At 73.0% G+C, this 57,402-nt stretch carries 48 protein-coding genes, 1 tRNA gene and 2 pseudogenes (1 of these 51 only partly in view); 33 read left to right on the top strand and 18 right to left on the bottom strand.

All coding sequences use genetic code 11. From position 1 onward, the window contains the following. The 6 genes from IH00_RS0113040 to IH00_RS0113015 form a co-directional block, all read left to right on the top strand. A protein-coding gene (locus IH00_RS0113040) for an SDR family NAD(P)-dependent oxidoreductase (RefSeq protein ID WP_031072943.1) crosses the window boundary here: on the top strand, window positions 1-145 show its end. Its footprint begins 617 nt before the window's first position; the window shows 145 of its 762 coding nt (coding positions 618-762); the start codon falls outside the window, past its left edge; the stop codon is at window positions 143-145. Window positions 146-261: 116 nt separating this feature from the next. Then, window positions 262-1,383 (top strand): LLM class flavin-dependent oxidoreductase, encoded by a 1,122-nt coding sequence (locus IH00_RS0113035; protein ID WP_031072941.1) that lies wholly within the window; start codon window positions 262-264, stop codon window positions 1,381-1,383. A gap of 164 nt (window positions 1,384-1,547) precedes the next feature. Beyond that, window positions 1,548-3,287: an N-acyl-D-amino-acid deacylase family protein gene (locus IH00_RS0113030; RefSeq protein ID WP_031072939.1), complete on the top strand. Its 1,740-nt coding sequence runs from the start codon at window positions 1,548-1,550 to the stop codon at window positions 3,285-3,287. Further along, a complete protein-coding gene (locus IH00_RS0113025) occupies window positions 3,284-4,738 on the top strand; it encodes an aldehyde dehydrogenase family protein (RefSeq protein ID WP_031072936.1) in 1,455 nt (484 codons plus the stop codon). Before IH00_RS0113030 ends, IH00_RS0113025 begins: the two co-directional genes overlap by 4 nt. A 271-nt stretch (window positions 4,739-5,009) precedes the next feature. Continuing rightward, entirely contained in the window at window positions 5,010-6,581 is a 1,572-nt protein-coding gene (locus IH00_RS0113020) for an APC family permease (protein WP_031072934.1), read from the top strand. 106 nt (window positions 6,582-6,687) lie between these two features. Further along, window positions 6,688-7,005 (top strand): cupin domain-containing protein, encoded by a 318-nt coding sequence (locus IH00_RS0113015; protein WP_031072932.1) that lies wholly within the window; start codon window positions 6,688-6,690, stop codon window positions 7,003-7,005. Between the two features lie 61 nt (window positions 7,006-7,066). Here the strand turns inward: IH00_RS0113015 and IH00_RS0113010 are convergent, their stop codons facing one another. Further along, window positions 7,067-8,527, bottom strand: coding sequence for a CehA/McbA family metallohydrolase (locus IH00_RS0113010; protein WP_031072930.1), 1,461 nt, complete (start codon window positions 8,525-8,527; stop codon window positions 7,067-7,069). Between the two features lie 88 nt (window positions 8,528-8,615). On the opposite strand from IH00_RS0113010, the gene IH00_RS0113005 reads away from it, so the two are divergent. The 3 genes from IH00_RS0113005 (at window position 8,616) to IH00_RS0112995 (ending at window position 13,303) form a co-directional block, all read left to right on the top strand. Further along, window positions 8,616-9,443 (top strand): LLM class F420-dependent oxidoreductase, encoded by an 828-nt coding sequence (locus IH00_RS0113005; protein ID WP_031072928.1) that lies wholly within the window; start codon window positions 8,616-8,618, stop codon window positions 9,441-9,443. Window positions 9,444-9,469: 26 nt separating this feature from the next. Beyond that, on the top strand, window positions 9,470-12,058 hold the full coding sequence (locus tag IH00_RS0113000) for a bifunctional FO biosynthesis protein CofGH (RefSeq protein WP_031072927.1): 2,589 nt from the start codon (window positions 9,470-9,472) through the stop codon (window positions 12,056-12,058). A gap of 123 nt (window positions 12,059-12,181) precedes the next feature. Further along, on the top strand, window positions 12,182-13,303 hold the full coding sequence (locus IH00_RS0112995) for an ADP-ribosylglycohydrolase family protein (RefSeq protein WP_031072925.1): 1,122 nt from the start codon (window positions 12,182-12,184) through the stop codon (window positions 13,301-13,303). Here IH00_RS0112995 and IH00_RS0112990 read toward each other — a convergent pair. From IH00_RS0112990 to IH00_RS0112975, 4 genes and pseudogenes are all read right to left on the bottom strand, one after another. After that, window positions 13,288-13,665 (bottom strand): annotated as a pseudogene (locus IH00_RS0112990) (Na+:solute symporter); the annotation flags it as partial. The gene IH00_RS0112995 and the pseudogene IH00_RS0112990 sit on opposite strands and share 16 nt — an antisense overlap. Window positions 13,666-13,911: 246 nt before the next feature. After that, window positions 13,912-14,112 (bottom strand): DUF397 domain-containing protein, encoded by a 201-nt coding sequence (locus tag IH00_RS0112985; RefSeq protein WP_031072919.1) that lies wholly within the window; start codon window positions 14,110-14,112, stop codon window positions 13,912-13,914. A 186-nt stretch (window positions 14,113-14,298) separates the two neighbouring features. Then, window positions 14,299-15,156: a helix-turn-helix domain-containing protein gene (locus tag IH00_RS0112980; RefSeq protein WP_031072918.1), complete on the bottom strand. Its 858-nt coding sequence runs from the start codon at window positions 15,154-15,156 to the stop codon at window positions 14,299-14,301. Window positions 15,157-15,361: 205 nt separating this feature from the next. Next, window positions 15,362-16,102: a GOLPH3/VPS74 family protein gene (locus IH00_RS0112975; protein ID WP_031072917.1), complete on the bottom strand. Its 741-nt coding sequence runs from the start codon at window positions 16,100-16,102 to the stop codon at window positions 15,362-15,364. Window positions 16,103-16,280: 178 nt separating this feature from the next. Here IH00_RS0112975 and IH00_RS0112970 point away from each other — a divergent pair, with 178 nt between their 5' ends. The 5 genes from IH00_RS0112970 (at window position 16,281) to IH00_RS0112950 (ending at window position 22,419) form a co-directional block, all read left to right on the top strand. Next, complete coding sequence (locus tag IH00_RS0112970; protein WP_031072916.1) at window positions 16,281-18,803, top strand: D-alanyl-D-alanine carboxypeptidase; 2,523 nt, start codon at window positions 16,281-16,283, stop codon at window positions 18,801-18,803. A 118-nt stretch (window positions 18,804-18,921) separates the two neighbouring features. Further along, window positions 18,922-20,871: a DUF2029 domain-containing protein gene (locus tag IH00_RS0112965; protein WP_031072914.1), complete on the top strand. Its 1,950-nt coding sequence runs from the start codon at window positions 18,922-18,924 to the stop codon at window positions 20,869-20,871. A 40-nt stretch (window positions 20,872-20,911) separates the two neighbouring features. Continuing rightward, on the top strand, window positions 20,912-21,574 hold the full coding sequence (locus IH00_RS0112960) for a hypothetical protein (protein WP_052411365.1): 663 nt from the start codon (window positions 20,912-20,914) through the stop codon (window positions 21,572-21,574). A gap of 105 nt (window positions 21,575-21,679) precedes the next feature. Further along, entirely contained in the window at window positions 21,680-21,988 is a 309-nt protein-coding gene (locus tag IH00_RS0112955) for a hypothetical protein (protein WP_031072910.1), read from the top strand. After that, window positions 21,985-22,419 carry a hypothetical protein gene (locus tag IH00_RS0112950; RefSeq protein WP_031072908.1) on the top strand — a complete coding sequence of 145 codons (435 nt, stop codon included), beginning with the start codon at window positions 21,985-21,987 and terminating at the stop codon, window positions 22,417-22,419. Before IH00_RS0112955 ends, IH00_RS0112950 begins: the two co-directional genes overlap by 4 nt. 51 nt (window positions 22,420-22,470) lie before the next feature. On the opposite strand, the gene IH00_RS0112945 is transcribed toward IH00_RS0112950, so the two are convergent. From IH00_RS0112945 to IH00_RS40155, 4 genes are all read right to left on the bottom strand, one after another. After that, window positions 22,471-23,262, bottom strand: coding sequence for a hypothetical protein (locus IH00_RS0112945; protein WP_031072906.1), 792 nt, complete (start codon window positions 23,260-23,262; stop codon window positions 22,471-22,473). 199 nt (window positions 23,263-23,461) lie between these two features. Then, window positions 23,462-23,677, bottom strand: coding sequence for a hypothetical protein (locus IH00_RS37280; protein WP_234334840.1), 216 nt, complete (start codon window positions 23,675-23,677; stop codon window positions 23,462-23,464). Between the two features lie 115 nt (window positions 23,678-23,792). Further along, window positions 23,793-24,092 (bottom strand): hypothetical protein, encoded by a 300-nt coding sequence (locus tag IH00_RS0112935; RefSeq protein ID WP_158827798.1) that lies wholly within the window; start codon window positions 24,090-24,092, stop codon window positions 23,793-23,795. 168 nt (window positions 24,093-24,260) lie between these two features. Next, complete coding sequence (locus IH00_RS40155) at window positions 24,261-25,499, bottom strand: restriction endonuclease fold toxin-2 domain-containing protein (protein ID WP_078887719.1); 1,239 nt, start codon at window positions 25,497-25,499, stop codon at window positions 24,261-24,263. 352 nt (window positions 25,500-25,851) lie between these two features. On the opposite strand from IH00_RS40155, the gene IH00_RS0112925 reads away from it, so the two are divergent. Continuing rightward, window positions 25,852-26,124 carry a hypothetical protein gene (locus tag IH00_RS0112925; RefSeq protein ID WP_031072900.1) on the top strand — a complete coding sequence of 91 codons (273 nt, stop codon included), beginning with the start codon at window positions 25,852-25,854 and terminating at the stop codon, window positions 26,122-26,124. Next, the gene (locus IH00_RS0112920) at window positions 26,121-26,549 is read left to right on the top strand and encodes a type II toxin-antitoxin system VapC family toxin (RefSeq protein WP_031072899.1); all 429 of its coding nucleotides are present in this window, start codon (window positions 26,121-26,123) and stop codon (window positions 26,547-26,549) included. The genes IH00_RS0112925 and IH00_RS0112920 overlap by 4 nt, the downstream gene beginning before the upstream one ends. Before the next feature lie 15 nt (window positions 26,550-26,564). Here IH00_RS0112920 and IH00_RS0112915 read toward each other — a convergent pair whose 3' ends face one another. Together IH00_RS0112915 and IH00_RS0112905 are read right to left on the bottom strand one after the other, a co-directional pair. After that, window positions 26,565-27,107 carry a Uma2 family endonuclease gene (locus IH00_RS0112915; RefSeq protein WP_234334839.1) on the bottom strand — a complete coding sequence of 181 codons (543 nt, stop codon included), beginning with the start codon at window positions 27,105-27,107 and terminating at the stop codon, window positions 26,565-26,567. A gap of 268 nt (window positions 27,108-27,375) precedes the next feature. Continuing rightward, window positions 27,376-27,448 (bottom strand) — tRNA-Arg (locus IH00_RS0112905). Window positions 27,449-27,889: 441 nt separating this feature from the next. Between IH00_RS0112905 and IH00_RS0112900 the strand changes: the two genes are divergently transcribed. The 8 genes and pseudogenes from IH00_RS0112900 (at window position 27,890) to IH00_RS0112870 (ending at window position 39,152) form a co-directional block, all read left to right on the top strand. Further along, window positions 27,890-29,269, top strand: coding sequence for an FAD-binding oxidoreductase (locus IH00_RS0112900; RefSeq protein ID WP_031072896.1), 1,380 nt, complete (start codon window positions 27,890-27,892; stop codon window positions 29,267-29,269). A gap of 74 nt (window positions 29,270-29,343) precedes the next feature. Further along, entirely contained in the window at window positions 29,344-29,580 is a 237-nt protein-coding gene (gene fxsA / locus IH00_RS0112895; protein WP_031072894.1) for an FxSxx-COOH cyclophane-containing RiPP peptide, read from the top strand. Then, the gene (locus tag IH00_RS0112890) at window positions 29,577-30,761 is read left to right on the top strand and encodes an FxsB family cyclophane-forming radical SAM/SPASM peptide maturase (RefSeq protein WP_039946864.1); all 1,185 of its coding nucleotides are present in this window, start codon (window positions 29,577-29,579) and stop codon (window positions 30,759-30,761) included. Before fxsA ends, IH00_RS0112890 begins: the two co-directional genes overlap by 4 nt. Then, complete coding sequence (locus IH00_RS38910; RefSeq protein WP_031072889.1) at window positions 30,758-31,780, top strand: aKG-HExxH-type peptide beta-hydroxylase; 1,023 nt, start codon at window positions 30,758-30,760, stop codon at window positions 31,778-31,780. Before IH00_RS0112890 ends, IH00_RS38910 begins: the two co-directional genes overlap by 4 nt. Before the next feature lie 125 nt (window positions 31,781-31,905). Beyond that, window positions 31,906-33,276: a TIR-like protein FxsC gene (locus tag IH00_RS0112880; protein ID WP_031072887.1), complete on the top strand. Its 1,371-nt coding sequence runs from the start codon at window positions 31,906-31,908 to the stop codon at window positions 33,274-33,276. Continuing rightward, window positions 33,273-37,247 carry an FxSxx-COOH system tetratricopeptide repeat protein gene (fxsT, locus tag IH00_RS0112875; protein WP_031072885.1) on the top strand — a complete coding sequence of 1,325 codons (3,975 nt, stop codon included), beginning with the start codon at window positions 33,273-33,275 and terminating at the stop codon, window positions 37,245-37,247. Before IH00_RS0112880 ends, fxsT begins: the two co-directional genes overlap by 4 nt. A 194-nt stretch (window positions 37,248-37,441) precedes the next feature. Continuing rightward, window positions 37,442-37,525 (top strand): annotated as a pseudogene (locus tag IH00_RS45415) (hypothetical protein); the annotation flags it as partial. Between the two features lie 4 nt (window positions 37,526-37,529). Beyond that, window positions 37,530-39,152, top strand: a complete 1,623-nt coding sequence (locus tag IH00_RS0112870) for a class I adenylate-forming enzyme family protein (RefSeq protein ID WP_031072883.1) — start codon at window positions 37,530-37,532, stop codon at window positions 39,150-39,152. On the opposite strand, the gene IH00_RS0112865 is transcribed toward IH00_RS0112870, so the two are convergent. Beyond that, on the bottom strand, window positions 39,139-40,422 hold the full coding sequence (locus IH00_RS0112865) for a M6 family metalloprotease domain-containing protein (protein ID WP_031072882.1): 1,284 nt from the start codon (window positions 40,420-40,422) through the stop codon (window positions 39,139-39,141). The two genes, IH00_RS0112870 and IH00_RS0112865, sit on opposite strands and share 14 nt — an antisense overlap. Before the next feature lie 302 nt (window positions 40,423-40,724). On the opposite strand from IH00_RS0112865, the gene IH00_RS0112860 reads away from it, so the two are divergent. From IH00_RS0112860 to IH00_RS0112850, 3 genes are all read left to right on the top strand, one after another. Next, a complete protein-coding gene (locus tag IH00_RS0112860) occupies window positions 40,725-41,630 on the top strand; it encodes a LysR family transcriptional regulator (protein WP_031072879.1) in 906 nt (301 codons plus the stop codon). 110 nt (window positions 41,631-41,740) lie between these two features. Next, window positions 41,741-42,295 (top strand): cysteine dioxygenase family protein, encoded by a 555-nt coding sequence (locus tag IH00_RS0112855; protein WP_031072877.1) that lies wholly within the window; start codon window positions 41,741-41,743, stop codon window positions 42,293-42,295. Further along, entirely contained in the window at window positions 42,295-43,374 is a 1,080-nt protein-coding gene (locus tag IH00_RS0112850) for a YeiH family protein (protein ID WP_031072875.1), read from the top strand. The genes IH00_RS0112855 and IH00_RS0112850 overlap by 1 nt, the downstream gene beginning before the upstream one ends. 66 nt (window positions 43,375-43,440) lie before the next feature. On the opposite strand, the gene IH00_RS0112845 is transcribed toward IH00_RS0112850, so the two are convergent. Beyond that, window positions 43,441-43,944 carry a MarR family winged helix-turn-helix transcriptional regulator gene (locus tag IH00_RS0112845; protein ID WP_031072874.1) on the bottom strand — a complete coding sequence of 168 codons (504 nt, stop codon included), beginning with the start codon at window positions 43,942-43,944 and terminating at the stop codon, window positions 43,441-43,443. A gap of 109 nt (window positions 43,945-44,053) precedes the next feature. On the opposite strand from IH00_RS0112845, the gene IH00_RS0112840 reads away from it, so the two are divergent. Next, window positions 44,054-44,839 (top strand): dioxygenase family protein, encoded by a 786-nt coding sequence (locus IH00_RS0112840; protein WP_031072873.1) that lies wholly within the window; start codon window positions 44,054-44,056, stop codon window positions 44,837-44,839. 34 nt (window positions 44,840-44,873) lie between these two features. On the opposite strand, the gene IH00_RS0112835 is transcribed toward IH00_RS0112840, so the two are convergent. Continuing rightward, window positions 44,874-45,386 carry a GNAT family N-acetyltransferase gene (locus IH00_RS0112835; RefSeq protein WP_031072872.1) on the bottom strand — a complete coding sequence of 171 codons (513 nt, stop codon included), beginning with the start codon at window positions 45,384-45,386 and terminating at the stop codon, window positions 44,874-44,876. A 150-nt stretch (window positions 45,387-45,536) separates the two neighbouring features. Between IH00_RS0112835 and IH00_RS0112830 the strand changes: the two genes are divergently transcribed. Beyond that, on the top strand, window positions 45,537-46,547 hold the full coding sequence (locus IH00_RS0112830) for a sigma-70 family RNA polymerase sigma factor (protein ID WP_031072871.1): 1,011 nt from the start codon (window positions 45,537-45,539) through the stop codon (window positions 46,545-46,547). Window positions 46,548-46,723: 176 nt separating this feature from the next. Here IH00_RS0112830 and IH00_RS0112825 read toward each other — a convergent pair whose 3' ends face one another. Continuing rightward, window positions 46,724-47,698: a helix-turn-helix transcriptional regulator gene (locus IH00_RS0112825; RefSeq protein WP_031072869.1), complete on the bottom strand. Its 975-nt coding sequence runs from the start codon at window positions 47,696-47,698 to the stop codon at window positions 46,724-46,726. 63 nt (window positions 47,699-47,761) lie between these two features. Here IH00_RS0112825 and IH00_RS0112820 point away from each other — a divergent pair, with 63 nt between their 5' ends. From IH00_RS0112820 to IH00_RS0112805, 4 genes are all read left to right on the top strand, one after another. Next, entirely contained in the window at window positions 47,762-49,342 is a 1,581-nt protein-coding gene (locus IH00_RS0112820; protein WP_052411362.1) for an MFS transporter, read from the top strand. A 224-nt stretch (window positions 49,343-49,566) separates the two neighbouring features. Beyond that, the gene (locus IH00_RS0112815) at window positions 49,567-50,328 is read left to right on the top strand and encodes a DeoR/GlpR family DNA-binding transcription regulator (RefSeq protein ID WP_031072865.1); all 762 of its coding nucleotides are present in this window, start codon (window positions 49,567-49,569) and stop codon (window positions 50,326-50,328) included. Continuing rightward, window positions 50,325-51,380, top strand: coding sequence for a 1-phosphofructokinase (pfkB, locus tag IH00_RS0112810; protein WP_078887717.1), 1,056 nt, complete (start codon window positions 50,325-50,327; stop codon window positions 51,378-51,380). Before IH00_RS0112815 ends, pfkB begins: the two co-directional genes overlap by 4 nt. Then, the gene (locus IH00_RS0112805; RefSeq protein ID WP_031072861.1) at window positions 51,377-53,512 is read left to right on the top strand and encodes a PTS fructose transporter subunit IIABC; all 2,136 of its coding nucleotides are present in this window, start codon (window positions 51,377-51,379) and stop codon (window positions 53,510-53,512) included. Before pfkB ends, IH00_RS0112805 begins: the two co-directional genes overlap by 4 nt. 146 nt (window positions 53,513-53,658) lie before the next feature. Here the strand turns inward: IH00_RS0112805 and IH00_RS0112800 are convergent, their stop codons facing one another. The 3 genes from IH00_RS0112800 to IH00_RS0112790 all read right to left on the bottom strand — a co-directional run bounded on the left by IH00_RS0112800 (window position 53,659) and on the right by IH00_RS0112790 (window position 56,845). Then, window positions 53,659-54,468 (bottom strand): DUF6227 family protein, encoded by an 810-nt coding sequence (locus IH00_RS0112800; protein ID WP_031072859.1) that lies wholly within the window; start codon window positions 54,466-54,468, stop codon window positions 53,659-53,661. A gap of 143 nt (window positions 54,469-54,611) precedes the next feature. After that, the gene (locus IH00_RS0112795; RefSeq protein WP_031072857.1) at window positions 54,612-55,661 is read right to left on the bottom strand and encodes a P1 family peptidase; all 1,050 of its coding nucleotides are present in this window, start codon (window positions 55,659-55,661) and stop codon (window positions 54,612-54,614) included. Then, window positions 55,658-56,845 (bottom strand): low temperature requirement protein A, encoded by a 1,188-nt coding sequence (locus IH00_RS0112790; protein WP_031072855.1) that lies wholly within the window; start codon window positions 56,843-56,845, stop codon window positions 55,658-55,660. Before IH00_RS0112790 ends, IH00_RS0112795 begins: the two co-directional genes overlap by 4 nt. Between the last annotated feature and the right edge of the window lie 557 nt (window positions 56,846-57,402).

The raw sequence follows: 57,402 nt of genomic DNA, 5'->3' as shown, positions 1-57,402 counted from the left end.
CAGGCTCGTGCCGCTGGGCCGGGCCGGGCGGGCCGAGGAGGTCGCGGCGCTGGCACTCTTCCTGAGCTGCGAGGACTCGGCGTACATCACCGGTCAGCCGTTCGTCGTGGACGGCGGCTGGCTGGCGGGCGTCCGGCCTTTCTGACGGATCGTCAGCTATTGACGGTGCGGGTGCCCGGTGGAACAGTCGGAATCTGACGAAGCGTCAGTCGAGCGGCAGGCTCCGAACGTGCCGTACGTGTCGTAGGGACGGTGAACCCCGTGGAATTCGGGCTCTTTGTACAGGGATACGTACCGGCCGAGCGGGCCCGGGCGGACCCCGAGGCGGAACACAAGGCGCTGATCGAGGAGACCGAGTACGTCATCCAGGCCGACAAGTCCGGCTTCAAGTACGCCTGGGCCTCCGAGCACCACTTCCTGGAGGAGTACTCGCACCTGTCGGCCAACGACGTGTACCTCGGGTACCTGGCGCACGCGACGGAGCGCATCCACCTCGGGTCCGGCATCTTCAACCCCCTCGCCCCGGTCAACCACCCCGTCAAGGTCGCCGAGAAGGTCGCCATGCTCGACCACCTCTCGCGCGGCCGCTTCGAGTTCGGCTCCGGGCGCGGCGCCGGGTCGCACGAGATCCTCGGGTTCCTGCCGGGCATCACCGACATGAACCACACCAAGGAGATCTGGGAGGAGACCATCGCCGAGTTCCCCAGGATGTGGCTCCACGACGAGTACCCGGGCTTCCAGGGGAAGCACTGGTCCCTGCCGCCCCGGAAGGTGCTGCCCAAGCCGTACGGCAAGGCCCACCCCGCCATGTGGTACGCGGCCGGCTCGCCGTCGTCGTACGCCATGGCCGGGAAGAAGGGGCTGGGCGTGCTCGGCTTCAGCGTGCAGAAGGTCTCCGACATGGAGTGGGTGGTCGACTCCTACAAGACGGCGGTGAAGGACGCCGAGCCGGTCGGGGCGTTCGTCAACGACAACGTGATGGTGACGTCGACGGCGATCTGCGCGGAGACGCACGCGAAGGCCGTCGCCATCGCGGCCGGCGGCGGGCTGCACTACCTGCAGTCGCTGCTGTTCCGCTACCACGACACCTTCCCGCGGCCCGAGGGGATACCCCGGTGGCCCGAGCTGCTGCCCGAGTACACCGAGGAGATCGTCGAGCTGCTCATCGCGGAGGAGCTGATGATCTGCGGGGACCCGGACGAAGTGCTGAGCCAGTGCAGGCGGTGGGAAGAGGCGGGGGCGGACCAGCTGTCGTTCGGGCTGCCGATCGGGGTGTCGTACGAGGACACGATGACGACGATCCGGCTGATCGGCGAGCACGTGATCCCCAGGATCGACACGGACCCGGTCCACCGCACCACCCGTTTCCGCGCCGCCGCCTAGGGGGCGTCTCCCCCCGGGGGCGTGTCGCGGGCGGGACGGGGACGCGGGGGCGCGGCATCCCGGGCCGCGGGCCCCGTACCGGCCCCGGCGGGAGGGCGCCCGCGGCCCCCTCCGGCCGGGGCGCACACCGAGGGGCCGCAGGGCCCGTGGGAGGAAGGGACGCCATGCTCGACCACCTGATCCGGGGCGCCGCCCTCGTCGACGGCACCGGTGCCCCCGCCCGCCCCGCGGACGTCGGGCTCAGGGACGGCCGCGTCGCGGTCGTCGCGCCCCCCGGCACCGTCACCGAGGCCACCCGCGGCAGCGAGGACGCCGACGGGCTCGTCCTCGCGCCCGGGTTCGTCGATCCGCACACCCACTACGACGCCCAGCTGTTCTGGGACCCGTACGCCACGCCCTCCATGAACCACGGCGTCACCACCGTCGTCGGCGGCAACTGCGGCTTCACCCTTGCACCGCTCCACCCCGGCCGGCCCGGGGACGCCGACTACACGCGCCGCATGATGGCCAAGGTCGAGGGCATGGCCCTCAGGGCGCTGGAGGAGGGCGTCGACTGGGGCTGGCACGGCTTCGGGGAGTACCTGGACGCCCTGGAGGGGCGCATCGCCGTGAACGCGGGGTTCATGGTGGGGCACTGCGCCCTGCGCAGGTACGTCATGGGCCCGGACGCCGTCGGCGGGCAGCCCGCGCCCGGGCAGCTCCGGGAGATGGTGCGGCTGCTGCACGACGCCATGGACGCCGGCGCCTGGGGCCTGTCCACCACCCAGTCGTCCACGCACGCGGACGGCGACGGCCGGCCCGTCGCGTCCCGGCACGCCACGCCCGCCGAGCTCCTCGCCCTCTCCCGGGCGGTCGGCGAGCACGAGGGAACGCAGATCGAAGCGATCGTCGCCGGGTGCCTCGACCGGTTCGAGGACGCCGAGATCGACCTGCTCGTCGAGATGAGTGCCGCGGCCGGGCGGCCGCTCAACTGGAACGTCCTCACCATCGACGCCGCCGTCCCCGACCGCGTTCCCCGGCAGCTGCTCGCGAGCGAGCGGGCCCGCAAGGCCGGCGGGCGGGTCGTGGCGCTGACCATGCCCATCCTGACCCCGATGAACATGTCCCTCGGCACCTTCTGCGCACTCAACCTGATCCCCGGGTGGGGAGAGGTCCTGGGGCTGCCGGTGCCCGAACGGATCGCCCTGCTCCGCGACCCGGCCGTCCGGGCGGAGATGCTGCGGCGCGCCCGGTCGAAGGAGGCCGGGGTCTTCCGGCGGCTCGCCGACTTCGCCCGGTACGTCATCGGCGACACCTACAGCCCGGCGAACGAGGGGCTGACGGGCAGGGTCGTGCGGGACATCGCACAGGAGAGGGGGCAGGACCCCTTCCAGTGCCTGGTCGAGATCTGCGCCCACGACGACCTGCGCACCGTGCTGTGGCCCATGCCCACCGACAACGACCCCGCCTCCTGGGCGCTGCGCCGCGAGACCTGGGCGCACGAGGACGTGCTGCTCGGCGGCTCGGACGCGGGAGCGCACCTGGACCGGATGTGCGGCGCCCCCTACACCACGCGGTTCATCGGCGACTGCCTGCGCGGCCGCCGGCTGGTCGGCCTGGAGCGGGCGGTGCGGATGCTCACCGACGACCCGGCGCGCCTCTTCGGGCTGCGCGGGCGCGGGCGCGTCGCCGAGGGCTACCACGCCGACCTGGTGCTCTTCGACCCCGGACGGATCGACGCCGGGCCCGCCTCCCTCGTCCACGACCTGCCGGGCGACAGCCCGCGCCTGGACTCGCGCGCCCTGGGAATCGTGTCGGTGCGGGTCAACGGCGTCGAGACGGTACGGGACGACCGGGTCACCGGCGCGGTCCCGGGCACGGTCCTGCGCTCCGGGCGGGACACCAGGACGGTGTCCACGCGATGACGCGGGAGCGGCTGTACGTGGGGGGAGAGTGGGTCGAGCCGGACGGCGGGCACTACGAGGTGATCGACCCCGCCACCGAGGAGGTCGTCGGCCTCGCTCCCGAGGCGAGCCCGGCCCAGGTGCGCGAGGCCGCGCGCGCCGCCCGCGCGGCGTTCGCGAGCTGGTCGCGCACCCGCCCGGAGGAGCGCGCGGCCGTGCTGGACCGGGCCGCCGACCTCATGGCACGGGACGCCCCGGCGCACGCCCGCCTCGCGCGGGCCGAGAGCGGGGCCACCACCGCCACCGCGCGCGGCATGCAGGTCGCCGTGGCGATCGCGCGGTTCCGGCGGTACGCGAAGGGCGCGCTGGAGCCGGTCGAGCAGGCGATCCCGCCGCAGATCCACGAGGCCGGGCCCATGGGGCGGGCCGGCGTCCTCGGCGCGGTGGCGGTGCGCCGCCCGGTGGGCGTGGTCACCTGCATCACCTCGTACAACAACCCGTGGGCCAACCCGGCCGGCAAGATCGCTCCGGCGCTCGCCATGGGCAACACGGTGGTCGTGAAGCCCGCCCCGCAGGATCCGCTCTCCGTGTACGCCATGGCGCGTGCCCTCGAGGAGGCGGGGGCGCCGCCGGGCGTGGTCAACGTCGTCACGGGCTCGGGGCCGGAGGCCGGTGCGGCGGCGGTGGCCTCGCCGGACGTCGACATGGTCAGCTTCACCGGTTCGACGGCGGTCGGGCAGCGCATCGGCGAGGTCTGCGGGCGCGAACTGAAGCGGCAGCTGCTGGAACTCGGCGGCAAGGGTGCGGCGCTGGTCTTCGACGACGCCGACCTGACCGCGGCGATCGGCGGCATCGGTACGACGTTCTCCTTCTACAGCGGCCAGATCTGCACGGCTCCGACGCGGGTGCTGGCGCAGCGCCGGGTGTACGGCCGGCTGGTGGAGGGGCTGGCGGCGTACCTGGGCCGGATGACGGTGGGGGACCCGGCCGACCCGGGGACGGTCGTCGGCCCGGTGATCTCGGCCGCGCACCGCGACCGGGTGGAGGCGTACGTCGAACTGGGCCGCGAGGAGGGTGCGCGGGTCCTGCGGCACGGCCGCGCCCCGGCGCACGGGAAGGGTTTCTACGTCACCCCGGCGCTGCTGACCGACTGCACGAGCGGCATGCGGGTGGTCCGGGAGGAGATCTTCGGGCCGGTGGTGGTGGTCGTGCCGTTCGACGACGAGGAGGAGGGCATCGCGCTCGCCGGCGACAGCGACTACGGCCTGATCGACTACGTCTGGTCGGCGGATGTGGCCCGTGCCTTCCGGGTGGCGGCGCGGTTGCGGGCCGGCGGTGTCGGCGTGAACACGGTCGGACGCAACATGGAGGCGCCGTTCGGCGGCTTCCGCAAGAGCGGGGTGGGGCGGGACGTCGGCTCCTACGCGCTGCACGCCTACAGCGAGTTGCAGGCCGTCGTCTGGCCCGGGTGACACCCGTACGGAGCACGGCCCGCGGCGTGCCGGGAGGCGCCCGGGTAGCGGCCCCAAAAAGTCTTGGGAAAATTTGAAAGGCGGCAAAACGGACACCGCTGCGGTTCCCGCATATCGAACGGCGGGCTGAGCGCCTACCAAATCACACGACTGAACCGCGACAAATCTTTGAATCCTTGACCGATAGGCGGCCGCCACCTGGTAAAGCAAGGAAAAGATCGCGGAGTTCCGTCCTCCGGATGTGGAAACCGCAGCACCTAACGTCCTTCGCATGACTCAGGTGGAAGCACGGCCCCAGGCCGGAGACACGGTAAGGGGCGTCGCCGGGATGGGCGACTCCGGCGACTTCAAGAGCAAGGGGCTCGGCGGGAACTCCGTCGGCCTGGTGGGCAGCGCCGTCATCGGCATCTCGACCGTCGCCCCCGTCTACTGTCTGACCTCGACCCTCGGCTCCACGGCCGGCGAGGTCGGCCTCCAGATGCCCGCCGTCTTCCTGGCCGGGTTCCTCCCCATGCTTCTCGTCGCCTTCGCGTACCGGGAGCTCAACAAGGTGATGCCGGACTGCGGCACCTCCTTCACCTGGACCGTGAAGGCGTTCGGCCCCAGGATCGGCTGGATGTGCGGCTGGGGCCTGGTGATCGCCACGATCATCGTCCTCTCCAACCTCGCGGGCGTCGCCACCTCGTACTTCTGGCTGCTGGCCGGTGAGATCGCCGGCAACCCGGACGTCGCCGCACTGGACGACAACAAGGCCGTCCACATCCTCACCTGCCTGATCCTCATCGCCATCGCGACCGCCATCAGCTACCGCGGCATGACCGCCACCAAGGGCGTGCAGTACGCCCTGGTCGGCCTCCAGCTCGCGGTCCTCGGCGTCTTCGTCGTCCTGGCCTTCACCAAGGTGGGCAGCCCGGAGTTCACCACCGGCGTGGACTTCTCCTGGTCTTGGATGAACCCGTTCGCGGTCGAGTCCTTCTCCGCCTTCACCGCCGGCCTCTCACTCGCGATCTTCATCTACTGGGGCTGGGACGCCTGCATGGCGACCAACGAGGAGACCACCGGCAGCGCCAGGACCCCCGGCCGCGCCGCGCTCATCACCATGGTCGTGCTGGTCGGCTCGTACCTCGCCACCGGCATCGCCGCGCAGATGGTCGTCGGCTCCGGCGACAAGGGCCTCGGCCTGGCCAACCCGGACACCTCCGACAACGTCTTCGCCGCCCTCGCCGGCCCCGTCATGGGCAGCGTCCTCGGCGTCACCCTCTTCGTCGCCGTCCTCGCCTCCGCCGCCGCCAGCCTCCAGACCACCTTCATCCCGGTGGCGCGCACGGTCCTCGCCATGTCGACGTACGAGGCCCTGCCGCACTCCTTCACCAAGGTCCACCCGCGGTTCAGGACCCCGGGCCTGGCGACGGTCGTCGCCGGCGTCGCCACCGGCGTCTTCTACACGGTGATGACGCTGGTCAGCGAGAACGTCCTGGTCGACACGATCTACGCGCTCGGCCTGATGATCTGCTTCTACTACGCCCTGACGGCCTTCGCCTGCGTCTGGTACTTCCGCAAGGAGCTGACGCGCTCCGCCAGGGACGCGTTCTTCAAGGGCGTCCTGCCGGCCCTCGGCGGCCTCATGCTGACCGCGGTCTTCGCCAAGACCCTGTACGACATGTGGGACCCGGCCTACGGCTCCGGCTCCTCCGTCCTCGGCATGGGCTCCGTCTTCGTGATCGGCGTCGGCCTGCTCCTCCTGGGCGTGGTGATCATGCTGGTGATGCAGCGCCGCAGCCCCGCCTTCTTCCGGGGCGAGGTCCTCACCAAGGACACCCCGTCGCTGGTGGTCGCCGACTGACGACGCACCCGGGCAACACCTGAGCCGGAAGGGCGGCCACCGTGGGACGGCACGGCGGCCGCCCTTCCGTATGCGGGGAAAGCGGCCACGCGGCAAGGTGGAGCGTATGTACGACCTCAACGACATCGCCGAGGAACACCTCAAGGCCGCCCACGCCGACGAGCACGGCCGCAGCGCCAACCTGATCCTGCGCGACCCGCCCCTGCGCCAGACCGTCATCGCGCTCACCGCCGGCACCGCCCTGGACGAGCACACCCCGCCGCCCGCCTCCTCGATCCAGGTCCTGCGGGGCGTGGTGAAGGTGACGGGCCCCTCCGGGGACAAGGAACTGACCATGGGGGCCCTGTACCTGATGCCGCACGAGCGGCACGGCCTGAAGGCCGTGACGGACGCGGCCGTCCTGCTCACCGCCGTGAACGACTGACGCGGAAGAACCGGTCGGCGCGGCACCGGGCAGGGCGCTCCCCCTGGGCGCCCCGGGGCCCTCACCCCAGGAACACCGGATTCGTGAAGGCCGCGAGCGCGCCCGGCAGGCCCGTCACCGGGGCGCCCGCCGGGTGGCGTACCTCCGCGCGGACGTACGCGGCGTACGCCGGGGTCGTCGTCCACTCCGCACCGCCCGTGCCCGACGCGGGCAGCGCCGCCGTGTGCAGCACACCCTGGTCGGTGACGAAGCGGACCGTGCAGCCCGGCGCGCCGGTCACCTCCAGGCGGACGGCCACCGGGGCGTCCGGCGCCACGCGCAGCCGCCCGCCGATCCCGGCGTGCGCGCCGCGCCCGCCCGCCGCCGAGAACGCCAGCGAGACGGCCGACGACTCGGCGACGTACGAGCGCCCGGCCCGCAGCCCGTCCAGGACCGCCTCCCGCGTCAGGTCGTCAGCCAGCACCACGGTCTGCGGCTCGCCCACCCGCTGCGGCTCGCGGTGCGCGTCACTGCTGCCCATCGCCGGTATCCAGCGGCCCCGGCCCGCGCTCAGCGTGGCGTCCCAGTCGGCCAGCGCCACCTCGTCGTCCGGGGTCCAGGGGCCGTTCCAGACCTCCACCGCATCGGCCTCGGCGAAGCCGAACCTCCAGGAGCAGCCGACACAGGTGGCGTGCGGGTGCGCCGGCACGACCAGCCCGCCGGCGCGCCGGATCTCCCGGGCGTAGTGCCCGAACCGGTTGTCGCGCGCCCGGTAGCGCCAGTCGACGAACGTGCCGGGGTCGGTGCCGAGCGCCACGACGTGACCGGTGCGCGTCGTGACCTCCTCGCCGGTCAGGACGAGCAGGTCCTCGCCCCACAGGCCCTCCCACGCGCCGTGCGCCGCGTGCGTGTTGTGCTCGGAGGTGTTGATGAAGTCCAGCCCGGCGGCCCGCGCGGCCGCGGCGATCTCCGCGGGCGTGCGGCGGCCGTCCGAGTACACCGAGTGCAGGTGGCAGTCACCGCGGTACCAGGCCCGCCCGCGTCCCCGCGCCCGCTGCGGCGGGTACACCGGCCGCGGCGTCACCCCCGCGGGCCCGTGCTCGATCCCGACCGTCACCGTGTACGCCAGGCCCTGCGGGGCCACCGTGTACGGCCCGAGGACGAGGTGCCACGTCCCGGCGCGCACGGGCCCCGGGAGGTAGCCCGGCGTCGCCGCGTCGGCCCGCAGGAAGAACTCCGACCGCGCGCCCCCCGACCAGCCGCGGAACCCGCGCCCGCCGAGACCGGTCCCGCGCTCGTCGAAGATGCCGATGTCGAGGGCGTTGCCCTGCGTCCCCGCGGGCACGGCGGGCCGGTCGTACGCGTACGACACCCGCAGCTCCCGCACCCCGGGCGGGACCTCGACCGGCAGGTACACGTAGTCGGGCGAACCGGGCGGCAGCGTGCCGCGCACGACCACCTCCGAGCGGCCGCCCGTGAAGCCCACACCCGGCAGTGCGAACGCCCCCGCCGCCCCCGCCACGAACTCCCGCCTGCCCAGCATGGACCCACCCTCCCCGTACGAGGTGAACGCGCCGACAACGTACGCCGACGGTCTCGGAATCCGCCGCAGTACGCCATACGTTGACCGCATGCGCATCGCGACCACGATCTTCCTGACCGATCAGACGATCACGCCCGTACGGCTCGCACGCGAGCTGGAGCAGCGCGGATTCGCGGGCCTCTACCTGCCCGAGCACAGCCACATCCCCGTCGAGCGCACCAGCCCCTACCCGGCCGGCGGTGTCCTGCCGCCCGAGTACGGCCGCTGCCTCGACGCGTTCGTGGCGCTCGGCCAGGCCGCCGCCGTCACCGAACGGCTCGGCCTCGGCACCGGCATCACCCTCGTCGCCCAGCACGACCCGATCGACCTGGCCAAGCAGATCGCCACCCTCGACCACCTCTCCGGCGGCCGCTTCACCCTCGGCGTCGGCTACGGCTGGAACCGCGAGGAGGCCGAGGACCACGGCGTGGTCTGGCGCACCCGGCGCGACCGCACCCACGACGCACTGGCCCTCATGCGGGCCCTGTGGGCGGAGGAACCGACCGCCCACCAAGGCGAGTTCCACTCGGTACGCGCCTCCAGCGCGTGGCCCAAACCGGCGGGCGGCGCTCCCCGGATCCTGTTCGGCGGCGCGGCCGGCCCCAAGCTCTTCTCCCGCATCGCCGCGCACGCCGACGGCTGGATGCCCATCGGCGGCCGCGGCCTGACCGAGACCGTCCCCGCCCTGCGCGACGCCTGGGAGAAGGCGGACCGCGACCCGGCCGCCCTGCGGGTCGTGCCCTACGCGGTCCGCCCGAGCGCCGGCAAGCTCGACCGCTTCGCGGAGCTCGGCATCACGGAGGTGGTGGCGCAACTCCCCGCCGCCTCCGAGCCGGAGGTGCTGCGCACGCTGGACGACTATGCCCAGTACCTGTAGGGATTCCGTCCTCGTATGCTCGGTCCATGACCGTTGACCAGCACGGAAGCCCCACCCGGAACGCCATGCGCCGCGCCCTGAAGCGGGCCCGGGACGGGGTGGCGCTGGACGTCGCCGAGGCCGCCGTGCTGCTGCAGGCGCGCGGGGAGGACCTGCGGGACCTCACCGCGTCCGCCGCGCGGGTGCGGGACGCCGGTCTGGAGGCGGCCGGGCGCGGCGGGGTCATCACGTACTCGAAGAGCGTCTTCATCCCCCTGACCCGGCTGTGCCGCGACAAGTGCCACTACTGCACCTTCGCCACCGTGCCCGGCAAGCTGCGCAGGGCGGGACACGGGCTCTACATGTCGCCGGACGAGGTGCTGGACATCGCGCGGCGCGGCGCCGGACTGGGCTGCAAGGAAGCCCTCATCACGCTGGGGGACAAGCCCGAGGACCGCTGGCCCGAGGCCCGGGAGTGGCTGGACGCGCACGGCTACGACGACACCCTCGCGTACGTACGGGCCATGGCGATCCGGATCCTCGAGGAGACCGGGCTGCTGCCGCACCTGAACCCGGGCGTCATGTCGTGGACCGACTTCCAGCGGCTCAAGCCCGTCGCCCCCTCCATGGGCATGATGCTGGAGACCACCGCGACCCGGCTCTGGTCGGAGCCGGGCGGCCCGCACCACGGCTCCCCGGACAAGGAGCCCGCCGTGCGGCTGCGCGTCCTGGAGGACGCCGGGCGCTCCTCCGTGCCGTTCACCAGCGGGCTGCTCATCGGCATCGGCGAGACGTACGAGGAGCGGGCCGAGTCCCTCTTCGCGCTGCGCCGCGTCGCCCGCGCCTACCACGGCATCCAGGAACTCATCATCCAGAACTTCCGCGCCAAGCCGGACACGGCGATGCGCGGCATGCCCGACGCCGAGCTGGACGACCTGGTCGCCACGATCGCCGTCGCCCGGCACATCATGGGCCCCTCCGCCTGTCTCCAGGCCCCGCCGAACCTGGTCGACGGGGAGTACGGGCGGATCGTCGCCGCCGGCATCGACGACTGGGGCGGGGTCTCCCCGGTCACCATCGACCACGTGAACCCGGAGCGGCCCTGGCCGCGGATCGAGGCCCTCGCCGCGCAGTCCGCCGCCGCGGGCTTCGAGCTGCGCGAACGCCTCTGCGTCTACCCCGAGTTCGTCCGGCGCGGCGAGCCGTGGCTCGACCCGCGGCTGCTGCCGCACGTGACCGCGCTCGCCGACCCCGCGACCGGCCTGGCGAACCCGGACGCGCCCGTCCGCGGCCTGCCGTGGCAGGAACCCGACGAGACGTTCACCGGCTCGGGCCGCACCGACCTGCACCGCACCATCGACACCACCGGGCGCACCCACGACCGGCGGGACGACTTCGACGAGGTGTACGGCGACTGGGAGGCGCTGCGCGAGGCCGCCGCGCCCGGCATGGTGCCGCAGCGCATCGACACGGACGCGCGGGACGCGCTGCGGCAGGCCGCCGACGACCCGGCCGGGCTGACCGACGACCAGGCCCTGGCGCTGCTGCACGCGGACGGACCCGCGCTGGACGCCCTCACCCGCATCGCCGACGACGTCCGCCGCGACACGGTCGGCGACGACGTCACCTACGTCGTCACCCGCAACATCAACTTCACCAACGTCTGCTACACCGGCTGCCGCTTCTGCGCCTTCGCCCAGCGCCGTACCGACGCCGACGCGTACACCCTCTCCCTGGACCAGGTCGCCGACCGGGCGCAGCAGGCGTGGGAGATCGGCGCGGTCGAGGTGTGCATGCAGGGCGGCATCCACCCGGACCTGCCGGGCACGGCGTACTTCGACATCGCGCGGGCCGTGAAGCGGCGCGTCCCGGACATGCACGTCCACGCCTTCTCGCCGATGGAGATCGTCAACGGCGCCACCCGGACCGGACTGTCCGTCCGCGAATGGCTGACGGCGGCCAAGGAGGCCGGTCTGGACTCCATTCCGGGAACGGCCGCGGAGATCCTCGACGACGAGGTGCGCTGGGTCCTCACCAAGGGCAAACTGCCGGCCGCCACCTGGATCGAGGTGGTGAGGACCGCCCACGAGCTCGGCATCCGCTCCTCCTCGACCATGATGTACGGGCACGTCGACCAGCCCCGCCACTGGCTCGGCCACTTCCGCACGCTCTCCCGCATCCAGCAGGAGACCGGCGGCTTCACCGAGTTCGTCACGCTGCCGTTCATCCACACCAACGCCCCTGTCTACCTCGCGGGCATCGCCCGCCCCGGCCCCACGGTCCGCGACAACCGCGCGGTCACCGCCATGGCCCGCCTCCTGCTCCACCCGCACATCCCCAATATCCAGACGAGCTGGGTCAAACTCGGCGCGGACGGCGCCGCCGAGATGCTCCGCTCCGGCGCCAACGACCTGGGCGGCACCCTCATGGAGGAGACCATCTCCCGGATGGCGGGCTCCCGTTACGGCTCCTACCGCTCCATCCGGGACCTCGTCGCCATGGCGGAGTCGGCGGGCCGCCCCGCCCGGCCCCGCACGACGCTGTACGGCGAGGTGCCCGAGGAGCGCATCCGCACGGCGGCCGCCTCCGACGGGCACCTGCCGGAGCTGCTGCCGGTGCTGGACGCCCCGGTATGAACCCGCCCAGAAGCCGCCAGGAGGGGGAACGGCCGCATAACACGCGGCCCCCGGACGACCGGCACCCGTTCGATTACAGTGCTGCGCGCCGGACGCAGGTGACAGGGACGGGAGGGGCGCGAGGTGTGTGCAGCAGCCGCGGCTGTCTGGGGCCGGGCCGAGCAGCAGGACTTCCGCGCCCGGGTGCGGGGCTGCCTCCTCGGCGGCGCCATCGGTGACGCCCTGGGGGCCGGGGTCTCGCAGCTGTCGGTGGAGGCGATCCGCGCCGCGCACGGCGCCGAGGGCCTGGCCGACCTGACGCCCGCGTACGGGCGGCGCGGGGCCGTCACGTCGGCCACCCAGCTCACGCTCTTCACGGTCGACGGGCTGATACGCGCCCAGGTGCGCCGCGACACCGGCGCCTGGCACCCGCCGACCGACGTGCACCGCGCGCACCTGCGGTGGGCGGCGACCCAGCGGGACTGGGGTCCCGACGAGCGTCGCAAGGACAACGGGTGGCTCGCCTGCGAGGAGTGGCTCTACGCCCGCCGCGACCCGGCCCGCGCGACCCTCACCGGGCTCGCCGACGAGATCCTGGGCACGCTGGACCACCCCAGGAACCCCGCCGCCCGGGACGCCGGCGCGCTGGTGCGCTCCGCGCCGTTCGGGCTGCTGGTGGGCTGGGAACCGCAGTTGGTGTGCCAGCTCGCCGTGGAGTGCGCGGTCCAGACGCACGGCCACCCCGCCGCGTACCTGGCGGCCGGTGCCTTCGCCGTCATCGTGCACGGCCTGGCCCGTGGTGAGACCGTCGACGGCTCCGTCCAGCGGGCGCTGGCCCAGCTCGCGCCCCGCCCCGGCCACGAGCCGGTGGCCGAGGCACTCAAGCGAGCCCTCGGCGCCGTGCGCCAGGGCATCCCGAGCCCCGCGCGGATCTCGTCGCTCGGCGACACCGACGGCGAGCACGCGGAGGACGCGCTGGCCATCGCCGTGTACTGCGCGCTGGTCGGCGAGGACGTGCGGCACGGGCTGCGCCTGGCCGTCAACCACGACGGGCCCTCGGAGGCCACCGGTGCGCTCACCGGCGCGCTGCTGGGTGCCCTGCACGGCGAGACCGCCCTCCCGCCGGCCTGGCTGGCCGAGCTGGAAGGGCGGCCGACGATCCTGGAACTGGCGGACGACTTCGCCATGGAGATGACGCAGGGCCCCGCCCTGCACGGACCGGGCGCCTCCGCGCCGGGCTGGCTCGCCCGCTACCCGAGGGGCTGACGGACGGGGGTCCTCCGGGTCCGGGGCCCGGGCTCCGCGAGGGCACCCGCCCCGGACGCCGGGCCGCCGGCGTCGGAGTGGAGCCGGTCGAGCACCCGGTCCCGCTCCGGGGTGTCCTCCGGCCTGACGAACCCGATCAGCACGTACAGCAGCAGCGAGGTCGCCACCGGCGAGACGATCTGGATCTGCAGCTCGACGCCGTCCATGCCGTAGTTCGTCAGCCGGAAGGCGAACAGGCCCGCCGCCCATGACACCAGAGCCGCCGTCGGCCCCGACTTCCGGAAGGCCCGCAGCAGCCCGAGCGTGAACGGGATCGCGATCGGCCCCATCAGGCCGGCCACCCACTTGATGACGACCGTGACTTCGCGGGCGAGGGCCTCGCGGTGCCGGCGGGGTGGGGAATGCGCCCCCGCGCACCACCGGCGCGGCTCCGGGCGGCTCCCTGGCGCCGTTCATCCCGGCCGTGCCGGGCGGACCGGTACGTGGACCGGCTTCTGCGGGGTCGCGGGCCGGCGTGCGCCGGGCACGACCGAGCCCCCTCGGCCGGGACGGCGGACCAGTCGAGAGGGCTCATGCGGTGGTGCGGTGCTGCCGAGCGGCGGACAGGCTCAGAGGGCCCCCGTGCTCACTTCCCGGACGAACGCGTTCCACGAGGAGGGGACGAACGTGATCGACGGTCCTGCCGGCACCTTCGAGTCCCGCACCGCGATCTCCTGGACCACCGGGGACTTCACTTCGACACACGCACCGTTGCCGCCCGAGTACGAGGACTTGGTCCAGGTGTCCGTGGCGCCCTGAATGATTGCCATCTTCTTCGCTCCGGTTTCTGCCGTAAGGGGGCCGCGAATGGGCCGTACTGGCGTGATCGACGCTACTCGTCGGCTTCGGAGCGCGGGCCGGTCGTTCACTCGACCGGATGGCATATTCCAAGGGGCCTTCCGTGGAAGGCCGGTGGGGGTGTACCGTACCGGCCTTCTCGTCCGGACCGGTGTACGTCAGCGTGCGTAGTCCTTCATCACACCCGTGATGAACTGCCGCGTCTGGTCGGCGTTGAGCGCCTGGGCGCGCAGGTGCTCGTACATGACGCTGTACTTCTGGACGTCGTTCGCCTTCTCCAGGTAGAGGTCGCTGGTGACCCCCTCGATATAGACGACGGAGGAGTCGGCGGCGTCCGGGAACTCCAGGATCGCGTAGTGCCCGCTGATGCCCGGATGCGCACCCATCTCGAACGGCAGCACCTGGACCGTGACATGGGGCTGCTGCGACTGCTCGACGAGGTGCTCCAGCTGCTCGATCATGAGCTGCTTGTCGCCCACCACCCGGCGCAGCGCCGATTCGTCGATCACCGCCCACAGGCGCAGCGGCTGCTCGGAGTCCTTGATGCGCTCCTGGCGGCGGGCCCGGACGTTGACCCGTTTCTCGATGTCCGCCGGCGCGCTCTCCGGCAGCGCACCGGTGATCAGGGCCTCCGCGTACCGCCGGGTCTGCAGCAACCCCGGCACCACCTGCGGCTCGTACACCCGCAGCGAGGCGGCGTCCGTCTCCAGGCCGATGTAGACGCTGTACGGGATGTCACCGAAGGCGTGCCACCAGCCCTGCTGGCGCGAGTCCTTCGCCATCTGCATCAGCGAATCGACGATCCGGTGGTCCTCGACCTCGTACACCCCGCACAGGTCACGGACGTCGCGCTGGCTGATGGAGCGGCGGCCGTTCTCCAGACGGCTGATCTTCGACTGCGACACCAGCAGCCGCTCCGCCACCTCCTCCGCCGTCATGCCCTTGAGCTCACGCAGTCGCCGCAGCTCCTGGCCCAATCTGCGTCGCCTGACGGTGGGGTTGACGTTGGACGCCACGGAAACTGCACCTCCGGCTGCCTATCTGAAACTGGCGTAGCTCTGCGTATCTACGTCTCAGCAGACTGCCACCAATGCGCCGGGCGCGCTGGGAAATGGCCACACACGCGGCGTGCGAGCGGCGCGGACACGAGCGCGCGGGACCGCCCTGGTGGGCTGCCCCGCGCGCTCTCGTGCGGCTCCCGTACGGGTCTTGCGTGGTGCGTTACGCGCTGACGACACGGGCCATCGGCCCGGCGGCGCGCGACCGCTGCTGCATCGGTACGCCCGCGGCCTGCCGGCCGCCGCCGCCCGGTGCGGTGGGACTGCGGCGGGGCTGTGCGGCCGCGCCGTTCTGGACGTCCAGCACGGCGTGCGCCACGAGTCCGCCCATGGGGTCGTGCCTGATCAGGTCCCGCAGCCGGGAGCGGGACGAGCGTCCCTCGTTCCCCGGGTACAGGTGCTTGCCGAGTCCGACCGCATGGGCCAGCGCGGCGAGCGCCGCGGTCCGCGGGTCCGGCGGCACACCGGTGCGGATCGCGCTGTCCAGCCGGGCCCTGATCTCCCGGCTGATGGCCGTGTCCGTCGCCTGGTAGCGAGTCGTCGGCAGCACCCCGCACATCTGGCCCTCGACGGCATGCACCATGCCGCACCGTTCCAGATGCGAGAGATACGTCTGGCGCAGCCCCAGCCGGGGCCCGCCGATCCAGTGGACCGCCCGCACCGGGCTGCCACGCCTGCGCAGCAGTTCCAGCGCGGAGTCCAGTGTCGGATCTCCGGTCGGCCGTGGCATCACCACGGCGATACGATCCCCGTCAGGGGCTATCCGTCCCGCCAGTGCCAGCTCCACTAGCTGAGCTCCGGCGAGACCGAGGTCGAGCGACTGCGGCTGCGCTGTGGTACCCGTGGCCGGGTCCAGAGCGAGCAGCAGAAGCTCCTCCGGAAGTGTTCTGCGGCTCCTGCCCATCCATGCCTCCCCGCGTGGATGAATGACAGGGTGACCCCTCTCACATTGGTCTGTCGAGAGTGCCTGGGTGCTTCGTACGGGAACCGGTAGGTATGTCGTTCTCGTCTAGCACGGGGGCCAAGCGCTCACACAGGACACTGGTACATGGTTCGGACACGGCGTTTTTGAAGGAGGCACGGTGGCGGGCGAGTCCCCCGACAAGTCGGAGCAGCAGAAGTCGTCGGGGAGGACGTCTTCGAGCGAACGCGACCCGCGGGTGCGCGTGCGCGGCGACGGGGCAGCCGTCGACCAGCCGACCGCGGTCTTCAAGACGCTTCCCCGGACCACCGCGGTTCCCCAGCCGTCCGACGCACCGGACGCCGCGGAGGCTCCTGGATCCGCCGACGCTCCGGAGGCTCCCGAGGCTGCGGAGTCCCCCGACGCTCCCGCTCCCGAGGCCCCGGGGTCCGGCGCACCCGCGAAGGGGGAGGAGGCCGCTCGCCGGGGTGGCGAGCCCGCGTCCGGCGACGAGCCGGGGGCCGCGGAGGCCACCGCGCCGCACAACGGCGAGGACGACGACGAGGACGACGAGGACGACGAAGCCGCCCCGTCCGGCGAGGAGCCGGCGGAGGCGGCCTCTTCGGACAGGGGTGCCGCGGAGGACCGCTCGAAGGACGGTGACGCGCGGCTGCGCGCCGCCGTGGCGGCCTGGGTCGCCGACGACGCGCCCAAGGACGCCGCCGCCTCCGAGGACGGCGGTGACGCCGGGGCGGAAGGTTCCGCCACGGCGGACGAGCGCCAGGGCGCGGACGCCCCGGCGCCCGCGCCGGCCCGCGCGCCCCGGGCCCCGCGCTCGGGCGGCGGTGCGGAGCCCTCCGCGGCCGCCCCGGCCCCGCAGGACGCGCAGGACGCGAAGGCCCCGCAGGCCGCCCCGGCCCCGCAGGACGCGCAGGACGCGCAGGACGCGAAGGGTTCCGAGGAGGACCCGCACGCCCCGAAGGACGCGAAGGACCCGAAGGCGGACGCGCCCGTCGACCAGCCCACCGCTGTCTTCCAGGCGATCCCGCGCAAGGCCGTGGACCAGCCGACGACCATGCTGAAGGCCGTCACGCCGCCCAAGGCGAAGCCCGAAGCGAAGTCCGGAGCAGCACCCGGGGCTGAGCCCGAGGCGGAACCGAAGCCGGATCCCAAGCCCGCACCCGAGAAGCCCGCCGAGCGGACCAGCAAGTTCGTACCGCTGCGCCACGACGACGTACGCCCTGCCGGGCAGCCGAAGCCCACGCCGAAGCCCACGCCGAAGCCCACGCCGGATTCCCCGCCCAAGCCCGCGCCGGCCGCACCCGCAGGGAGCACCGCACCCGCAGGGAGCGCCGCACCGGCAGGGAGCGCCGAGCCCGCGTCCCTCACCGAGGCCGAGCGGACCAAGCAGCAGCCCATGCCGCCGCTGCCACCGCTCGACCTGCTCGCCGAGCTGACCAACACGCCGCCGCCCCCGGAGACCCCGGTCCGCACGCTGGTCCGGCGCGTGAAGATCTGGACGCCGCTCGTCATCCTCCTGCTGATCGTCTTTGCGGTCGTACAGGCCGTCCGGCCGCTGCCGGAGCCCACCCTGACGCTCACCGCCGAGTCCTCGTACGCCTTCGAGGGCGGCAAGCCGTCCCTCCCGTGGCCCGACCAGGGCCAGGGCTGGATGACGGCCACGGGCCTCGGCACGGTCGACTCGTTCGGCGAGCAGAAGCCGGTGCCGATCGCGTCCGTCACCAAGTCGATGACCGCGTACATCATCCTGCGCGACCACCCCCTGAAGAAGGGGGAGAACGGGCCGATGATCGAGATCGACCCCAAGGCCGAGAAGGAGGGCGGCTTCGACGCCCAGGGCGAGTCCACGCTGGACACCGTCAAGGCCGGCGACAAGATCTCCGAGCGCGACGCGATCGCGGCCATCATGATCCCGTCCGCGAACAACATCGCACGGCTGCTCGCCCGCTGGGACGCGGGTTCCGAGGCGGCGTTCGTCAAGAAGATGAACGCCACCGCCAAGGAGCTCGGGATGACCAACACCACCTACACCGACCCCTCCGGGCTCGACGCGACGACCGTGAGCACCGCCGAGGACCAGGTGAAGCTGGGCGAGAAGCTGGTGGAGATCCCGGCGCTGGTGGACATCACCAAGCTTCCCGAGTGGAAGGACCCCTCCGGCAAGAAGTGGCGCAACTGGAACGAGCTCGTGCCGTTCGACGGCGCGATCGGCATCAAGACCGGCAGCACCACCAAGGCCGGCGGCAACCTGCTGTTCGCCGCGCACAAGAAGGTCGGCGACACGGACCAGCTGATCGTCGGCGCGGTCTTCGGCCAGCACAGGACGCCGATCCTCGGCACGGCGATCGCCGCCAGCAAGCAGGCGATGCTCGCGACGCAGGAGCTGCTGGAGAGCCGCACGGTCGTGAAGAAGGGCGAGGTCGTCGGTCACGTCGACAACGGGATGGGCGGCAGGACCCCGGTCATCGCGACCAAGGACGTCAAGGTCGTCGGCTGGTCGGGCCTGAAGGTCGAGCTGGAGCTGAGCGACGACGGAGCGACCCCGCCGCACACGGCCCCGGCCGGCACCAAGGTCGGCACCCTCACGGTGGGCGAGGGTGCCAGCCAGGTACGGGTGCCGGTGGCGCTGCGGAGCGCCGTGGACGAGCCGGGCATCGGCGACAAGCTGACCCGCCTGAGCTGACGCACGTCAGGGGGCGTCCCGGGCCGCCGGGGCGCCCCGCGTGTTAGCGTCCGGTCAACTGCCGGGCGTCGGGGCGGCGTCTTCGCAGAGGGGACGACGCAGAGGACTGAGAGCCGCAGTGACCACGACCGAGCCGACACGCGCGGACAGCGACCCGCCTTCCGGCGCGGAGCCGGGAGTCGAACCCGGGCCCGTGCCCGTGCCCGTGCCCGTGACCGTCCCCGCGCCCGCCCGCGGGCACCTGGCGGACGGCGCCGGAAACGGAGCCGGTACGGGAGCCGCCCGTGCCGCCGCACGGCCGGCACGGCAGCCGGCGGCCACCACCTCCACGGCCACCACCCCCACGGCTGCGGCGCGCGCCGCCCGCCGGCGGAGGCTGCTCCGCCACCCCGTCACCGTCGCGACCGCGCTCGCCGCCCTCACCCACGTCGTCTGGTTCCTGGCGTTCGCCAACAGCGGCGGAGACCTCGCCGCGCAGGACGCGTGGGCGGAGTTCGTCGGACGGCACCCCGACTCCGCGTACAACCTGGCCTGGTACGGCGGGATGCACCCGGTGTCGTACAGCGTCGTCTCGCCGTACCTGATGTCGCTGCTCGGCGTGCGGACGACGATGATGATCGCCGGGACCGCGTCCGCGGCGCTGACCGCGCTGATCCTGGTCCGGGTCCGGGCCGTCCGCAACCCGACGGCGTGCGCGCTCGCCGCGGTCTTCGCGCTGCTGTGCAACGCGCTGTCCGGCCGGGTCACCTTCGGCCTGGGCATGATGTTCGCGCTCGGCGCGGTGGCGGCGGTCTTCTGCTGGCCGTACCGCTGGCGCCGCAAGCGCTGGGCGAAGGCGGCGGTCGCCGCGCCCCTCGCGGGGCTGGCGACGGCGGCGAGCCCGGTGGCGGGGCTGTTCCTGGGCGTCGCGGCGGCGGCGCTGTTCCTCAACAAGCGGCGACCCGGGGCGTATGCGCTGGGTCTCGCGCCGGTCGCCGTCGTGGCCCTGTCGTCGTGGCTGTTCCCCTTCTCCGGGACGCAGCCGATGTCGTTCGCCTCGACGCTGCTGCCGTTCTCGTTCGGTGTGCTCGTCTTCGTCTTCGTACCGGCCGACTGGCGCACCGTCCGCACGGGTGCGGCGGTGTACGCGCTCGGCACCCTGCTGACGTGGATCGTCGACTCGCAGATCGGGTCGAACGTGGCGCGCCTGCCGATGCTGTTCGCGGGTGTCGTCCTCCTCGCCGCCCTGCCGTACGCGGCTCCGCGCACGCGGCCCTGGTACGCGATCGTCGTGGCGTTCGCCGGCCTCAACTGCTGGATCGGCTACAAGAGCGCCGACGACGTGATCCGTACGGCCCCGGACGCGTCGTGGGCGCGCGAGGCGGCGCCGCTGATCAACCAGTTGCAGCGGCGCGGCGCGGAGAAGGCGCGTGTCGAGGTCGTGCCGGCCCGCAGCCACCGGGAAGCCTCCGCGCTCACCCCGTACATCAACCTCGCGCGCGGCTGGAACCGGCAGGCGGACATGGAGCGCAACCCGGTCTTCTACGACGACACGCTCAACTCGGCGACGTACCGGGACTGGCTGCACCGCTGGGCCGTGCACTACGTGGTGCTGCCCACGGGCGAGCCCGACGTCGGCGCCGAGCAGGAGGCGGAACTGGTGCGGGACGGGCTGCCGTACCTGAAGCCGGTGTGGACCGACGAGAACTGGCAGCTCTTCGCGGTCGAGGACCCGACTCCGCTGGCCGATCCGCCGGCGACGGTGGAGCGGGCGGGCGCGGGGGAGGTGACGATCCGGCTGAAGTCGGCCGGCCGGGTGCTGATCCGCGTGCCGTACTCGCCCTGGCTCGCGCTGCTCGACGCGGAGGGCAAGAAGGTCGAACCGCCGCAGGAGACGGAGGAGTCGAAGCAGCGGGAGGACGGGCCGAAGAGCTACCTGAACGTGTACGGCTGCCTGGTGAAGGCGGAGGAGGACGCGGAGGGCGACGAGTGGACGGAACTGCTCGCGCCCGAGCCGGGCGTGTACCGGCTGGCTGCCCCGTACAAGATGTTCCCGCGCGGCACTCCGTGCCCGGAGGAGCTGCGCTGACTCTCCCGTTACCGCCAGTGACGGTGCATAGTGATCGCCCATGCCGAGCCAACGCACCACACTGGCGGCGGTCGTCGTGATGGCCGTCTCCTGCCTCGCGGCGTGCGAGCCGTCCGCCGACGACCGTGACGACCTGCTCCCGCCACCCGAGCGCAGCCTGCCCTCCCGCATCGCCCCGACGGGCGCCCCCGGTTACACGGCCTGGGCGGGCCCGGGCTGCACGAGCGAGACGACGTACCGGGAGAAGGGCCGGATCGAGAACGGTGACGCGGCCTGGTACACGGTCCCCTCCGGCGGCCACCGCGACGACACGTGCGACGGCCGCTTCACGGCCCTGCCCATGTCGGGCAGCGTGACCGGCGACGGCACGGGCTCGGCCACCTGGAGCTGGCCGGTCGGCACGTCCTTCGCACGCTGCGCCCTGGCGGTGTTCGTGCCGAAGGGTCCGCGCGACATCGATGCCGCCGGCAACCCCACGCTCTACCGCGTCCTGGAGGACCCGGACGACCCGTCGTCCGCGTACGCCGTCTTCGGCGTCCGCCAGCCGGTCCACCGCGGCACGCTGGTGGAGGTCGGCACCTACGCGGTGAAGGCCCCCACCTTCACGGTGCAGCTCTCCGACCGCGGCCGCGACTGGGGCGACACCTCGGTGGTGGGCGCCCACCACGGGGCGGCCCAGATGAAACTGACCTGCCGCCGGTAGGCCCGGATGAGCTGGACCGACGATGACAAGCACGGCGGGCCGCCGTCGGACACATAGGCTGCTGGGGCGATCATCACCATCACCTTCGGCACCGGACGGGGAGCAATGCCGCGGTACCTGCGCGTAAGGATCGTCACGCCGGAGAGGGAAGCCGCCGAGCGCAGAGCCGGCATCCTCATGTTCCTCACGCTGGCCGCCCTGGCCGTGCAAGCGATCGGCACGATCCACCTCTCGCTGTCGCTGAAGGGCGAGCACCACCCTCAGGCAGCAGTAGGTGCGGCGTGCGCCGTGCTCGGCGCGTGGGCGGGGCTGTACGTGGACGCCAGAAGCCGCCGCCGCCCCTTCAGGACGGGCAGGTTCCTCCTCAGCGCCTCCCTGTCGCTCGCCTTCGGCCTGACGATCGGCCTCCGATGAGCGCGGGGGCCGCTTACGGCACGCAGCCGGACACCATCGCGGCGGTTCTGCAGGCCACCGGCGACGCCGCGATGGTCCTCTCCTACGCCGAGGACCGGGCATGCGCCGCCCTCGCCCTCAATCGCTTCGGCTCCATCGGATCGACCCGTCTGGACTGGCACGGTGCCGAGGTGCTCCGGCGCTCCACGGCCTACGACGGCGCGGAGCTGCGGAGCCTGTTGCACGCCTTCGCAGGCCGGGACGAACTGGCCGTCGTGTGGTGGGGCAATCTCGCGGTGCCGTCCATCGCGCTGGAGGCCCGGGTGGCGGCCAGGTGTGCCGACGAGATCCTGGACTGCGGCCCCGAGTGCTGGATCCACCTCATGGACAGCGACGTGCTGATCGAGTTCCAGGACGGAGAGGGCTTCACGGCCGGCCGGCCGCCGCGGTGAGGCCCACGCCGCGCATGCACGGGCCCCTGCGTGCGTCCGAAGGCGTACGGATCAGCCGAGCTTGGCCGCCTGCGCCTTGATGACGGCGGTCGGCTGCGGGAAGGCCTCGCCCCGGGAGACCGCCGCGATGTTGAACGACGAGAAGCCCGCGAGCGTGGAACCCTGCCGGAAGACGACGACCTTGGTGTCGCCGGTCGCGTCGCCCTGCTTCGTCCCCACGGTCCAGGCGACGGCCTCCTCGCCGACCGGGAGCTTCTCCTCGCTGACCTTGGTGACCTGCTGCTTCTCCCCGTCGATGGTCATGGTGAAGCCGCCGGCGCACTTCTTGCCGGCCTCCCGCAGCGCGGTCAGGGCCTGTGCGGCCCCGTCGGCGTCGTAGGACCAGAGGGAGGTCCGCGTCTTGGTGATGTCGAGCGAGTCGATCATCGCCTCCTGGGCCTCCTTCTCCGTCATCTCCGCGAGCTCCTCCATGGAGGGCATGCCCTTCTTGGCCGCCGCGGACTCGTGGACGACGAGCCGCTGGACGCTCGCCGCCGGCTTGCCCGTGGCCAGGGCGGACAACGCCTGGGCGACGGGTTCGCACTCGGCCTTCCCGACGGAGAGCCCGGCAGGATCGGAGACGTCCTGCTTGCCCGGCTTCTTCACGTCGTGTCCGTCGATGTCGCCCTGGGCGACCATCCGCTTCTCCAACTCGGCGGCGGTGTACGCCTTCGCCGCCTGCTCGCCGGACGTGGCGCCGCCCTTCGTCGCCCCGCCGTCACCACCACCGCAGGCGGTGGCCAGAAGCGCGAAGGAGACCGCGGTGGCGGCCAGAACGGTACGGCGGACGGCAATGACTCTCACTGTGCGACTCCTGGTCCTCGACACCCCACGCCGAGGTGCGGCGCAGAGATCACCTGACGAAGACGAGCGCCGGGCCGCCGGGGTTGTGCCGGAACCCGTCCGATTTCCGGACACGCCGCCGGCCGGACGAACCGCCGGTCCGAGACGCGCGGCTTCGAGTCCCCTGGTGCGTTGCGAGTGGGTCTGCTCGGCCGGTCGCTTACTCACTCTCGTCGAGGTGCGACCGCTCCTCGTCATGCCACCTGTCGATGGCAGCGATGCGGTTCAACGCTGCTTGCGCCTCGCCGTCCGTCACGCTGCCGTACTCCTCTTCAAGAAGCTCGGCCAGCTCACGCAGCCGGCCTATCGCCTCCCGGTGTTCGACACCGACCTCGGCGCAGCCGAGCGCCCCATGTGCTTCACTGCGCTCCTGCATCCAGCCCCTCCGGCACGGTGTCGGTGTTGTTATGGGACGCCATACCCGCGATACGTCTTCCTGCGTGGGCGCGCACGATTCGTCGAGACCTCGCTGTACCCGCACTCGAGCGCTTTCAAGATGCATCGACGGACTGCAGATGCCTGTGCAGTTCCGCCTCGATCTTCTCCAGACCTCCCCCGGCCGGCAAGGGCCACGGAAGCTGCTCCCCGTTTGCCATGGCAAGACTGCTCGCGAACCGGACGAGGTGCGGGGACGGCACGAACGAGTCACGCAGCCATTGGGCGAAGACCGCAGCTTCACCGGCCGTCACGTCGGTGAGGGTGATGTAGGAGTAGTCGCCTTCCGACAGCGCTGCCGTGCCATCGATCCATACGTCCGGCGCCAGCTCCACTTCGAAGTCGAGCACGGTCATACGGTGGATCCCCGACTTCCGGTAGGTCACGGTGTGCTCGGGGAAAGCCTGCCGCAGGGATCGCTCCAAGCCTTCGAGGCTCGCTCCCCAGCCCTCGCCCCCCTGGGGCGGGTAGAAGCCGAAATTCGTCCGGATGTTCCGTTCAGCTGACACAGTCTTCCTTCGCTCTCACGGCACGTATCGCGTCGAACCCTGCGTACCCGTCATCGCCATCATGGACTGCCAGTAGGCGGCGTTGTCCTTGCCGTTCGTGACGATCTCCAGGCCTCGGACCTCGCGGTTCGCCGGGTTGGCCATGGTCTGCTTGTAGCGGATGAGCTCCTTCTCGTCGCCCGCGTATATGGAATCGACCACGGGATCCCAGGCGATCTTGCCCTTCTCGTTCACCTTGACCGGCTTGGCCAGCGTTTCCTCAACGCGGTCGAGGGACCGGAAACTCTTCTTCCGGCAATCCGGATCCCTGACGTGCTTCGCCTCGATGAGGTATCCGTCGACCGGTCGTACGCCATCCACCATGAGGCCACGCCGGCTTCCAGCCAGTGGTACCTCCCGCTCCGGGTATCCGGCTATACGCAGCTGATACGCGTTGTCCGGATCGTTGGGACCTCCGCCGCCCGCCAGGCCTCCTGGCCGGAGAGTGTTCGCCCAGGAACGGAACTGCTGTTGCTCGACGGCCGTGAGTAGCCGGGTCGTTCCGGGTGCAGGAGGAATGGGGTCGCCGAAGGCGATACCTGGGTCCACGGGATTGACCGTGGGCAACAGGGTCGGCACTTGTCCGGTGCGGGAGGCGATCCTGACAGGTACGGGAATCGGCACGCGGATCGGAGGAGGCAGGATCGGCGCCCAAGGAGTGCCGGGCGCCGATGGGCTTTCCGGGCTGGGGAGCGATATTCGAGCGGCTGAAGAATCGAGGGCATGGGCTACGTCGCCCAGATCACGTATCCACGGGTCGGCGAGGACCGCGTCGTGCAATCCGCCGTCGTAGCCGTTCGCGCCGAACATGGGCTGATCCCACGGCATGTCGACCTCGAACGGATCCATCTGGTGATGGAGGATCTTCTCCTTCGCCGCTGCCACGTGGTCTCCGTATTGATCACACGCCTTGGCCAGCTGAACACAGGCCGCAACAAGATTGGTCACCAATGGTTCGTGCGCTTGCGCCTTGGCAGGGGGGCAAGTAAGGCCGACGGAGTATTTGAAGTAGGTGCGGAACGCATTGGCCGCCTCGCCGGCGTGCGCCTTGCCCGCGGTCCCGGCGTATGCCTGGGCATCCTCCAAAACACGCAGCAGGAGAGCGCCCGCGTGCCGCCAGGACTTGCCGACGTCGCGAATCTTCTCCGGCGACCCGCGGAACCGATCACTTTTCCCCATGGGCGCGTCCTGGTCGTACCAAGCGGTGTCGCCCACGACTTCAGGAAGCTCCTGCCCAGGCCGAGGTAGTTCTCCGTGCAGTCGGTACCAGGGTCGCCCATGCCGACCGTCAGGTCGACTTGCTTTGGCGAGGAGGCGCGGGTGCCGACTGACGCACTCAGCCACGGCGCCATCCGTACCGGAGAGCGACGTCCAGGTTGTGACCTGCGGGCTCGTGACACAGGGGCTGCCGGAAGCCGCGGAGGGGAGTCCCCGGACCACATCGGTCAGGATGATCCTGGGCTCGGGAGGATGTCCGCTCCGGTGACACGGCTGTGAGTGGGCGGGCGGGACCCGTAGCCTGGGAGCACCAGCCCGATACGGTACTGATCAAGCGGAGGGGATGCCGATGACCACAGCTTCCAGCGGTGTGCCTCACCCGCCGCGCTCGCCGTCACATCCGCTGCGGACCATCCGCGACATCCGGGAGTCCCTGCCGGAGGGGCAGCGCCGGCATTTCGACGCGGAGCTCGCCGACACGGAGATCGAGGCACTGCCCGAGATGCTGCACCGTTGGGTGACATTGAGCAACGACGGCTTCGAGGAGTTCCTGCTCTCCCGGCCGTTCGAGGGCATGGAGTTCGGCGCGCGTTCCTACGACGAGCAGTCGGACACCGAGTGATCTACCTGTTCGACACCAACGTCGTCGCCGAACTCACGACCCGGGCGACGCCCGATCCGCGCGTCCTGGCCTGGTTCCGGTCCACGGCCCGGCCCAACCGCTTTCTGAGCGTGATCACGGTGGCGGAGATCGAGGCCGGCGTGGCCGCCACTTCCGACCCCGCACGACAGGCGCGCTACGCCGGAGCTCTCGCTGCCGTACGGCATGAATACCGCGACCGCATCGCGCCGATCGGCGAACCGGAAGCCGCCGCGTACCTGACCATCCACAAGACGCTCAAGGCCGCAGGCAACACCATCGACCCGCCGGACGCACTGATCGCCGCCACTGCCCTGGCCAACGGCTGGACGGTCGCTACACGCAACATGAAGCACATGGCTCGAACCGGGGCTCCAGTCGTCAACCCATGGGAAGAGAAGCAGTAGGCGGTACTCGAAGCATCAGTCAGCCGGTCGGCGTCGCCCGCAGGTCGGTGCAAGCCCCCTGCAAGCGCAGACGCCCTCTCGCCCCATCGGGCGGATGGCATCTGAAGAGGTGTGTCTCTGTGCCCCCGGCAGTGTTCGAACCTGCGACACCCGCTCTAGGAGTGGGATCGAATCCTTGCCGTTCACGATGCGATCGGTGGTCTCCGGGCCTGGCGACACCACCTCCGCGACCAGCAGCACGTGCTCAGGGCGGGTGGGGGTGATGTCGATCGTGTCTGCGCGGTACACGACGACGTCCGGGCGGCGATTGGTGAGCGGGACGTCCTGAAGCCGGACGTCGAAGTCCGTGTCGGCGTTCCACTCCGGGCCCGCGGCGGCGTCCAGGGCGTTCGCCAGAATCCGGGCCAGCCGGCTGTGCCGCTCGGGCACACTCGGACTCACGACGACCATCCCGTCCACGATCTCAATGCCGGCGCATTGCTCCTCGGACCAGGACTCGTACTCCTCCGCCGTGATCTGCTCATGCATCCACGCCGGGGGCACCATCTCGGCCTTCATGAAGCACCTCCCGGACACTGTGCTGCGGGCCCGATCCCGCTCGATTCAGCGTACGGTCTGCCATCTGTCCGGCATGCTGATCCCGATCACGCCCCTCCCCGTCCTGTGCGCGAGCCTGCTCCCGGAGGCGGACCCGGTGATCGGGCTCGGGCTCCGCTGCCGGAGCACTTATCCAGGTCGTCAGTGACTGCCCTCGTTGATGTCAGAAGTGGATGTCAAAAGGCCCACCACCTCCGAAAATCCGGAAGTGGTGGGCCTTTGACCTGTGTGCCCCCGGCAGGATTCGAACCTGCGACACCCGCTTTAGGAGAGCGGTGCTCTATCCCCTGAGCTACGGAGGCGGGGAGGCCACCGGGACGGGCCCGATGATCCGGTCGTGCGCCGCTGGGTGCGGCGTACCGGCGTCAGTGTAGCGGGTGGGGAATCGCGGGCGCCGGGAGATAGGGGGTGGCCGGGCGGTGCCCTCCCCGGTGCGGTGGCGCGGCGAGGGGTGCCCGCGCAAGACCCCGCGCAGGTTCCCGCCCGCGAGCCCCTCCCCCCCGCCGGTAGCCCAGGCGCTTCGGCCCCGCGCCCCCGCCTCCCCGGCCGGACCCAGGCTGGGCCGGGACCCGGACTCGCCCCCGGCCCGCACGGCTGAGCCCGCCCTCGCCGGCCCGCCCCGCGGTACAAAGAACTCACCGCCCCGCGGCCGACGACGCGGAGGACCGCCCCCAGAGAGCACCCCCAAGCGCAGCCCCGCAGCGCAGCCCCCACACCGCACCCACAGAAGGGCCAGGCCCCCCATGACCACCCCCGATACCGATCCGCTCGCGCAGCAGCTCGCGGACGTCGTCGGTGACGCGCACGTCCTCGCCGACCCCGCCCTGCGTGCCGGGTACGAGACCGACTTCACCGGGCGCTGGGCCGGGCGGGCGCGACTGGTCGTGCGGCCCGGGGGGACCGCGGAGGTCGTGGAGGTGGTGCGGCGGTGCGCCGCCGCCGGAGCGGCCGTCGTGCCGCAGGGCGGCAACACCGGGCTGGTCGGCGGCTCCGTGCCCGGCCCCGACGGCACCGACGTCGTCCTGTCGTTGCGCCGGCTCGACACCATCGGTCCCCTCGACCCCCGCGCCCAGCGGATCACGGTCGGCGCGGGCGTGCCGCTGGCCGCGCTGCAGCGGCACCTCCGGCCGCTGGGCTGGGACTTCGGCGTCGATCTGGCGGCCCGCGACTCCGCCACGATCGGCGGCATGATCGCCACGAACGCGGGCGGTGAGCGCGTCGTCCGGTACGGCACCACCCGGGCGAACGTGGCCGGGCTGGAGGCGGTGCTGGCCGACGGCGAGGTCGTGGACCGGCTGGCCGGGCTGCCCAAGGACAACACCGGGTACGACCTCACCCAGCTGCTCGCCGGCAGCGAGGGCACCCTGGCCGTCCTCACACGGGCGCGGCTGCGCCTGGTCCCCCTCCTCCCGGAGCGGGTCACGGCCCTGCTGGCCCTGGACTCGCTCGACGCCGCACTCTCCGTCCTCACCCGCCTGCGCCGCCTGGAGTCCCTGGAACTGGCGGAGTTCTTCACCGCGGACGGCCTGCGCCTGGTGCTGGAGCACACCGGGCTGCCCGCCCCCTTCCGCGGCGCTCACCCGGTGTATCTCCTGGCCGAGTGCGCGGGCCGCCGCGATCCGGGCGAGGAACTCGCCGCCGCGCTGGAGGACGCGCCCGTCCGCGAGGCGGCCGTCGCCCTGCACGCCGCCGACCGGGGCCGCCTGGCCGCCTACCGGGAACGGCACACCGAGGCCGTCAACGCCGCCGGGATCCCCCTGAAGCTGGACGTCACCGTCCCCCTGGACGACCTCCCGGGCTTCGTCGAGGGCCTGCCCTCCCTGCTGGGCGCCCGCGCCCGGGCGTACGTCTTCGGACACCTGGCCGAAGGCAACGTCCACGTCAACCTCCTGGACGTCGCGCCGGAGGACGAGGACGCGGTCACCAAGGCGGTGCTCCGGCGGGTCGCGGCCGTCGGCGGCAGCATCAGCGCCGAGCACGGAGTGGGCCGGGCCAAGGCCCGCTACCTGCACCTGTCCCGCTCCGCCGCCGAGATCCGGCTCATGCGCTCGGTCAAGACGGCCCTCGATCCGGGGGACGTGCTCAACCCGCGGGTTCTCCTCCCGCCCCCGGACCGGGCCTGAACAACGGTCCCGGGCCGTCCGGATCCCGGCGGGAGGCGTGCCGCGTGCGCAGGCGGGCGTGCACTGTGTGTTATATGCTCCGGCACAAAGTGAACGGTAAGGGGATCATGGACGCGATCAATTCGCCCGCCCCGCTCGTCTCGGTCCTGGCTGACGTCAGCGACCTGAGCGACGCTGAGCTGGCCGAGCTGCCGGACACGGTTTTCGGCGCCATGGTGGCGCGGCTGCGGGACGACGCGCTCCATCCCTCCTGCGAGCCGGTGTCCGCGTTCGGGTCCGCCCTGGTCGAAGTGGGCCGGCACGGGTTGTGACGCCCCGTCAGTTTCTGCTGAAGCTGCACGGACGGTGCAATCTGGCCTGCTCGTACTGCTACGTGTACGAGGCGGCCGACCAGAGCTGGCGCACCAAACCCCGGCGGATGGAGTCCGCGACCGTACGGCAGGTGGCCCGGCGCATCGCCGCTCACCGACGGCCCGGGGAGCCGATCTCCGTCATCCTGCACGGCGGTGAGCCGCTGCTCGTCGGCGCCCGGCACCTGGACGAGACGCTGGGCGTGCTGCGCGACGCCCTCGGCGGCGGCGCCGACGTGGCGCTGGGCGTGCAGACCAACGGGGTGCTGCTGCGCGACCCCGAGCTGATGGGGGTCCTGCGCCGGTACGGGGTGCGGGTCGGGGTCAGCCTGGACGGGACGGCCCGCGACCACGACCGCAACCGGCGGTTCGGCGACGGGCGGGGGAGCCACGCGGCGGTCGCCGAGGGGCTCAGGGCCCTCGGGGCGGCGGAGAACCGGCACCTGTACGCGGGGGTGCTGTGCACCGTCGATCTCGCCAATGATCCCGTCGCGACGTACGAGGCGCTGCTGGAGTTCGCGCCGCCCCGCATGGACTTGCTGCTGCCGCACGGGAATTGGAGCGCCCCTCCGCCGGGCATCGGACGGCGGCCCCTGCCGCCGGCGCCCCCGGGCGCGGCGCACGGGCCCCCGGAGGGCTCCGGCGCCGTCGGACCGACTCCGTACGCCGACTGGCTCCGTGCCGTCTTCGACCGCTGGTACGGCGCGCCGCGGCGCGAGACCGGCATCCGGCTCTTCGAGGAGCTGATCATGCTGCTGCTGGGCGGCCGGGCGAGCAGCGAGGCCGTCGGCACCGGGCCCATGGACCTGGTGGTGGTGGAGACGGACGGCACTCTGGAGCTGGCCGACAGCCTCAAGGTGGCGTACGACGGGGCGGCCGCCACCGGGCTCGACGTCTTCCGGCACTCGTTCGCGGACGTGGCCCGGCACCCCGCCTTCCGCACGCCCCGCCGGTCGGCGGTGTGCGGCGGATGCGCGCTGGAGCGGGTGTGCGGGGGCGGCCTGTACGCCCACCGGTACAAGGCCGGTGAGGACGATCCGTTCGCCCATCCGACGGTGTACTGCCCCGACATGGCCGCGCTCATCGGGCACATCCGGGCCGCGCTCGTCCGCGACGTCGCCGCCCTGGGGGTGGCGCGGTGACCCGGCCGCACGTGATCGCCCGGGAGACCTTCCGCGCCCTGGCCCGGGGCCGCGGAGGCGCGGGAGCCGTCGCCGTGCTGCGGGCCGGCCAGCTGAGCAAGCGGCGGCTGCTGCTGGGCGCGGTGCGCCGGGCCGCCGAGGAGCGCAGGCCGCGTGCCGCCCGTGCGGCGGGCCTCGCCGGGACGTACGAGGAGCTGGAGCGGCTGCGCCGCCACTCGCGCGCACGCTGGGAGGCGGCGCTGCTGCTGCCGTACGTCGACCTGTGGGCCGCGGAGTGCCTGCGGAGGCTGGACGCGGGCGCGGCCGAGGAGCCGTGGCTGGCCGGGCTCGCGGAGCTGCTGGACGCCGCCGGCCACCTCGTGACGGTGGAGGCCGCCGGGCTGAGGCTCACGCTGCGGATCGACGACCGCGGCCCGTACCGGGAGGCGCACGGCGAGCCCGTGCCCGGGCCGCTCGGCCCCGGTGAGCTGCGGCGCTGGGAGGAGGCGCTGGGGGCGGCCTGGCGGGTGCTGGCCCACCGGCACCCGTGGTACGCGCAGGCCGTCGCCGCCGGGCTGACGACACTGGTGCCGCTGCGCCCCCGCCCGGACGGCACGGGGGTGTCCTCCGCGGTGCGGCGCGGCTACGGCGCCGTCGGGGTGTCGCTGCCGCCCGACCCCGAGCGGCTCGCACTGGCGCTGGTCCACGAGTTCCTGCATGTACAACTCGGGGCGCTGCTCGATCTCGTACCGCTGCACGGTCCGGACTCCGGGGCCCGCTACCACGCGCCGTGGCGGCCGGACCCCAGGCCGGCGGGGGCGCTGCTGCAGGGGACGTACGCGCATCTGGGCGTCTCCGACTTCTGGCGGGTGGAGCGCGGGCCGTACGCGCGGGAGCAGTACGCGCACTGGCGGGAGCGGACGCTGGAGGCCGCCGCGACCCTGCTCGATTGTGGTGAACTGACCGCGGACGGAAGGGAGTTCGTGGCAGAGTTGCGCCGGGAGATCGTCGGCTGGGGCGGCGGCGCCGCGCCCGCGTAGGCGAGTTCTGGCCAGAAGGTGACGCTCCGCCTGCCGCTTGGGGCCGGGACGCAATAACGGGCGGGCGCGAGGGGTATGCCCCGTCTGCCGGGGCGTGCTCGAACACGCGGAACAGTGGGGGCGCGGTGGGGCCGTACTTCTTCCTGAGCTACGCCAGGGTCGACGACAAGGACGCGTACGTCCGCCAGTTCTACGACGACCTGTGCGACCGGATCATCGAGCTGTCCGACAGCACGGCACAGGTGCCGGTCGGCTTCCGGGACAACAGCTCGATACAGCTCGGCGAGCACTGGAGCGAGCAGCTCGAACGCGCCCTCGGCAGCTGCCACTCCATGGTGGCCCTCTACTCCCCGGCGTACTTCCGCAGCGAGTGGTGCTCGCGTGAGGCGGGCGTGATGATGCGCCGCGCCGGCCAGTACTTCGCCCGCACCAACCGCGGCTCCTCCGCGCTGATCCCCGTACTGTGGCAGCCGGTCGAGGCGCCGCAGGAGATCGCGCACATCCAGTACCTGACCGACGGGCTCGGGTCCTGGTACGCCGACGCCGGACTGCAGCGGCTGCTCCAGCGGGACCCCACCGGCCGGGACTACCAGAACGCCGTCCGGCTGATCGCCCAGCGGGTCCTGGACGTCGCCCGCGCCGAGGAACTGCCCGCCCCCGAGCACCCGGTGCGCCTCGCCCAGGAACCGCTGTCGTTCCAGCCGCGCACCGAACCCACCCGGCCCGGCAGCACCGTGCGGTTCTTCGTCGCCGCCGGCACGGCCGACACGGCGCCGGAGCACCGCCGCGGCACCCCCTACTACGGCAGGGCGGGACTCGACTGGAACCCGTACCACCCGCAGGAGGAGTACCCGCTCTACCAGCAGGCGCAGCGGCTGGTCACCGCCCAGGGATACGGCACCGCCTACCAGGAGGTGCGCTCCGGACTGACCCGGCAGCTCAACCAGGCGTGGCAGGACGACCAGGTCACGATCCTGCTGGTGGACGCCTGGAGCGCGCCGGCCGCGCCCTACCGCCGGCAGCTGGAGCAGTTCGACCGCAGCGACCACCCGGCGACGGGCGTCCTCGTGCCGTGCCACCCCCAGGAGGAGCGCGACCGGCACGAACTGTGGAGCGGTGTCACCGAGGTCTTCGAGCGCAAGGCGTCCCGGGGCGCGCAGGACCGGCAGTTCCAGGTACGGGTCTGCTTCGGCGACTTCAAGCGGGCGCTCGGCCAGATGGTCGCGGCCGCCCAGAACAACCTGATCCGCAAGCGGCAGGCCGGCGCCGTCCCGCCGGCCGCCGACGACACCGACACCGCGCCCGCCGCCCGGCCGATCCTGCGCGGCCCCAGCGGCGGCCCCGCGCCCCGCCGGGCCCCCGCCGCCGGGAGGCCGCAGGTCCCGCGGCCCCAGCGGCACCCCTGGTCCGCCGGGCGCGGCCCGCGCATCCCGTACGACCCGTACGCCCCGCAGGAGTCGCGCGACCCCCGCAGTGAGGGAGGGCCAGAGCAGTGAACAGCCCCGGTGGCTCCGCCACGCCGGCCGCACCCGGCACCGTCGTCACCTTCTACTCGTTCAAGGGCGGCGTGGGCCGCACCATGGCCCTGGTCAACACCGCCTGGATCCTCGCCAGCAACGGCCTGCGCGTGCTGATGGTCGACTGGGACCTGGAGGCACCGGGCCTGCACCGGTACTTCCACCCGCTGCTCGTCGACCCCGAACTGAGCTCGACCGAGGGCGTCATCGACCTCATCCGCGACTACGCGCTGCGCGCCGACGAGCCGGGGTCGGAACACCCGCGGGACCGGGCCGCCTGGTTCCGGGAGCGGGCGGACGTCGACCGGTGCATCGTCGGCGTCGGCGTGGACCTCGACGGCGGGGGCCGTCTGGACTTCCTGCCCGCCGGGCTGCAGGACGAGGGGTACTCGGCGGCCGTCTCCACCTTCGACTGGGACCACTTCTACACCCGGCTGCGCGGTGCCGCCTTCCTCGCCGCCCTCCGCGACGAGCTGCGCGGCCGGTACGACTACGTCCTCGTCGACAGCCGGACCGGCCTGTCCGACATCGCCGGCATCTGCACCGTGCTGCTCCCGGACGTCGTCGTCGACTGCTTCACCCTCAGTGCCCAGTCCATCCAGGGCGCCGCCGCGGTCGCCGAGTCCATCCGCGCCCAGGTCGGCCTGAGGCCGGTGCGGATCCTGCCCGCCCCCATGCGCGTCGAGTACGCCGAGCAGAAGAAGCTGGAGGCCGGCCGCGACCTGGCCCGCAGCCGCTTCGCCGCGTTCCTGGAAGGCATGAGCCGCGAGGAGCGCGACCGCTACTGGGGCGACGTGGAGATCCCGTACCGGCCGTTCTTCGCGTACGAGGAGATCCCCGCGCCCGTCGGCGACCGGCCCCACCAGGGCAGCAGCCTGCTCGCCGCCTCCGAGCGGCTCACCGGCCGCATCACCGAGGGGCGGGTGACCCGGCAGCGGGCGATGCCGGAGACCATGCGCCGGGCGCTGCTGTCCTCGTACGAGCGGACCAAGCCGCCCGTCCCGTCGGACCTGTTCCTCAGCTACGCCCCCGCCGACCGCATGTGGGCCGAGTGGATCGCCGCCCGGCTCGCCGGCCTGGGCTACGAGGTGGCGCTGAGCGGCGCCGCCGAGCACGCCGGCTCCGGGGCGCTGACCGAGGTGCGGCACGCGCTGGACGGCTCCGGGCGGATCGTCGCGCTGCTCTCCCCGGACTACGTGCGGCTGCCGCACGCCCACGAGGTGTGGAAGGCCGTCGCGGCCCGCGACCCGGAGGCGTCGCAGCGGATGCTGATCCCGATCCGCATCCACGCAGCGCCGCTGCCGGCGCCGTTCGCCGACCTCGTCGCCGTGGACCTCGTCGAGCGCGACGGGCCGGACGAGGCGGAGTCGGCCCTGGTCGCGGCCGTCGGGCGGCCCGGGCTCGCCACCGGGGACGCCCCGCTGCGGCCGGTCGCGCCCGACGAGGACCGCAGCCCGCGCTATCCCGGCACGCCGCCCCCGGTGTGGCAGGTGCCGCCGCGCAACGCCGCGTTCACCGGGCGGGGGCGGACCCTGGAGGAGATGCGGGACGGGTTCGCCGCGGGGGGCCCGCTGGGCGGCCCGCCGCAGGCGGTGTTCGGCATGGGAGGGGTCGGCAAGACCCAGGTCGCCATCGAGTACGCGCACCGCTTCGCCGCCGACTACGACGTGGTGTGGTGGGTCAACGCGGGCCAGCCCGGCCTCGTACGGCAGGGGCTGGCCGCGCTCGCCCCACGGCTGGGGCTGCCGGCCGGCGACGACGTGACGGCCACCTCCAACGCCGTGCTGGAGGCGCTGCGCCAGGGCCGCCCGTACCGGCGGTGGCTGCTCGTCTTCGACAACGCCGAACAGCCCGAGGCGCTCGCCCCGCTGCTGCCCACCGGACCCGGGCACGTGCTGGTGACCTCCCGCAACCGGACCTGGGTGGAGCGGGCGACGCAGATCGAGGTCGACGTCTTCGCGCGGGACGAGTCGGTGCGGCTGCTCCAGGTGCAGAACCCCGAGCTGCCCGACCGGGACGCGGGCCAGGTCGCCGAGGCGCTCGGCGACCTGCCGCTGGCGGTGGCCCAGGCGGCGGCGTGGCTGGAGCAGTCCGCGATGCCGGTGGAGACGTACCTGGAGCTGCTGAGCACCCAGCTGGCGACGATGCTGGAGCAGGAGTCGGCCACCACCTACCCGCGGTCCGCGGCGGCGACCTGGCTGCTGTCGCTGCGGGCGCTGCGGGAGTCGATGCCCGCGGCCGCGCAACTGCTGGAGCTGTGCGCCTTCTTCGGCCCCGATCCCATCCCCATGTGGGCGCTGTACGGGAACCGGGCCGGGGAACTGCTGGCCCGCCACGACCCGCGGCTGGTGGACCCGATGCGGATGGGCACGCTGTTCGCCGAGATCAACCGGTACGGGCTCGCGCGCACCAACCAGAGCGACAAGACCGTCACCCTGCACCGGCTGGTGCAGGAGGTGCTGCGCTCCCAGGTGCCGCAGGACGAGTGGTCCGCCATGCGCGCGCACGTGCACGCCATCCTCGCCGAGGCCAACCCGGGCAACGCCGAGGACCCGGCGCTGTGGGACCGGCACGCCTCCCTGCTGCCGCACCTGCGTCCTTCCCGGGCGTTCACCAGCAAGGACAACCGGGTGCGCCGCTGGATCGCCGAATCGGTGCGCTACCTGTGGCGCCGCTCCGACTACTCCACCGCCCAGGAGACCGCCGAACGGGCCCTGGCCACCTGGGTGCCGGCGTTCGGCGAGGACGACCCGCTGGTGATCTACCTGCGCACCCAGTACGCCAACGTGCTGCGCTCCAGCGGGCGGCTTGAGGAGGCGTACGCGATGGACGAGGCCCTGCTGCGGCGGGCTCGCGAGGTCCTCGGCCCGGACGACCACTACACGCTGGTGGCCGCCGCGAACCTCGGCGCCGACCTGCGCAGCAAGGGCGCCTACACGCAGGCCCGGGACATCGACCAGGAGACCTACACGCTGTGCCGCCGGGTCTTCGAGGACGACCACCCGCGGGTGCTGTTCGCCGCCAACAACCTGGCCGTGTCGCTGTACCTGGTCGGGGACCGGTTCGCGGCGCGCGACATCGACCGGGACGTGTGGCAGGCGCGGCGCCGGGTCAGCGGACCGAACCACCCCGACACGCTCAACTCGGCCAGCAACTACGCGCGCGACCTTCGGGAGACCGGCTCGCTGACCGAGGCGCTGAAGCTGATCCGCGAGACGGTGGACGCCTTCCGCGAGAAGACCGGCGAGCGTCACCCGGCGACGCTGCGGGCCTCCCGCAACCTCGCCGCCGTGCTGCGCCGCATGGGCCGGTACGAGGAGGCGCGGGCGCTGAGCGCCGACATCCACGACACGTCGATGTCCGTGCTCGGCCCGGACCACCCGGAGACGCTCGCGGCCGCCATCAACCTCGCCTGCGCGCTGGTCGCCACCGGGCGGGCGCAGGGCGCGCGGATGCTCGCGCAGGACACCCTGGACCGTCACCACACGCAGCTGGGGGAGCGGCACCCGTTCGCCCTCGCCTGCGCGAACAACCTGGCGGTGTACCTGCGGCTCACCGGGGAGCGGGAGGCGGCGCTGGCGCTGTCGCGCCGGACCGTGCAGCAGTACCGCGAAGTGCTGGGGCCGCACCACCCGTACACGCTGTGCAGCGCCATGAACCACGCCACCGACCTGGCCGGGGACGGCGACCTGGCCGAGGCGGTGCGGCTGGGGCGGGACGTCCACGACGGTTTCGTCCGCGTGCTGGGCGCGGACCACTACGACGCGATCGGCTGCCTGGCGAACCTGGCGATCGACCTGCGGGCGACGGGCGCGGAGGACGAGTCGGAGGCACTGCACGCGGAGGCGCTGCGGCGGGCGCGGACCACGATGGGACCGGAGCATCCGACGACGGGTGCGGTGCGGGGCTGGGTACGGCTGGATTCGGACATCGAACCACCGGCGACCTGACGGAGCCCGCCCCGGCGGAAAATCGATGGTGGATACATGTACCTCCTTGACGGCGTGGTCCGACCCCGCATAGCGTCGGCTGCCGGGCACAGGCTGAGCAGGCGCTCAGCGCGCGGTGAGGAAGAGGCGATGGTGGACGGACACCCCCAGGGACCCGGCCCGGACGGACCCGATTCCGAGGGACCCGATTCCGAGGGACCCGATTCCGAGGGACCCGACTCCGGGGCGTCCGGCCCCGGCGGAAGCGGCCCCCGCGGTCCCGGCCGGGACGGACGTGACCCGCTGACCGCGCCGGGCGCACCCTTCGCCGTCACCACCGGCGAGGACGGGCGGCGGGTGTACGCGGGTGGCCCGCGCACCCTGCGGGAGTTCGTCGAGGTCACCTGGGCCCACGGCGAGCGGCCGTTCCTCGTCGCCGGCGACCGGACGTACACCTACGGCGAGTTCTTCGCGGCCGCCTGCTCCCTCGCCCGGCGGCTGACCGGGGAGTACGGGCTGCGCCGCGGCGACCGGGCCGTCGTCGCGATGCGCAACCACCCCGAGTGGCAGATCGCCTTCTGGGCGGCCCAGCTGGCCGGGCTGGTGGCCGTGCCGCTCAACGCCTGGTGGACCGAGGCGGAGTTCGCCCACGCCCTCGGCGACTGCCGGCCGCGGGTGCTCCTCGTCGACGGCGAGCGGGTCCCGCGCGTGCGGGCGTGGGCGCGCGCGCAGGGCGTGCCCGGGGTGGTCTTCCACGGGGAGGCCGAGGAGGGCTTCGTACGGTACGAGGACCTGCCCGCCGCCGACCCCGCGCTCGGCCCGCCGGACGTGGAGGTGCGGCCCGAGGACGACGCCACGATCATCTACACCTCCGGCACCACCGGACGGCCCAAGGGCGCCGTCGCCACGCACCTGGCGCAGGCCGGCGCCGCGATGAATCCGCGCTACCAGGCCGCCGCGGCCGCGCTGGAGCGCGGTGAGGTGCCGGGGCAGGGGCCGGCGCCCGTGTCGCTGACGACGTTCCCGTTCTTCCACGTCGCCGCGTTCACCTCCTTCTACTCGGTGATGGCCGCGGGCGGCACGCTCGTGCTGATGCGCAAGTGGGACGCGGCCAGGGCCCTGGAGCTCATCCACGAGCACCGCGTCACCCACTACGCCGGAGTGCCCACCACCGCCCTGCAACTGCTGGACGCCGCCGGGGAGGCGGGACTCGGCACGCTCAGGCACCTCAACACCGGCGGCGCCGCCGCCCCGCCCCGGCTCGTCGCCCGCTGCCCCCGCGCTGTCGAACCGCGCAACGGCTACGGACTCACCGAGACCAGCGGCGGCGTCCTCGCCGGATACGGCGCCGACTACCGCGCCTTCCCGGGCAGCGTCGGGCGCCCCACCCCCGTCACCGAGGTCCGCGTCGCGGGGCCGGACGGGCGGGCGCTGCCCGACGGCGAGGTCGGCGAGCTGTGGCTGCGCGGCCAGTCCCTGGTGCGCGGGTACTGGGAGGACCCCGAGGCGACCGCCGCTGCCTTCACCCCCGACGGCTGGCTGCGCACCGGCGACCTGGCCACGCTCCACGACGGCCGGGTCAGCATCGTCGACCGCATCAAGGACATGGTCATCCGCGGCGGCGAGAACGTGTACTGCGTCGAGGTCGAGGCGGCCCTGTACGCCCACCCCGACGTGCTCGACGCGGCGGTCCTCGGCGTACCCCACCCCGAACTGGGCGAGGAGGTGGCGGCGGTGGTCCGGCTGCGGGAGGGTGCCCGCGCCGGTGTGGCGGACCTGCGCGCGCACGTGGGGCGCAGCCTCGCCGCCTTCAAGGTGCCCGCCCACGTCGTCGTCCAGGACGGGCCGCTGCCCCGCAACGCCACGGGGAAGGTGCTCAAGCGGGAGCTGCGGGCGGAGCTGGAGGGCGCGCTCACAGCCGGGTGACGCGCACCCGGTAGGTGCCGGAGCGGCGGTCCTCCGCCAGCACCGTGATGCGCACGCCGCTCTCGCGGTCGGTGAAGGACTCACCCGGCCGGAACGGCGCGTCCGACAGCTCGGCGTGCACGTTCGGGCGGCGTGTGCACCCGCCGCTGTCGCGGTCGCTGTCCACGACGGTGACCGGGCCCTGACCCGTGTCCACGTCGGATCGGATGTGGTACACGAGGACCCCCGGTTCGCACACCGCCTCGTCGTTGCCCTCCCGGGTGCGGACCTCCACCGCGTACCCGGTCTCCTCCGACAGGGGTATGACGGCGAGTTTGGTGCCGTCGCCGGCCGCGGCCAGCGGGGTGAGGGTGTAGACGCGGGTGCCGGGGGAGGCGGCGCAGCGCACCTGGTCGTTGCCGAGCCAGCCGAGCTTCCACTTGTGCCAGCCCAGCAGGTCGTTGTTGGCGCCCCAGTCCTCGGACATGATGTCCCAGTGGCCGACCGCGCCGCCGCCGTCCGCCGTGTACAGGTCGGGCAGCCCGAAGACATGGCCGTTCTCGTGCGGCAGGACGCGGAAGCCCGTCTCGTGGTACGAGCCCGAGCCGTCGTCCTGGCGGCTGTAGACGAACGACGTGTTGGCGAGCGGCGTGCCGTCCGCGTGGGGCGCCTCGGCGTTCCCGGAGAAGGTGACGGACAGGACGGTGTCCAGCGCCGAGGGGCCCGCGTTCGGCGTCACCAGGATGTTGACCAGGTCGTACGCGCTGAAGTCGACCCTGGGGTCCGCGGCCTCCACGATGTCCTCGACCAGTTTGCGGTAGCCCGGCTCGTACGGCGAGCCGCGGTCGATGCCGTACTCGGCGAACGGCAGCGGCATCCGCAGCCAGTCGGGCAGCGGCGCCTCGGGCCGGTAGACGAGCCGTCCGTACGAGCTGGTGCGGAACCAGTCGGAGGTCTGCGGGAAGAACTCGGCGTACCGGTCCATCGCGGAGCCCTCGCCGGGTGCGTCCGGGAAGTCGATCATCAGGTTGAGGGCGCGGACCTCGCCCGTGGAGCGGGCGTATCCGGGCGGGGTCGGGATGCCCTCGGTCATCTGCACGCCCATGGTGGCCGTGATCCGGCACGGTCCGAGCGCCAGCTCGTCGGTGGCGTCCTCGGCGGCGACGGGCCCCGCGGAGGGGCGGTTCGGGCCCTGGAGGGTCGAGCTCGCCGTGGCCAGCGTGGCGAGGGCGAGCGTGGTGGCCGCCCCGAGGGCGACCGGTCTGCGTATCCGCCGGCGCGTCCGCTCCATAGGTGCTGATCGCCTTCGGTCCGCGGCAGCCGGCCGGATCCGCGCTGCTCTCCGTCCGATCAGCCTGGGCCGGGTGCGCCCGGGGCGCGCGCGGGGTGGCCCGATCGTGGGTTTCTGTGCGGACGGGTGAGGGGCCCGGGGGCCTCCGGGTTGCGGAAACGCCGCCGTTCGGGTGGTGGGTGGACCACGGCGCCGGGCAGGGGCCGGGAACGGGAACGGGTGCGGCCGGCACCGGGAACGGCACCCGGGAACGGCTGGTAACGGCGCTTTCAGGGGGCCAATTTCTGCTTATGCTTTCGACCGTGTTCGATTCCCGGTACATCAAGACCTTCCATGAGGTCGTCAGGACCGGTTCCTACACCGCGGCCGCCCGCTCCCTCGGCTACACCCAGCCCGCCGTCAGCCAGCAGATGAAGGCACTGGAACGGGACGTCGGCACACCGCTGTTCACCCGCGTGGGCCGCGGCCTGCGCCTCACCGAGGCGGGCGAGGCCCTCACCCGGCACACCCGCACCATCCTCGACAGTCTCGCGGCGGCGCAGGAGCAGATCGACGCGATCGCCCGGCTGCGCTCCGGGCGGGTGCGGGTCTGCGCCTTCCCCAGCGCGGGGGCGACGATCCTGCCCGAGGCGATGGCCCGGATGGCGGACGAACACCCCGGGGTGCGGGTCGAGCTGGTGGAGAGCGAGCCGCCGGAGTCGCTGCGCATGGCGGCCCGGGGCGAATGCGACATCACCCTGGCCTTCAGCTATCCCGGCCTGCGGGTCGACGTCCCCGAGGAACTCGCCGAGTTCAAGCTGATGGAGGACCCGCTCACGGTCCTGCTGCCCATTCGCCACCCCCTGGCACGGCGCCGGGCGGTGCACCTGGCCGACCTGGCGCACGAGCGGTGGATCGCCGGCTGCGCCCGCTGCCGGGCCAACTTCCTGCACGCCTGCGCCGAGGAGGGCTTCACCCCGGACATCGCGTGCACGACGGACGACAACCTGGTGATGCAGAGCCTGGTGGCGGCGGGCGTCGGCATCGCGATGGTTCCGGCGCTGGTGCTGTCGTTCCTGTGCCACCGGAAGATCACCGGCCGGATCGTGGAGCCCCACACGCGCCGCCAGGTGTACGCGTACGTCCTGCGCGACCATCTGCGCATCCCCGCCACCTCCCTGGCCCTGGACGCGATCGTCACGGCGGCGGAGGCCAAGGTCGGCTGCTGACCGCCCACCCGTGAGCGGCCAGCGCGTCCCCCACCCATAAGCGGTCGTTGGGGTCCCGTCAACGAACCCTGCTTGGACGGCACCGCCCGCGCGGGCGGACGCTCCGGTCCATGACCACGACCTCCCTGGAACCGGCCGCCACCGCCCGTCTGCGTTCGTTCGTCGCCGAGGTGCGCGGTGCCGTGGACCGGGGCCTGCCGCCCGAGCCCACGGCCCGGCTCGTGGCCGCGTGCCTCGCCCCGCACCTCGGTGCGCCCGACCTGCTCACCGGCGCCCAGTGCGAGGGCGACCCCGAGCGCTACCGGCAGCACGTCCTGCACGCCGATCCCGACGGCTCCTTCTCCGTCGTCGCCCTGGTCTGGCTGCCCGGCCAGGCCACACCCGTCCACGACCACGTGTCGTGGTGCGTGACGGGGGTCCACCGGGGCGAGGAGCACGAGCGGCGCTACCGGCTCGTGCCCGACGGGATCACGGCGCGGCTGGTCGCCACGGAGGAGGTGGTCAACGGGCAGGGGACGGTCGCCGCGCTCGCCCCGCCCGGGGACATCCACCTCGTCCGCAACGCGGGCAGCGACCTCGCCGTGTCCCTGCACGTGTACGGCGCCGACATCACGCGGCTCGGCACGAGCGTCCGGCGCGTGTACCGGCTGCCGGCGGACGGCTGATGGCCCTCGTCGGCGGACGGGCGCGTCCGTCCGCCCGCCCGGGCGCACCCGGCACCGCGCCCGCCGCGCCAGCCCCGGGGGGCGTGGGGGCCGTGTGGCCCGGGCTCGCGCTCGCCGCCGCCGGGGTGGGCGCCGCCTGGATCGTGCACCGCGCCCTGCCCGCCGTACCGATGCTCACCGCCGCCGTCGTGCTGGGTGTCGCCGCCGCGCACGTCCCCTGGCTCCACACCCGCATCCGCGGCCGCTGCCGGGCAGGGCTGACCGTGGCCGCCAAGCGGCTGATGCGCCTCGGCGTCGTCCTCCTCGGGCTGAAGCTGAGCCTGTCCGACGTCCTCGGCCTCGGCTGGCCGACGGTCGCCATGGTGCTCGCCGTCGTGGCCGCCACCCTGGGCGGCACGTGGTGGCTGGGGCGCCGCCTCGGGCTGCCCGGCGACCAGCCGCTGCTGATCGCCACCGGGTACGCCATCTGCGGGGCCTCCGCCATCGGCGCGGTCGCCGCCGTGCACGACAGCGACGAGGACGACGCCGCCACGTCCGTCGCGCTGGTGACGCTGTGCGGCACGCTGGCGATCGCCGTACTGCCGCTGCTGCACGGCCCCTTGGGGCTGACGGACGCGCAGTTCGGGCGCTGGGTCGGCGCCGGGGTGCACGACGTGGGCCAGGTGGTGGCCGCCGCGCAGACCGCAGGCCCGGCCGCGCTGGGCGAGGCGGTGCTGGTCAAGCTGATGCGCGTGGCGTTGCTGGCCCCGCTCGTCGCGGCCCTGGTGGTGGCCGCCCGGCGGCGGGGTAAGGGCACGGCGGCCGGGGGGCGGGCGGGGCGCCCACCGCTCGTGCCGCTGTTCGTCGCCGGCTTCCTCGCCATGGTGGTGGTGCGCACGACCGGCCTGCTGCCGGAGCCGGTCCTCGCCTCCGCCGGTGCGGCGCAGGAACTGCTGCTCGCCGCCGCGCTGTTCGGCCTCGGCAGCGCGGTGCACCTGCCGACGCTCTCGCGCACCGCGGCGCGGGTGGCGGCGCTCGGCCTCACGGCGTGGGCGCTGATAGCGGCGGCGTCGTACGCGGGGGTGGTCCTGACCGCCTGAGCGCCCGCGGGGCACGGACTTCCTGCGGTGCCGGGAAGGTCCGTGCCGCCCGGTCCGCCGCGGCCGCTAGCGCAGCCAGGGCAGGTCGGCGTCCGGACCCGAGGGCTGGAGTGCCTCGGCCATCACCCGCATGATCTCGCCGAGGTGGCCGACCTGCTCCGGGGTGAGCCGGTCGAAGATCGCCTGCCGTACGGCCGCCACATGGCCGGGCGCGCTGCGTTCGAGCACCGCGTACCCCTCGTCCGTCAGGTAGGCGTTCTGGCCCCGCTTGTCCGAGGGGCAGTCCTCGCGGCGCACCCAGCCGTTCCTCTCCAGCCGTGCGACGGCGTGCGACAGCCGGGACCGGGTGATCTTGGCGGCCTTGGCGAGTTCGGTCATGCGCATCCGGCGGCGTGGGGCCTGGGAGAGCTGGACCAGGAGCCCGTAGTAGACGTGCGGCATCCCGGCGTCGCGCTGGAGCTGACGGTCGAGGTGGTCCTCCAGCAGCGTGGTGGCGTGCAGATAGGAACGCCAGACGCGCTGCTCGTCGTCCGTGAGCCAGCGCGGCCCGTCCCCGGCATGGTCGTTCATGCGTCCCACTGTACGTTCTTGAAGGTTGAACAACATACCCGCGGCGCGTTACGGTGACTGAGCTTGAATCTTCAAGTAGTAGGCTTGATGTCATCGACCGGGAGTCGTCATGACCGCGCTGACCAGCGGGCGCATGCCCGCCCTCTATCTCTCGCACGGCGCGCCGCCGCTCGCCCACGACTCCGTGTGGCCGGGCGAACTCGCCGCCTGGTCCGCCGGGCTGCCCCGGCCGGCGGCGATCCTCATGGTGTCCGCCCACTGGGAGGAGGCCCCGCTCACGCTCGGCGCGACCGAGACCGTGCCGCTCGTGTACGACTTCTGGGGCTTCCCCGCGCACTACTACGACGTGCGGTACGCCGCTCCGGGCGCGCCGCGCCTCGCCGAAGCCGTGCGCAAGCTGCTGCGCGCCCCCGGCATGCCCGTGCAGGACATGCCCGACCGGGGCCTGGACCACGGGGCGTACGTCCCCCTCGCCGAGATGTACCCGGACGCCGACATCCCCGTCCTGCAGATCTCGATGCCCACCCTCGACCCGGCCGCTCTGATGGCCATCGGGCGCAGGCTGGCGCCCCTGCGGGACGAGGGCGTGCTGATCGTCGGCAGCGGCTTCTTCACCCACAACCTGGCGGCGCTGCGGCACGACGGCGTGCCGGGCTGGTCCGTGGAGTTCGACGACTGGGGACGGCGGGCCCTGGCGGCCGGGGACGTCGACGCGCTGCTGGACTTCGCGCACAAGGCCCCTGCCGGGCGGCTCGCGCACCCGCGCACCGAGCACTTCGCCCCGCTGTTCGTGACGCTGGGCGCGGCGGAGGCCACCGGGGACCTCGCCGGCGGGCGCAGCGTCATCGACGGGTTCTGGATGGGCCTGGCGAAGCGGTCGCTGCAGTTCGCCTAGGTCCCCGCTCGGGCTCCCCGCCTTCCGGTTCCGCTCACAGCTCCTTCTGGTACCAGGCGACGTCCCAGTACCGGCCGAACTTGCGGCCCACCTCGGTGAACGTCCCGGCGTGGCGGAAGCCGAAGCGGGTGTGGAGGCGAACGGAGGGCTCGTTGGGCAGGGCGATGCCGGCGTAGGCGCGGTGGACGTCCTCGCCGGCGAGGGCCTCGAAGAGGCGCTCGTACAGCAGCGTGCCGACGCCCCGGCCGGCCGACCCGGGCGCGAGGTAGACGCTCACCTCGACGGAGGGGGCGTACGCGGCCTTGGGCCGGAACGGGCCGGTGGTCGCGTATCCGAGGCAGCGGTCGGCGTCGTGAGCAACCAGCAGCCTGTGCGGGCCGTCTACAGGGTGGGAACGCAGCCACGGAAGACGCTGTTCGGGGGTGAAGGGCACCGTGTCGAATGTGATCGCGGTCTCACGGACGTAGTGGTTGTAGATCTCCGTGAGGGCCTCGACATCGGCCTCCGTACCCGCCCTGACCTGCACCTCCGGTTGGTCGTCCGCCATCCGGCCTCCCCTCGTGGGCGGAGAGGATACTGCAAGATCACCAAAATGGGTGGGTGTCATGGGAATTCTGTCCGGATTCCAGTCGTTGTTTCCGTCGGATGCAGGGCACCCGGAAGGGTGTCGCGACACCTACTCAGCAAGGGAGCTCGCATGGCAACCCGTGCCGTCGCCCAACGCCGGTCCGGCGCGACCGCTACCGCGACCGGGACCGACCGGGCCAGCAGTGCTCGCGCCGTGGGCGGGGAGATCGCCGACCGCGACCTGGTCGGCATGTACCTCGACGAGATCGCGCGCACGCCCCTGCTCGACGCCGCCAAGGAGGTCGAGCTGTCCCAGACGATCGAGGCGGGTGTGTACGCCCAGCAGATCCTCGACGGCGAGATCGAGAGCGAGGCGGGCGGCGCGACCCGTGAGGAGCTGGAGGCCCTGGTCGCCGCCGGCGAGCGCGCGAAGGACGTCTTCATCAGGTCCAACCTGCGGCTCGTCGTCGCCGTCGCCCGGCGTTACCCGCGCAGCGGCCTCCCCCTGCTCGACCTGATCCAGGAGGGCAACGCGGGTCTGGTGCGGGCGGTGGAGAAGTTCGACTACACCAAGGGCTTCAAGTTCTCGACGTACGCGACGTGGTGGATCCGCCAGGCCATCACGCGCTCGATCGCCGACCAGTCGCGCACCATCCGGCTGCCCGTCCACCTGGTCGAGGAACTGGGGCGCATCCGTCGTGTGCAGCGGGAGTTCAACCGCGAGCACGGTCGCGACCCGGAGCCGGCGGAGATCGCCCAGGAACTCGGCTCGTCGTCCGACCGCGTCACCGACGTGCTGGACTGGGCGCGCGACCCGGTCTCGCTCAACATGTCGGTGGACGACGCCGGCGAGACGCAGTTCGGCGACCTGCTGGAGGACACCTCGGCGGTGTCGCCCGAGCAGTCGGTGCTGACGCTGCTGCGCAGCGAGGAACTGGACGACCTGATCGGCAAGCTCGACCACCGCACGGCCTCCATCATCCGCATGCGGTACGGCATCGAGGACGGGCGCGAGCGGACGCTCACCGAGGTCGGCAAGGAACACGGTCTCACCCGCGAGCGCATCCGGCAGATCGAGAAGCACGCCCTCCTCGAACTGAAGCGCATGGCCCGCGACACGGGCTTCGACGCGGCGGCGTAGGACCACGGGGGGCCGTGCCGGCAGCAGCCGAACGGCCGCCGGGCCGGGCTCGGGGAGCCGACGGGGGCGCGTGCGCACCTGAGGGTGCGCGCCCCCGCCGCCCGTCACCGTTCCCCTCGCCGCTCCCGCTCCTTCCCCCGCTCCCGCTCCTTCCCCCGTTCCCGTTCCTGTCCCCGTCAGCGGATGCCGGGGGTGGTGCCCACCGACCGGGCCAGCCGGGCGGACAGCCCGGCGACGTACGACGCCAGTGCCTGCGGCCCGTGCACCGTGAACTCGCAGTCCACCAGCGCCAGTCGAACCGCCAGCCACTCCACCGAGTCGGTGGACCGCGCCTTCAGCCGGCACGTGTCGGGGCCGGTTTCCGTGGGGGAGAGGTGCCCGGGGAGCCGGGCCGAGACGAACACGGCGGGTGCGGCGAAGGTGATGTCCACCTCGTGCTCCGCCTGCGACCGGGCCGCGGAGTGCGACAGCATCTGCGCCGCGTCGTCCGCGGGGAGTTCCCGGGGCGTGAAGCGCGATCCGGTCGGGAACGGCTCGCTGACCCGGTCGACCCGGAAGGTGCGCCAGTCCTCACGGCCGAGGTCGTACGCCACCAGGTACCACCGCCACCCCGTCGAGACCAGCCGGTATGGTTCGACCTGCCGACGGCTCTCCGCCCCGTCGCCCGCGCGGTACGCGAACCGCAGCCGCTCCCGCCCCGTCACCGCTCCGGCCAGCGTGGTCAGCGTGGAGGGCGCGACCGTCGCCCCGTCCCCGCGCGTCAGCGGGATCGTCGCGTTCTGCAGCGTCGACACCCGGTGCCGCAGCCGTGACGGCAGCACCTGCTCGAGCTTCGCCAGGGCCCGTACCGACGCCTCCTCCACGCCCTCGATGGCGTGCCCGGCGCCCGCCCGCAGGCCGACCGCGATCGCCACCGCCTCCTCGTCGTCCAGCAGCAGCGGAGGCATGGCGCTGCCGGCGACCAGCCGGTACCCGCCGACCGCGCCTTTCGTCGCCTCCACCGGGTAGCCCAGGTCCCGGAGCCGGTCGATGTCCCGGCGGATGGTGCGCGCGCTGACGCCCAGACGACCGGCCAGCTCGCTGCCCGGCCATTCGCGCGGCGTCTGGAGAAGGGACAGCAGATTCAGGAGTCGTGCGGGAGTGTCCGTCATGGCATCCAGCATGCGTGCCATCTAGGACACGAACTGTCCTACATGCCGATTAGCTTCTCCCGCATGACCTCCACGCAGGACCTCTCCCGCCTCCCCGAGGCCTCGACGCAGACCGCCGACCGGCGCCGATGGCTGGCACTGGCCATCGTGATGACCGCCGCCTTCATGGACCTCGTCGACGTCACGATCGTCAACATCGCCATCCCGAGCATCGAGCGCGACCTGTCCGCGTCGTTCGGCGCCATCCAGTGGATCACCGCCGGGTACGCCCTCGCCTTCGCGGCCGGCCTCATCACCGGTGGCCGCCTCGGTGACATCTACGGCCGCAGGCGCCTCTTCCTCGTGGGCATCGCCGGGTTCACCCTCGCCTCCGCGCTCTGCGGCTTCGCCGGGAGCCCGGAGATGCTCGTCGCCTCCCGCCTCCTCCAGGGCGCGATGGCGGCGATGATGGTGCCGCAGGTGCTGTCGATCATCCACGTCACCTTCCCGGCCCACGAGCGCGGCAAGGTCTTCGGGATGTTCGGTGCGATCGTCGGCCTCGGGGCCGTGTCCGGTCCGCTCCTGGGCGCGCTGCTGACCCAGTGGAACCTCTTCGGCCTGGAGTGGCGGCCGATCTTCCTGATCAACCTGCCCGTCGGCATCGCCGGACTGATCCTGGGCCGCAAGTTCATCACCGAATCGCGTGCCGACAAGGTGCTGCGCCTCGATCTGGTCGGCGTCGCGCTCATCACGCTCGGCCTGCTGATGCTGCTGTACCCGCTCACCCGCGGCCGTGAGCTCGGCTGGCCGCTCTGGGGCCACCTCTGCATGGCGGGCAGCATCGTGGTCTTCGCCGCGTTCGTCGCGTACGAGAAGTACAAGACGCGCAAGGACGGCTCGCCCCTCGTGGAGCTGTCGCTCTTCCGGGTGAAGAGCTTCGCCGCCGGCATCGCCGTACAGCTGACCTTCGGTGTGGTCCTGGGCATCTTCTTCCTGGTCTGGACGCTGTACATGCAGAGCGGCCTGGGCTGGACCCCGTTGAAGGCCGGGCTCACCGGAGTGCCCTTCTCGATCGCCGTCTCGGTGGCGGCGGGCATCTCCGTGCAGAAGCTGGTCCCGCGCTTCGGCCGGAAGGTGCTGCAGGCGGGAGCGCTCACGATGGCCGCCGGACTGCTGCTCTACATCTGGGAGGCCGGACGGTACGGCACCGGCATCGAGCCGTGGCAGATGACCGCGCCCCTGGTGGTCATGGGCGTCGGCATGGGCCTGATCGTGGCGCCGCTGACGGACGCCGTGCTGTCGGAGGTGCCGCGGGAGCACGCCGGTTCGGCCTCCGGGCTGATCAACACGACCGGGCAGATGGGCAACGCGCTCGGGCTGGGGCTGGTGTCCGTGGTCTTCTTCGGCGTGATCGACGGGGAGCGGCTGGTGCCCGAGCGGGTCGGCGCGGTGTTCGCGGACGCCTTCCAGAACGCGTTGTGGTGGGTGGTCGCGGTGCTCCTGGTGATCTTCGTGGTGATGTTCGCGCTGCCGGCCAAGGCGCGGGGCGGTGCGGGTGCGGAAGCGGACGCCGGTGACGGTGCCGGCGGTGCTGCGGGTGCGCAGGGTGCCGGTGCCGACGGTGCGGGCGGCGCCGTGGAACCGGAAGCGGTACTGGCGCGCTGAGGCAGGCGGTGGGCGACACCGGGCCCGGCACCCGCGTCCCGCGGGGCCGGGCCTTCGCCGTGTCCGGCGCCCGTGCGCCCGCGGATGTCCGGCGGATCTCCGGCCTCCGTTCGCCATGCCCGAATGCGTGGTCCGCGTTGCCCGAATGTGTTTACTTTCGCCCTGGGCGGTCGTAGTGTGCTTGTGGAACCACACGTTCGGGCATGGATCGGATGTAGAACCTTATGTACGCACCGGAGCGCCAGCACCAGATCGTGCACCTGGCCCGCGAAAGCGGCCGCGTCGACGTGCTCTCCCTCGCCGAGGAGTTCCAGGTCACCGCCGAGACCATCCGGCGCGACCTGAAGGCACTCGACCGCGCCGGTCTGCTGCGCCGGGTGCACGGCGGCGCCATTCCGGCCGGGCGGCTCGACTTCGAGCCCGACCTCGCCGAGCGCGAGACCACCGCCGCGGACGAGAAGGACCGCATCGCGCGGGCCGCCCTCGCCGAGGTGCCCGAGGACGGCACCGTCATCCTCGACGCCGGCTCCACGGTGGCGCGGCTCGCCGCCTGCCTCCCGCAGGACCGTTCGCTCACCGTCGTCACGCACGCGCTGCCCGCCGCCGCCCGGCTCGCCGACCACCCGGGCATCGCGCTCCACCTCGTCGGCGGGCGCGTCCGGCACAGCACGCGCGCCGCCGTCGACGCCTGGGCGCTGCAGGCGTACGCGCAGATCCGCGCCGACGTCGCCTTCATCGGCGCCAACGGCTTCTCCGCCGCGCACGGGCTCACCACCCCCGATCTCGCCGAAGCCGCCGTCAAGCGGGCCGTCGTCGCCTCGGCGCGGCGCGTGGTGCTGCTCGCCGACTCCGGGAAGTACGGCCAGGACCACTTCGCCCGGTTCGGCGGCCTCGACGACGTGGACCTGCTCATCACCGACACCGGGCTCGGCACCGAGGACGCGTCGGCGGTCGAGGCCGCCGGCACGGAGGTGGTGCGCGCATGATCCTCACCGTCACCCCGAACCCGTCGCTGGACCTGACGTACGAGGTCCCCGCCCTGGAGCGCGGAGCGGTGCTGCGGGCCGCCGGCGAGCGCATGGACCCCGGCGGCAAGGGCGTCAACGTCTCGCGCGCCGTGGCCGCCGCCGGGCACCGGACCGTCGCCGTCGTACCGCTGGGCGGCGCGCCCGGCGCCCTGCTCGCCGAGCTCCTCGCCGAGCAGGGCATCGAGGTCGCCCCGGTTCGGCTGAAGGGGCACACCCGCTCCAACATCGCCGTCGCCGAACCGGACGGCACCCTCACGAAGATCAACGCGCCGGGGCCGGTGCTCACCCCCGCCGAGTCGGAGGCGATCCTCTCCGCCGTCGGCGCGTACTCGCCCGCCGCCGACTGGGTCGCCTGCGGCGGCAGCCTGCCGCGGGGCCTGGCGCCCGAGTGGTACGCCGACCTCGTGACGCGCGCGCACGGGTACGGGGCGCGGATCGCCCTGGACACGTCCGGCCCGTCGCTGCCCGCCGCGCTGCGCGGCCGGCCCGACGTGGTGAAGCCCAACGCCGAGGAGCTCGCCGAGGCGGTCGGCCGGCCCCTGGCGACGCTCGGCGACGCGGTCAAGGCGGCGGAGGAACTGCGGGCGGCGGGCGCGGGCGCGGTGCTCGCCAGTCTGGGCGCGGACGGGCAGTTGCTCGTGTGCGCCGAGGGGATCTGGTACGGCTACGCCGCCGTCGACGCCGTACGGAGCAACGTCGGCGCGGGGGACGCCTCCTTGGCGGGTTTCCTCGCGGCGGGCGGCGAAGGGCCGCAGGCGCTCGCGGCGGCGGTCGCCCACGGCGCGGCGGCCGTCCGGCTGCCGGGCAGCGAGATGCCGACACCCGCCGACCTCGACCCGGCGGCGGTCACCGTGACGGCCGACGTGCCCCTCGACCGCGTACTCGGCGCGTCCGACCCGTACGGCGACGGCACGGAGACCAGCGAGAGCAGCGACACCAGCGGGAACAGCGACAGCTGCGACGGCAGCGGGAACAGCGACAGCAGCGAGCGAGGGAGCCGCGTGCGATGAGCGAAATGATCACCGCGGACCTGGTCGATCTCGACCTGGCCGCGCAGACCAAGGAAGAGGCGGCCCGTGCGCTCGCCCGGCGCATGGTGGCACTGGGCCGGGTGACGGACCTGGACGGCTTCCTGGCCGACGTGGCGGCGCGCGAGGCGCAGATGCCGACGGGTCTCGACGGCGGCATCGGCATCCCGCACTGCCGCAGCGCGCACGTGGCCGCGCCGACCCTCGCCTTCGGCCGGTCGGCGAGCGGCATCGACTTCGGTGCCCCGGACGGCCCCGCGGACCTGATCTTCCTGATCGCGGCCCCCGCGGGCGCGGACGACGCCCATCTGACGATCCTCTCGTCCCTGGCCCGCCGCCTGATGGACGCCGACTTCACCTCCACCCTGCGTACCGTGACCTCCCCGCGGGACGCGGCCGCACTGCTCGGCGGCGAATCCGCGCCGGCCCCGGAGCCGGGTGCTTCCGCGCCGTCGGAGTCGGAGCCGTCGGGTCCGGCGTTGCCGGGGTCCGCGCTGTCGGGTTCCGAGCCGTCGCGTCCGGAGCCGTCGCGTCCGGAGCCGCGTGCCGAGGAGGCCGCCCCGGAGGCGGAAGAGCCGGCGGAGGCGGAGGAGCTGGCGGAGGCGGAGGAGCTGGCGGAGGAGCAGGCAGCGGCAGCCGGGGTGTTCCGGGTGGTGGCGGTGACGTCCTGTCCGACCGGGATCGCACACACCTACATGGCCGCCGAGGCGCTGGAGAAGGCCGGGCGGGAAGCCGGGGTCGAGGTGTCCGTCGAGACCCAGGGATCCGCCGGATTCGCGCGGCTCGCCCCGGACGTCATCGCGGCCGCCGACGGCGTGATCCTCGCCCATGACGTGCCCGTCCGCGAGAAGGAACGATTCGCCGGGAAGCCCACCGTCGACGTCGGCGTCAAGGCGGGCATCAACCGGGCCGCCGAACTCATCGCCGAGGTCCGCGGCAAGGCCGAGCACGGCGCGGACGGGGCACCGCACCGGCCGGTGCCGACGCCCGTGGAAAGCGCGGGCGAGCCCGGCGCGGGCTACGGCACCAAGCTGCGCACCTGGCTGATGGCGGGCGTGAGCCACATGGTCCCGTTCGTCGCGGCGGGCGGCCTGCTCATCGCCCTCGGCTTCGCCATCGGCGGCTACACCATCGACAAGGCGCCCTCCGTCGCCGAGCACTTCGCCTGGGGGCAGGCCGACAGCTGGGCCGCGCTGCTCTTCCAGATCGGCGGTCTGGCGTTCGGCTTCCTCATCCCGGTGCTGGCGGGCTACATCGCGTACGGCATGGCGGACCGCCCCGGGCTCGTCCCCGGTTTCGTCGGTGGCGCCGTCGCGCTGACCATCAACGCAGGGTTCCTCGGCGGTCTCGCCGCGGGCCTGATCGCGGGCGGCGTCGTCCTGGGCATCCAGCGCGTCAAAGTGCCGGCGCCGCTGCGCGGCATCATGCCCGTCGTCGTCATCCCGCTGCTCTCCTCCGCGGTCGTCGGCTTCCTGATGTTCCTGGTGATCGGCAAGCCCATCGCCTCCCTCCAGAAGGCCCTCACCGACTGGCTGTCGGGCCTGTCCGGCGCGAACGCCGTCGTCCTCGGCGTGGTCCTGGGGCTGATGATGTGCTTCGACCTGGGCGGTCCGCTCAACAAGGTCGCGTACGCCTTCGCCATCGGCGGTCTGGCCACCCCCAACGAGGGCTCGCTCAAGGTCATGGCCGCCGTGATGGCCGCCGGTATGGTGCCGCCGCTCGCGATGGCGCTCGCCACCGTCGTGCGGGGCAGGCTGTTCACCTCCGCCGAGCGGGAGAACGGCAAGGCCGCGTGGGTGCTCGGCGCCTCGTTCATCACCGAGGGTGCGATCCCCTTCGCCGCTGCCGACCCGCTGCGGGTCATCCCGTCGGCGATGGCGGGCGGAGCGGTCACCGGGGCGCTGTCGATGTTCTTCGAGTGCACCCTGCGCGCTCCGCACGGCGGCGTGTTCGTCGTCCCGCTGATCGGCAACCCGCTGCTCTACCTGGTGGCCATCCTGGCCGGCACGTGCGTGAGCGCCGCCCTGGTCATCCTGCTCAAGGGCCACGCGCGCCGCAGGACGGCCACCCCGGCCGCCCCCGAGGCACCGCAGAAGGTGGCGGTCGCCGCCTGACCCTCCGGCCGGGGAGGCGGACGCCGTTCAGCCCTCCGGCCGGCTGACGGACCTGACCAGCCGACGGCCGGGACGTGGGGCCGGGACGTGGGGCCGGGACGTGGGGCCGGGACCCGTGCCCCGAGCCTCCGGTCGGGCCTGACGGGTCAGCGCACCCGCGCGCGGTGCTCCATCGCCTCGCGCGCGGTGCGCTCGTTCTCGTACACCTCGCACATGTGCCGTCCGTCCGGCGTCGCCGTGTGCTCGACCTCCCACACGCTCATCTCGGTCCCGTCCAGCAGCAGGAAGCCGTGCTCGTACAGCGTGAAACCGGCGTCCCGGCCCGCGACGCTGCACTGTCGGCCGAACACCTGCTTGATGTGGTGCGCGAACGCGCCGCGCAGCCGCGCCGCCACCTCCTCGCCCGGGCGGTCGGCGTTCTCCGCGCGGCGCAGCACCCGCCGGGCATGGTCGGCGGAGTCGTCCGGTTCGTACATCGGCGCGGGGGCCGTCGGCGCCACGGCGAAGAGCGAGCCCAGCAGCTCCAGATCCCTGTCCAGCCCCTCCAGCCCCTCCAGGCCGTCCAGCCCCTCCAGTTCCTCCAGCCCGTCCAGAGGGGCTTGCGCGGGCTCGGGGAGTGCGATGGGCAGCCGGGACGCCGCGAGGCGGACCTCCGACTCCTCCGTGTACAGCTCGTGGTGCTCGTGACCGTGTTCTCCGGTTCCGTCCCGGCCGACGTTGTGCACCAGCTCCCACAGGGTCAGCGACGAGCCGTCCGCGAGGAGGTAGGTGTGCCGGTACGTCGTGCGGTGGAGCCGGGCGCTGTGGTGCGACGAGTGCAGGGAACTCGCGTGCGCCAGCGCCGAGTCCAGGCGCTCGACCAGGGCATCAGGCAGATCGAAGGAGTTGAGCGCCCGCCCCAGGAGCCGCTCGATATGCGTCTCTGCCGTTTCATAGGGATCGTTCGGAACGTTCAAGATGGGACTCCAGGCCGTCGCCGCGTGTCACTTGATGCTTGCTTAAGGTAGTGCCTGGGTCTGACAACGCGTCCGGCTTCCGCAAAACGAAGGGCGTGCGGGCCGAGTTCCCACGCCCCCTCGCAACTCCCGCCGCCGACCGGTCAGTCCAGGCCGTACAGGTCCCGGTACGCGGGGAAGACGCCCCCCGGCCCCGCCACCGAGCCGGCTGCCGTGACCGCCCGGACCATCGCCCTGGTCACCACGTCCGCGCCCGCCGCGTACACCTGGTTGAGCGCGTGCGGATCCAGCGGCTGCTCCGCCCGCGCCGGGTCGGCGAGCGGTCGTGCGCCGGTCGCGAGGGCGAAGACCGTGTCACCGTCGTTGAGCAGGTGCGCGGGTCGCACGGCGCGCGCAATGCCGTCGTGCGCCGTCCCGGCGAGCTTGTGCGCCTGGGCACGGGTCAGGTCGGCGTCCGTCGCGACGACGGCGAGGGCGGTGTTCAGCGACGGCCGTCCGCTGCGTTCCCGCGCCGCTGCCAGCCGGCGCTGCGCCTCGGCGTGCACCCGCGGTTCCGGCAGTACGGTTCGGGAGCCGTCGCCGTACCGCCCGTACAGCACGCCCGTGGCCGGGTCGACGGCCGAGCCGACCGCGTTGGCCACCACCAGTGCGGCGACGGTGACGCCGGTGTCCAGGACGACGCTCGCCGTGCCGACCCCGCCCTTCAGTCCGCCGACCACCGCGCCCGTCCCGGCGCCCACCGAGCCGCATTCCACGGGCGCCCGCTCCCCGGTGGCGGCCGCCGCCTCCACGGCCGCCCGGCCGGTCGAGGCGTCCGGACGAGCCTTGAAGTCCCCGCCGCGGCCCAGGTCGAACACGCACGCCGCCGGCACCACCGGCACCACGTGCGACGGGTCGGGCCCCACCCGGACACCCCGGCCCCGCTCCTCCAGCCAGGCCATCACCCCGGCCGCGGACTCCAGCCCGTACGCGCTGCCGCCCGTCAGGACCACGGCCTCGATGCGCTGGACCAGGTTGCGCGGGTCGAGGGCGTCCGTCTCGCGAGTGCCCGGCCCGCCGCCCCGTACGTCCACGGCGGCGATCACCCCGCCCGGCGGTCCGAGGACGACGGTGGTGCCGCTCAGTGCGTTGTCGCCCGGTACCCGCGCGTGCCCGACGCGCAGCCCGGCCACATCCGTCAGTGCGTCGTTCATGCCTCCTGCGTACCACGCCCGGCTGTGCGTGCGGTCAGGGTCACCCCGATCGCGACCGTCACCGCCCCGACGAGCCCGGCGGCGAGGACGCCCCACCTCCCCGCGAACGTGCAGACGAGGAGGGCGAGCGCCGCGCACGGCAGCACCAGCTGCTGGGCGGTGCCGACCTTGAAGTAGCGGGAGTGCAGCCCCCACACGAGCAGCAGGAAGAGGGCGGAGGGCAGGGTGACGGCGGCCGCGGCGGCGGTCTCCGACACGTGAGCCTTTCCGACCGCCTGCTCGACGGCCACCTCGATGCCCGCGCCGATCGCCGCCGCCGACGCGAGGATCAGGTAGTGCCCGTACCCCCACAGGAAAGCCTGGCGGTTGGTCCGCAGCCGCTGGTGGGCAGGGACGACGAAGTAGATCCACCAGGCGGCGAAGATCAGCAGCAGCCCGCCGGCGGCGATCGGCAACAGCTCGCCGAGGGCGTCGTTCTCCTCGATCCCCGTCTTCACCCCCACGGTGGCGGCGGCGATCGTCTCACCGAGCACGATGATGGTGAACAGGCCGTACCGCTCGGCGATGTGGTGCGCGTGCCAGCTGCTGGAGAAGTCCCGCTCGGCGAACGGCGGTACGGACAGTTCCGCCACGACCATCACCAGGAACACCCAGGGAACGGCGTGCTCCGGTACGAGCAGCAGCGCCGTCCACCCGACCTGGCAGACCATCACCCCGGCCGCGTAACGCAACGCCATGGTCCGTTCGGCCCCGGACGAGGCCATCGCGGCGCGCAGCCACTGCGAGGCGAGCGCGATGCGCATGACCACGTAGCCCAGCCACACCACGAAGAAGTCCTGATCCCGGAAGGCCCGTGACACCCCGGCGGCGAGGACGAGGACACCGGCGATCTGGACGAACGTCACGGCCCGGTAGAGCGTGTCGTCGTTGTCGTACGCCGACGCGAACCAGGTGAAGTTCATCCAGGCCCACCAGATGGCGAAGAACATCATCGCGTACCGGCCGATGCCGTCCGCCGCGTGCCCCTCGGCGACGGCATGCACCAGCTCCGCCCCGGCCTGGGCGACCGCCACGACGAAGCACAGGTCGAAGAACAGCTCCAGGGGCGTGGCGGTACGGTGCGCTTCGTCTCGGCTGCGCGCGACGAGGGGCCGCACCGGCCGTGCGGGGGGTGTCGAGGTCATCGCCCCAGAACAGCAGAGGTACCGGATGCGGGGCGCCATCCGTGGGAAGCCGTCACCCTGAAAGTCCCCACAACGGGCGAACGCCCTCACATCCCCCTACGGTGTCCGCGTGCCCGACCCCTCCACCACCCCCGACCCCCCGGTCCCGCCGGACACCTCAGACCCGGACGCGCCCCCTGCCCCGACGGGCGAGCCTGCTCCCGGCGAGCCCCCCGCGCCGACGGGTGACCCGGGTCCCGGTGAGGCTCCGGCTCCCACGGGTGAGCCTGCTCCCGGTGAGCCCCCTGCCCCGACGGGCGACCCGGCTCCCGGCGAGGTTCCGGCTCCCACGGGTGAGCCCGACCCCGGTAAGGCCCCCGCGCCGACGGGCGAGCCGGCTCCCCACGAGCCCCCGGCTCCGACGGGTGACCCGGCTCCCGAGGATCCCCCCGCCCCCACGGAGCGCCTCCGCCGACACGCGGCGGCGCCGGTGGCCTGCGCGGTGCAGGATGCCGCCGGAGCCGGAGCCGGAGCCGGAGCCGGAGCCGGAGCCGGAGCCGGGGCGGGGGGCTCGGTGC

The organism is Streptomyces sp. NRRL S-118 (assembly GCF_000716335.1).
Lineage (GTDB): Bacteria > Actinomycetota > Actinomycetes > Streptomycetales > Streptomycetaceae > Streptomyces.
This window is presented reverse-complemented; position numbering and strand designations above follow the sequence as displayed.

Bases quoted from the DNA above. Each gene is read 5' to 3' on its own strand.
- IH00_RS0113030 (WP_031072939.1), top strand. From the start codon at position 1,548: ATGCTCGACCACCTGATCCGGGGCGCCGCCCTCGTCGACGGCACCGGT.
- IH00_RS0113025 (WP_031072936.1), top strand. From the start codon at position 3,284: ATGACGCGGGAGCGGCTGTACGTGGGGGGAGAGTGGGTCGAGCCGGAC.
- IH00_RS0113020 (WP_031072934.1), top strand. From the start codon at position 5,010: ATGACTCAGGTGGAAGCACGGCCCCAGGCCGGAGACACGGTAAGGGGC.
- IH00_RS0113015 (WP_031072932.1), top strand. From the start codon at position 6,688: ATGTACGACCTCAACGACATCGCCGAGGAACACCTCAAGGCCGCCCAC.
- IH00_RS0113010 (WP_031072930.1), bottom strand. From the start codon at position 8,527: ATGCTGGGCAGGCGGGAGTTCGTGGCGGGGGCGGCGGGGGCGTTCGCA.
- IH00_RS0113005 (WP_031072928.1), top strand. From the start codon at position 8,616: ATGCGCATCGCGACCACGATCTTCCTGACCGATCAGACGATCACGCCC.
- IH00_RS0113000 (WP_031072927.1), top strand. From the start codon at position 9,470: ATGACCGTTGACCAGCACGGAAGCCCCACCCGGAACGCCATGCGCCGC.
- IH00_RS0112985 (WP_031072919.1), bottom strand. From the start codon at position 14,112: ATGGCAATCATTCAGGGCGCCACGGACACCTGGACCAAGTCCTCGTAC.
- IH00_RS0112975 (WP_031072917.1), bottom strand. From the start codon at position 16,102: ATGGGCAGGAGCCGCAGAACACTTCCGGAGGAGCTTCTGCTGCTCGCT.
- IH00_RS0112960 (WP_052411365.1), top strand. From the start codon at position 20,912: ATGCCGAGCCAACGCACCACACTGGCGGCGGTCGTCGTGATGGCCGTC.
- IH00_RS0112955 (WP_031072910.1), top strand. From the start codon at position 21,680: ATGCCGCGGTACCTGCGCGTAAGGATCGTCACGCCGGAGAGGGAAGCC.
- IH00_RS0112950 (WP_031072908.1), top strand. From the start codon at position 21,985: ATGAGCGCGGGGGCCGCTTACGGCACGCAGCCGGACACCATCGCGGCG.
- IH00_RS37280 (WP_234334840.1), bottom strand. From the start codon at position 23,677: ATGCAGGAGCGCAGTGAAGCACATGGGGCGCTCGGCTGCGCCGAGGTC.
- IH00_RS0112935 (WP_158827798.1), bottom strand. From the start codon at position 24,092: ATGACCGTGCTCGACTTCGAAGTGGAGCTGGCGCCGGACGTATGGATC.
- IH00_RS0112925 (WP_031072900.1), top strand. From the start codon at position 25,852: ATGACCACAGCTTCCAGCGGTGTGCCTCACCCGCCGCGCTCGCCGTCA.
- IH00_RS0112915 (WP_234334839.1), bottom strand. From the start codon at position 27,107: ATGAAGGCCGAGATGGTGCCCCCGGCGTGGATGCATGAGCAGATCACG.
- IH00_RS0112900 (WP_031072896.1), top strand. From the start codon at position 27,890: ATGACCACCCCCGATACCGATCCGCTCGCGCAGCAGCTCGCGGACGTC.
- fxsA (WP_031072894.1), top strand. From the start codon at position 29,344: ATGCTCCGGCACAAAGTGAACGGTAAGGGGATCATGGACGCGATCAAT.
- IH00_RS0112865 (WP_031072882.1), bottom strand. From the start codon at position 40,422: ATGGAGCGGACGCGCCGGCGGATACGCAGACCGGTCGCCCTCGGGGCG.
- IH00_RS0112855 (WP_031072877.1), top strand. From the start codon at position 41,741: ATGACCACGACCTCCCTGGAACCGGCCGCCACCGCCCGTCTGCGTTCG.
- IH00_RS0112850 (WP_031072875.1), top strand. From the start codon at position 42,295: ATGGCCCTCGTCGGCGGACGGGCGCGTCCGTCCGCCCGCCCGGGCGCA.
- IH00_RS0112845 (WP_031072874.1), bottom strand. From the start codon at position 43,944: ATGAACGACCATGCCGGGGACGGGCCGCGCTGGCTCACGGACGACGAG.
- IH00_RS0112840 (WP_031072873.1), top strand. From the start codon at position 44,054: ATGACCGCGCTGACCAGCGGGCGCATGCCCGCCCTCTATCTCTCGCAC.
- IH00_RS0112835 (WP_031072872.1), bottom strand. From the start codon at position 45,386: ATGGCGGACGACCAACCGGAGGTGCAGGTCAGGGCGGGTACGGAGGCC.
- IH00_RS0112830 (WP_031072871.1), top strand. From the start codon at position 45,537: ATGGCAACCCGTGCCGTCGCCCAACGCCGGTCCGGCGCGACCGCTACC.
- IH00_RS0112825 (WP_031072869.1), bottom strand. From the start codon at position 47,698: ATGACGGACACTCCCGCACGACTCCTGAATCTGCTGTCCCTTCTCCAG.
- IH00_RS0112820 (WP_052411362.1), top strand. From the start codon at position 47,762: ATGACCTCCACGCAGGACCTCTCCCGCCTCCCCGAGGCCTCGACGCAG.
- IH00_RS0112815 (WP_031072865.1), top strand. From the start codon at position 49,567: ATGTACGCACCGGAGCGCCAGCACCAGATCGTGCACCTGGCCCGCGAA.
- pfkB (WP_078887717.1), top strand. From the start codon at position 50,325: ATGATCCTCACCGTCACCCCGAACCCGTCGCTGGACCTGACGTACGAG.
- IH00_RS0112805 (WP_031072861.1), top strand. From the start codon at position 51,377: ATGAGCGAAATGATCACCGCGGACCTGGTCGATCTCGACCTGGCCGCG.
- IH00_RS0112795 (WP_031072857.1), bottom strand. From the start codon at position 55,661: ATGAACGACGCACTGACGGATGTGGCCGGGCTGCGCGTCGGGCACGCG.
- IH00_RS0112790 (WP_031072855.1), bottom strand. From the start codon at position 56,845: ATGACCTCGACACCCCCCGCACGGCCGGTGCGGCCCCTCGTCGCGCGC.